Genomic DNA, 52267 nt, shown 5'->3' on the forward strand with positions numbered 1-52267 from the left:
TCGGACATGCAGTACACGCAGCGGAAGTCGCAGCGGTCCGTCACCGAGACGCGCACATAGGTGATGGCCCGGCCGAACGGGTCCACTAGGGATCCGCCAGCACCGGAAGTCGCAGGCTGAACCTGTATGGCCCTCATGGTGGAAACGCTCTCGTTCACGGGAATCCTTGCTTCGGATCTCATCATCAAGCAGGTAGCGTCAATTGCAACCTGGAAAAGGGTGAGATCATGGCATCGGAGCGCTGGCCGACCGAGATTCGGCTGTCGAAGGACAAGCGCAGCCTGCATATCGCCTTCGGGGACGGCGCGGCGTTCGACCTGCCGGCCGAGTACCTGCGGGTGACGAGCCCCTCGGCCGAGGTCCAGGGGCACAGCCCCGCCGAGCGGAAGACGGTTCCGGGCAAGCGGGAAGTGGCGATCCTCAGCGTCGAGCCGGTGGGAAATTATGCCGTGAAGCTGGTCTTCGACGACATGCACGACACCGGGATCTACGGCTGGGACTATCTCTACAGGCTCGGAGCGGAGCAGGGGGAGAAATGGCAGGCCTATCTCGACGAGTTGGCCGCCAAGGGACTGTCGCGGGACCGGGTGAGGTGAAAATCCAACCGCACTGTCATTCCGGGGCGGCCATGGGCCGAGCCCGGAATCCATGAACACGACGCCGCTCTCACGAGCGCGGCGGATCGCACGCATCCTGTTCTGAAACCTCAGCGATTGTGGATTCCGGGCTCCGCTGCGCGGCCCAGGAATGACGGTGAAAAAAGGTTCAGGAACGAAAATGGCCGGGACGAGCCCGGCCATGATCTGCGATTCAGGAGCCTTTACCGAAGAACCACGACCCGCGAGCCGACCTTGGCGCGGTTGTAGAGGTCCGTCACATCCTCGTTGGTCATGCGGATGCAGCCCGACGAGACGGCTTCGCCGATGGTCTCCGGTTCGTTCGAGCCGTGGATCCGGTAGATGGTGCTGCCGATATAGAGGGCGCGGGCGCCGAGCGGGTTGTCGGGACCGCCCTTCATGTAGCGGGGCAGGTCGGGACGGCGCTTGAGCATGGCCGCCGGGGGGCGCCAATCCGGCCATTCGCGCTTCATGGTAACGGAATGGGTGCCCGCCCAGGTGAAGCCCGGACGGCCGACGCCGACTCCGTACTGCACGGCCTGGCCGTTGCCGAGCACGTACCACAGGCGGCGCTCGCTGGTGGAGACGACGATCGTGCCGGGAGCGTAGCGGCCGGTGAAGGTAACGATCTGCCGCGGGACCGCCGAAGCCTGCGCCCGGTACGTCTCCTCGGCGCTGTAGAGCGGCTGGCGGGTGAGAGGATCGATAGCCGTAAATGCCGCAGCCGGCGTCGCGAGCGCGACGAAAGCGCAAGCAAGCCCGGTGAGAGCAGCGCTGGTGCGTCCCATAATTGCCTCTGTTTGAACATCTTTGGTGGCGGGTTCGTGATTGCTCAACGCAACAGCCCCGCTTGGGATCCATGCAGTATCAGGGTTTTGCTATAAAATCCTAGTGCCGATCCGCCACATTCTCGCCACGTCGTAAGCGAGCCGTTAAGGCCAAGGCGCCACAATCTGCGCAGCAAAATACTTGAGCCATGAGCCGCTTCTTTGGCTTGACGCAGGGGGTTCGCGGCCTTTAGAAGGCCCTTGTCAGGGCGCGTAGCTCAGCGGGAGAGCATTCGCTTCACACGCGAAGGGTCACAGGTTCAATCCCTGTCGCGCCCACCATTCCTTCCTGGCAGTCAAGCTTCACATTTTCGTGCGCGTCCGGAGAGCATTCGCGACTGCCGCGCCGCGTCAGGCCGCGAGCGGCCTCATGAGGCGCTGGATGGCAGGAAACAGCTCGTCGAAATGCTTGATGACGATATCCGGCCCGAGCTCCTGCACCGGGACGTCCGTGTAGCCGAAGGGCACGGCGACAACCGGGATGCCGGCATTCCTCGCCGTCACGATGTCGGTGCGCGAGTCGCCGATCATGATCGCGCGGCTTGGATGGCCGCCAGCCCGCTCGATGGTCAGGGTCAGGTGACGGGGATCCGGCTTGAAGTAGCGGAAGGTGTCGCGGCCGCAATTGGCCGCGAAGCGATGGCCGATCCCGAGCTCCTGCAGCAGCTTGATCGAGTGCTCCTCGACCTTGTTGGTGCAGACCGCCAGGATGAATCCTGCCTCCTCCAGGCGGTCGAGAGCCTCGGCCACGCCGGGATAGAGCCGGGTCCGGACGCAGATGTTCTCCCCGTAATGGACCATGAACTGCCGGAACAGCTCGTCGAGGTAATCAGGCGTCAGCTCCTTGCCGGCCGCCTCGAAGCCGCGTTGGATCAGGGCGCGGGCGCCCGCGCCGATCATGTCGCGCGCCTTTCTCACCGGCAGCGGCGCCAGTCCCTCGCGGCCGAGGATCACGTTCAGGGTCCCGACGAGGTCGCCGGCTGTGTCCGCCAGGGTTCCATCGAGGTCGAAGACGGCGATGGGCGAGACGTTGTGCGGGGTATCAATGGCCATGAAGGTCGGCTACCTGCTGCGGGCAAGGGAATCAAGCATGGGGATGATAAGGTCTCATGGTTGATTCGTTCTTACCGAATGGAGTGTTGAATGCGGCCCTTTGGTTCCGCGGCGTTTTTTTTCGCAGCCCTGGCGTTGGGAGGTCTCGGAGGCCCCGCCTTGGCTGCATCCTACGATTTCGTTCCCGCTCCCCAAACCGACCTGAACCGTATTTATAGGATCGATCGGATCACCGGCGAGGTGAGCTCCTGCCAATATGGATTGCAGGAAGGCACAATCGGGGTGACCCTGTGCTTCAGCGCCGGCGAAGGCGCCGGCGCCCAGGCTCCGGGCGAGTACGGGCTCGTCGCCTCCCGCCACGAGCGGGAAGGGGGCGTGTTCCGGGTCAATTACCGGACCGGCCAGATGAGCATCTGCTACGTGTTCGACGAGCGGGTGGTGTGCACCCCGCAGACGACGCCGTCGCCGGCAACCTCCTCGGCTGCCGCCCCGGTGGCGACGCCCAGCGTGAGCCCAGGCTCCGGGGCCTCGCCGCAGCGTCCCTGAGCCCCCTTGCCGGAGGATCAGGGACAGCCCCCATCCATGAAACGTTCTTTCTTCCGGGCGCTCCGGCATGCTAGAGCATCGGACCCAAAAGTGGATTTGCACTTTTGGGATCCATCCGATGCTCAATTCATAGCTTGCGCATCGTGTGGACCGGAAAACCGGATCCACTTTTCCGCACGATGCGCTAAAGCCGGGTCATACGGCCCTCCGGCCGGGTGCCTCCATGATTTTCGAGGATATCCGTGAGCGACACTCTCAAACGCGCAGCAGCCGAACGGGCAGCCCAGATCGTCACCGACGGGATGAGGCTGGGGCTTGGCACCGGCTCGACGGCGGCGCATTTCGTCGCGGCCATCGGAGAGCGCGTCCGGGGCGGGCTGAAGGTCGTGGGCGTGCCCACCTCCGAGGCGACCCGCGATCAGGCTCAGCGCGAGGGCATTCCCCTGACGACCCTCGACGAAACGCCGGATCTCGACCTGACGGTCGACGGGGCCGACGAACTCGACAACGACCTGCGCCTCGTCAAGGGCGGGGGTGGTGCGCTGCTGCGGGAGAAGATCGTTGCCTCCGCGAGCCAGCGCATGATCGTCATCGCCGACGGGTCGAAGCTCGTGATGAAGCTTGGAGGCTTCCCGCTCCCGATCGAGGTGGTGCCCTTCGGCCTCACGGCCACCGAGCGCGCCATCGCCCGGCTGCTGGACTCCCTCTCCATGACCGGCGAGCTGCGTCTCAGGCGCGCTGCCGACGGTGCGCCCTACGTGACGGATGGCGGCCATTTCATTCTCGATGCGCATCTCGGGCGCATCGACAAGCCGAACGTGCTTGCCTCGACGCTGAACAACATCCCCGGCGTCGTCGAGCACGGTCTTTTCCTGGGCCTGGCCACCGGTGCGATCCTCGCCACCGCTGACGGGCTCGTCGAACTCGGTCAGCTCTGACCAAAGCCATGACGATTGGAGCCCTATTCATGATCCGTAACGCATCACGCCTGGCCGCGACCTCGGTCGCGCTGTTCATGCTCGCCAGCCCGGTCTTCGCCCAGGCGCAGCAGAGCCCCAGCCATCTCGCCGTCGCGCGCGAGGTCGCCATCACCTCCGGCATGACCCGCTCCTTCGATGCCATGGTGGAGCCCTTCCTCGAACAGCTGCAGCAGATGAACGTGATCCGCCCGGAGATCAAGAAGGACCTCGATCAGGTGGTCGCGCAGATCCGGCCCGAGCTCGATCAGCAGAAGCAGAAGATGGTCGACAACGCGGCCAAGGCTTTCGCCAGCCGCATGACCGAAGCCGAGCTGAAGGCAATCTCTGACTTCTACAAGTCGGCGGCCGGCAAGAAATACGTGGAGGTCCAACCAGGCATCCTCGACGACGTCGTCCGTGATCTCGCCACCTGGACGCAGGAGACCGCTCAGTTCGTGATGAACCGCGCCCGCGACGAAATGGGCAAGCGCGGGCACCAGCTGCAGTAATCAGCCCACCGGCTCCGCGACCTTTCCGGCTCCCTGCCGGAGCACGGCATCCGCGGAGCCGCATCCGCATCCAGGCTCGCCCTCGGCCTTTGCCTCAGCATCGGCGGCGCAGCAGGCATCGATCTCGGCCGGGGCGGGTCCGCCGCAGCAGCCGGGCGACACCGCCGCGGCTTCAGCGCCCCGGTTCGTCGAGCACACTCCTGTTTCCGGCAGGACGAGATGAGTGTCGTCGGCAGCTTTGAGGTCGCCTGCAAGGGCTGCCACGACGGAGCGCACCTGTTCGTAGCCGGTCAGCATCAGGAAGGTCGGAGCGCGTCCGTAGCTTTTGATGCCAACCGTGTAGTAGCCGGGTTCCGGATGGGCGAGCTCCCGGTGCCCGTGGGGCGGGACGGATCCGCAGGAGTGCAGGTTCGGATCGATGAGCGGGCCCAAAGCCTTTGCGCTCTCCAGCCAAGGATCCAGGTCGAGGCGCAGCTCCCGCGTCAGGTTCAAATCCGGTCTCTGACCTGTTGCAACCACGATCCTGTCGACGGGCCCGATCTCACGTTTGGCCTCTGACGTCTCGTCCGCGACAGTGACTTGCCCGCCTGCGGCCTGAACGCGGGTCGCGGAAAAGCCGGGCACCAGCGAGATCCGACCGGTCTCCACGAGAGCCTTGAGTCTGAAGCCGAGCTCGCCCCGGGCAGGAAGCTGGTCGGAGCGCCCTCCGCCATAGACCCGCATCAGGTTGGCGCCGCGGGTCGCCCACACGATGGACGTCCGCGGCTCGTGCTCCGCCAGGCGAGCCAGATCGAGGAGCACATTGGCTGCCGAATGTCCGGCGCCGACCACCAGCGTCTTCCTGCCTTGATAGGCCATGCGATCCTGTCCGAGCACATCCGGGATCCCATAGGCGATGAGATCCTGATGATCGGTCTCGCCCTCTGCCGGGACCCCGCCTGCCCCAAGCGGGTTCGGACCGGTCCAGGTGCCGGAGGCGTCGATCACCGCCCGCGCCAGGTCGCGCCTCATGCGGCCGCTGCCATCCTGAACGGCGAGAACGAAGGGCTTTGCCCCTCTGTCCCTGCTCAGCACCTTGTCGGCACCCTGCCGGGTGATGGCCGTCACTTTGGCTTTCGTCTCGATCACCGCGGCCATGTGCGGGATGGCAGCCAGAGGCCTGAGGTAGGCTTCGTACAGATCCCGCCCCGTCGGCATGGCTTTTCCGGGAGGCTCCTCCCAGCCATGGGTTTCCAGCAGAGCACGGGCGACCGGGTCGATGTTAAATTCCCAGGGCGAGAACAGACGTACATGGGCCCAGTCCCTGACATTCGCGCCCGCGGTCGGGCCCGCCTCGTACACCTTCACGGGCAGTCCGCGTCGGATCAGATGAGCGGCAGCGGCAAGCCCGATGGGGCCGGCTCCGATGATGGCTACAGGATAGTTGGACAGTGATGTCATAGGGTTGGCCTCCGGACGGCATTCAGCAGCAAGGGACAGGCTCAGGAGCGATCGCACCTTGCAGACCCTTGATCAGGCTGCGCCCCTGACAGCAGAGCTCCCTCAGAATGCGCGAAGGATCACGATGAAGCGGCTGCGCCAGAGCTGTCCGGATATCGGTCCGTTGGAGGCCGATGTCCTCCAGAAGGTGATCGTCCAGCTCGGAGAGCGCGACGACCTGCCGACGGATGCGCGCAGCATGGATCAGACGGTGGAATGTCAGGATGAAGGGCGTCATGTCTCTTTTCCTTTCATGCTTCCGGTATTATGGAAATTACGGGCAAAAGTTTAAGCGGCGGCGTCTCTGATCGGCTTCACACAGGCGGCATCGGCACAGCACTCATCGACCAGGTAGCCGATGAGGCTGTTCATGACAGGGTAGTTGGCCCGGCAGATCAGGGTGGTCGCCTGCCGCTCCTGTGTCACCAGCTCCGTCAAAAGGAGGCGTTGAAGGTGATGCGAGAGAGTCGAGGCAGGGATACCGAGACGCTCCTGGACCTGTCCGACAGGCAAACCTGCCTCGCCCGCGCGGACGAGCATTCGATAGACCTGAAGGCGGGTCGGGTTCCCAAGGGCTTCGAGTTGCTTGGCGGCTTGTTCGATATTCATGGAAATAAGATGGATCAATCCTTAGAGGGCGTCAAGCGATAATTCCAGAATAGTCGAAATAACCTTCTGGCTGCTCCTGCGCGGACGTCCGTAAAGCGTAGCCACGATCGAGGATGTGGGGCGCCGGGCACCCTCTCGAGCGGAAGAGAGCAGGGCTGTTCTCAGCCCTGCTCTTGAGGGATCAGTCCTCGACAGCCTTGAACCGCCCCAAGCCCTTGAGGAAGAAGGGCAGGACGAGGGCGATCAGGGCGATGGCGAGGAGCGTTGCCGAAATCGGGCTCTGGAGCAGGGTCATCGGATCGCCCAGGCTGATCGAGAGCGCGCGCCGCAACTGGCTTTCCGCCAGAGGGCCGAGAATGAGGCCCACGATGACCGGTGCGATCGGGAAGTCGAAGCGGCGCATCAGGAAGCCGAGCACGCCGAAGATCGTCAGCATGATGAGCTCCACCGGCGAGGGATTGGCCGCGATGGTGCCCATGGTGGCGAAGACCAGGATGCCGGCATAAAGCCACGGCTGCGGGATCGTCAGCAGGCGAACCCAGAGGCCCACCAGGGGCAGGTTGAGCACCAGCAGCATCACGTTGGCGATGAACAGGCTCGCGATCAGGCCCCAGACAAGGTCCGGGTTCTGGGCAAACAGCAGAGGGCCGGGGTTGATGTTGTACTGCTGGAAGCCGGCCAGCATCATGGCGGCCGTGGCCGAAGTGGGAAGGCCCAGGGTCAGCAGCGGCACGAGGGTGCCTGCGGCAGAGGCATTGTTGGCAGCCTCCGGGCCTGCCACGCCCTCGATGGCTCCCTTGCCGAAATCCTCGGGGTGCTTGGTCAGGCGCCGTTCCGTTGCGTAGGACAGGAAGGTGGGAATCTCCGCGCCTCCTGCGGGCAGGGCACCGATGGGAAAGCCGAACATGGTGCCCCGCAGCCAGGGCTTCCAGGAGCGCTTCCAGTCCTCCCTGGTCATCCAGAGGGAGCCGCGAACGGCCTCGAGCTTTTCCTCATGCACATGGCGCCGGGAGGCGACATAGAGCGCCTCACCCACGGCAAAGAGGCCGACCGCCAGGGTCGTGACCTCGATGTTGTCGTAGAGCTCCGCGACGCCGAAGCTCAGGCGCGACTGGCCGGAGAGCAGATCGATGCCCACCAGTCCGAGCATCAGGCCGATGAACAGGCTGGTGAGGCCGCGCACGGGGGAATCGCCGAAGGTGGCCGAGACGGTGACGAAGGCCACGACCATCAGGGCGAAGTAATCCTCGGGCCCGAAGCTCACGGCGATGTCGACAAGGTAGGGCGCAAGCAGCGTGAGCCCCAACGTCGCGATCGTTCCCGCCACGAAGGAGCCGATGGCCGCGGTGGCGAGCGCGGGGCCGCCGCGTCCGGCTTTGGCCATCAGGTTGCCTTCCAGGGCCGTCGCCATGGAGGCGCTTTCGCCCGGCGTGTTGATCAGGATCGCGGTCGTCGAGCCGCCATACATGCCGCCGTAATAGATGCCGGCGAACATGATGATGGAGCCTGCCGGATCGAGCTTGAAGGTGATCGGCAGGAGCAGCGCCACGGTGAGGGCCGGGCCGATGCCGGGGAGCACGCCGACGGCGGTGCCGAGAAGAACGCCGATGAGGGCGAACAGCAGGTTCATCGGCTGGATCGCGACGGAAAGGCCGCCGGCGAGGGAGGTGAAGGCTTCCATGGCGGCCTCAGAACAGGCGTTCGAGCGGCCCTGCCGGCAGGGACAGGGTCAGGAGCTTGGCGAAGAGCACGTAGACGATGATGGCGATCACCGCGCCGATGATGAAATCGGTCACGAAGGCCCTGCGCCCGAAGGCGGTGGAGGTTGCCGCAAAGAGCAGGGCGGTGCCGAGCATGAAGCCGCCGCCGAACCGGATCAGGACGATCAGGCAGGCAAGCGCCCCGAGGATCAGAATGATCGGCTTCCAGTCGAGGCTCTCGCGGACCGGAAGGTCGCCGCGGAAAGCCCCGATGGCATTGCCGATGGCGAGCAGCGTGAGGCTGCCCGAGACGATGATGGGCATGACCTTCGGGCCGAGATCGTAGGGGGACAGAATCTGCAGCTTGGTCATGTCCCACCAGACGAGGCCAGCCAAGACGAGCAGAAGAAGGGCGATGACGAGGCCTGCCACGTCGATGCGCCGCTGGGGGGATGAGGCCATGGGAATTCCTGCAAAAAAGAAGCGCCGCGCTTCGTGAACGCGGCGCTCCTAAACCATTCTAGGCTTGAGCTTACGACTTCACCAGTCCCACGGCGGTGAGCACTTCCTTGGTGCGGGCCTGCTCGTCGGCCAGGATCTTGATGAAGGCATCGCCGGACACGTAGGCGTCCTCCCAGCCCTTGGCCTTCAGGATGTCCTGCCACTCCTTGGACTTTGCCATCTTGTCCATGGCGTCCGTCAGGGCCTTCTTCTGGTCGGCGGAGATGCCGGGAGGTGCCACGACCGCGCGCCAGTTGGCGATCTCGAGGTCGATGCCCTGCTCCTTGATGGAGGGCACGTCCACATTGGCCGTCTTGGTGGCCGAGGTCAGGCCGATGAGGCGCAGCTTGCCGGCCTTCACCTGGCTCTCGAACTCGCCATAGCCCGAAATACCCGCCGTCACCTTGCCGCCGAGGATGGCCGCCAGGGCCTCGCCGCCGCCGGAGAAGGGGATGTAGTTGATCTTCGTCGGGTCGGCACCGGCTGCCTTGGCGAAGAGCGCCGCGGCGATGTGGTCGACGCCGCCCGCCGAACCGCCGGCCCAGGTCACCTTGGCCGGATCGGCCTTGATGGCTGCTGCGAGGTCCTTGGCGTTCTTGATCGGCGAATCGGCCGGCACCACGATCGCCTCATACTCCGTCGTCAGGCGGGCGATGGGGGTGGTCTGGTCGAGGGTGACGGGCGACTTGTTGGTCAAAAGCGCACCCACCATCACATAGCCCATGACCATGAGCTGGTTGCCGTCGCCCTTGGAGTTGTTCACGAGCTGGGCGATGCCGATGGAGCCGCCGGCGCCGGGAACGTTGGTGACCTGCGCGCTCTTGGCTGTGCCGGATTGGGTCAGGGCCTGCTGCATGGAGCGGGCCGTCTGGTCCCAGCCGCCCCCCGGCGCTGCGGGAGCCATGATCTTGAGCTCCATCTGGGCTGCCGCCGATGTCACGAATCCGGCCACGGCTGCAGCCGCGAGTGCGCTGCGCCAAAGGCCTTTGCGAAACTGGGTCATCTGGTTTCCTCCGTCGACGCTGACGTTTGGTGAGAGCGTCCTGGGCCAGAACCTAGAGACGGAACAAGGGGGCGGCAAGCGCTTGCTTCTTTATCGCTGTTGAACCCTGGCGTAAGAGCTACGCTACTGGGCGGGCAGCCATGTGCCCGAAGCAGGGCTGTCGGGCGGTGTCGTCCGAAGACGTTCCCTATATGAATCGTTGAACACGGAATTTGAGCGGAGACCGCACCATGACCTCATTCGATGTTGATCTCTTCGTCATCGGAGGCGGGTCGGGCGGCGTGCGCGCGGCCCGGATTGCCGCCGGTTACGGCGCGAAGGTCATGCTGGCGGAGGAGTACAGGGTCGGCGGAACCTGCGTCATCCGCGGCTGCGTGCCCAAGAAGCTGATGGTCTATGCGAGCCGCTTCGCCGACGAGTTCCATGAGGCGCAAGGATTCGGCTGGAGCGTCGGCGAGACCCGCTTCGACTGGGCCACCCTGATCCGCAACAAGGATGGGGAGATCGACCGGCTGGAGGGCATCTACCGGACCAATCTGGAGAAGGCCGGCGTCGAGGTCGTCGACAGCCGTGCCGTCATCGAGGATGCGCATACGGTTCATGTGCTCAAGACCGGCGCCCGGATTCGCGCCCGCTACATCCTGGTTGCGGTGGGCGCCCATCCGACCCTGGAGCCGGCCATTCCAGGGGGCGAACTCGGCATCACGTCAAACGAGGTCTTCCATCTCGAGACGCAGCCGAAGCGCATCCTGGTGGTCGGCGGCGGCTATATCGCCGTTGAATTCGCAGGCGTCTTCGCAGGCCTCGGCAGCGAGGTCACGCTCCTGCACCGGGGCGACAAGCTCCTGCGCGGCTTCGACGACGACGTCCGCGACGCCTTAGGCGAAGCCTATGCCCAGCGCGGCATCAACCTGGCCCTGGGCCGAACCCTCACGAGCTTGGAGAAGACGGGAGACGGGATCGCCGCGGCCCTGTCCGATGGCGCGACTCTCATGGTCGATCAGGTTCTCGTCGCCACCGGGCGGCGTCCCAACACCAAGGGGCTCGGCCTCGAGACTGCGGGGATCACCGTCGACGAGGTCGGGGCCATTCCGGTGGACGCCTATTCCCAGACCCTCATCCCGTCGGTCTATGCGGTCGGCGATGTCACCAACCGGGCGAACCTCACCCCCATCGCCATCCGCGAGGGCCACGCCTTCGCCGATACGGTGTTCGGGGGCAAGCCGACCATCGTCAACCACGACCTGATCCCGACCGCCGTCTTCTCCACGCCCGAGATCGGCGTGATCGGCTGCGGCGAAGGCTCCGCCCGAGCGATCTACGGTGACATCGACGTCTACAAGACCGCCTTCCGGCCCATGAAGGCAACCCTCTCGGGCGGGAAGGACCGGGTCTTCATGAAACTCATCGTCGACAAGGCCACCGACAAGGTCGTGGGCGTCCACATCATGGGGCACGACGCGGGCGAGATGATCCAGCTCGCCGGCATCGCCGTCACCATGGGGGCCACCAAGGCCGATTTCGACCGCACCGTCGCGGTTCACCCGACGGCAGCCGAGGAGCTGGTGACCATGCGAACCCCGGTGGTGGTGAAGCATCCGGTAGCCGTGGGATAAGACGAGGATCCGATGCATTGCACATGGCGTATCCGCTCGTCTCCTGGGGATCAGCCATGTGGCAAGCTTGTGGAATGAGGGCTAACCGCACGGTGCCGTTTCAACACTTCTGCATCATTTTCGCTGAATGTGTTGAAAATTGATAGGCTTGGCCGTAATATCCGTTTCAACACTAATCTTCAGTAAGTGATGAAACTGTTGAAACGATGATTTTTAAGGAGCTTAACAGCGACCAACGGCGTGAGAAGGTCAATTCGGATCAACGCTACTCCGTCTGGCGTGAAGCCAAGGCACGGGCTGAAGGGTACCGCGGCTCGCTCGTCTGGCAGGAGGTCAAAGGCGAGCAGTACCTGGTCCGAAGCTATTATGATGCCTCGGGAAATCGGCGCCAGAAGTCGGAGGGCAGACGCAGCCCCGAGACGGAGAAAAGAAAGTCCCATTGGGAGAGGGGCCGTGAGGAGGCTACCGGGCGTTTCAAATCCATGCGTGACGTCATGCTTCGGCAGGCCGCCATCAACCGGGCCGTGAAACTTGGACGTGTGCCGCTCGTCGGGGCGAAGATCATCCGTGCACTCGATGACGCCGGGCTGCTGGGGAGCGGCATCCGCATCGTCGGCACGAACGCAATCTATGCCTATGAGGCCGCCGCCGGCGTCATGGTCGACTCCGGTATCACGGCGACCCTCGATATCGATCTGCTGCTCGATGCCAGAAAGGCCCTCAGGATCATCACGAGGAACGATGTCGCAGAGCCGGCACTGATCGGATTGCTGCGAAAGGTGGACAAGACCTTCGAAAGATCCAGCGAGACGTTCCGCGCGGTCAACAGCGAAGGATATCTCGTTGATCTCATCAAGCCCCAGCGGAGTCCGCCTTGGCTGGAGGAGCGGGTGCAGATCGGAGTTGCGGAGGATGACCTCGCGGCTGTTCCGATTAATGGGCTGGCATGGCTCGAGAGCGCACCTCCATTCGAGGCGGTCGCCATCGATGAAAGGGGAGGGCCTGTTCGGATTGTCGCCTGCGATCCGAGAGCTTTTGCAGCCCACAAGCTTTGGATGTCCCAACAACCTGATCGGGAGCCGACGAGACGGCGCCGCGACGCCTCTCAGGCGGAGGCCGTCGCACAGATCGTTTCGCAACATCTGATGCATCTGCCCTTCGAAAGCGACGAGATGCGCATGCTCCCGCGGGACGTGTACGAACAGGCAAAGCCGCTGTTCGAGCAAGGAGAGTTGCGGGATATAGACACTTTCTGAGGGCGGGCTTCGCACCAGCGGCGATGCTCGACTGTAAGGAGTCTGTCCGAGGGCGGGCCGGGTCGCGGCCTTTCGACACTCGCCTTTTTACTTATGTCGTGTATAGCTGCCGTTTCATGCCGCTTGTTGCGGCGCACGATGATCATTGAAGAAAGGACACGGGGGTAAGTGTCATGACCGAGCGGTGGACGCCCGACAGCTGGAGAAACAAGCCGATCCAGCAGGTTCCAGCCTATCCGGACCTCGAGGTGCTTGAGAGCGTCGAGCAGCAGCTCGCCGGCTTTCCTCCGCTCGTCTTTGCAGGCGAAGCCCGCAAGCTGAAGAAGACCCTGGCCAAGGTCGCCAAGGGCGAGGCCTTCCTGCTCCAGGGCGGCGACTGCGCCGAGAGCTTCGCCGAGCATTCGGCCGACAACATCCGCGACTTCTTCCGCCTGTTCCTCCAGATGGCCGTGGTGCTCACCTATGCGGGCGGCTCGCCCGTGGTGAAGGTGGGCCGCGTGGCCGGGCAGTTCGCCAAGCCGCGCTCGGCTCCGACCGAGACCATCGACGGGGTCGAGCTGCCGAGCTACCGGGGCGACATCATCAGCGACATCGCCTTCACGCCTGAGGCCCGCACGCCCGACCCGCGCCGCCAGCTCATGGCCTACCGCCAGTCGGCCGCGACGCTCAACCTGATCCGCGCCTTCGCCACCGGCGGCTACGCCAATCTCGAGAACACCCATCGCTGGATGCTGGGCTTCGTGAAGGATTCGCCGCAATCCTCGCGCTACAGCGAGCTCGCCGAGCGCATCACCGAGAGCATCAACTTCATGCGGGCCATCGGGATCGATCCCGAGACCCATCCCGAGATGCGCTCGACGGATTTCTACACCAGCCACGAGGCGCTGCTGCTCGGCTACGAGGAGGCCATGACCCGGGTCGATTCCACGACCGGCGACTGGTACGCCACCTCCGGCCACATGCTCTGGATCGGCGACCGAACCCGCCAGCCCGACCATGCGCATATCGAATACATGCGCGGCATCAAGAACCCGATCGGCCTCAAGTGCGGCCCGTCGCTCTCGGCCGACGGGCTGCTCAGGCTCATCGATGCCCTCAACCCTGACGACGAGTCCGGCCGCCTGACCCTGATCTGCCGCTTCGGCGCAGGCAAGGTGGGCGATCATCTGCCGGGCCTGATCCGCGCGGTGGAGCGGGAAGGCCGCACGGTGGTGTGGTCCTGCGATCCCATGCACGGCAACACCATCAAGGCGGGCTCGGGCTACAAGACGCGGCCGTTCGAGCAGGTCATGAGCGAGGTGCAGGACTTCTTCGCCATCCATCAGGCGGAAGGGACCCACGCGGGCGGCATCCACCTGGAGATGACCGGCAAGAACGTGACGGAATGCACCGGCGGCGCCCGCGCGCTGACCGATGCGGACCTGCGCGACCGCTACCACACCTATTGCGATCCGCGCCTCAATGCCGAGCAGGCGCTGGAAATCGCGTTCCTGACCTCGGAACTCATCAAGCGCGAGCGCCAGTCAAGGGAACAACCGACCGCCCTTGCGGCGGAGTAAGGGACTGGTCAGACTAAGAAAAAGGGGCGCCTCGGGCGCCCCTTTTTCTTTTACGCATACGCTACTCTACTGGTATTCGAACTCAGCTCAGCCATCCCATGAAGAAGAGGATGAGAATGATCGGCAGGGGAATGCCGATGAGCCAAAGCAAGCCGCCTTTCAACATGTCAGTCTCCCAGGTAATTTCATGTTGGAACAACGAACTGGACAGTAACGGGTTCCCACAAAGCTTGAGCTTTCAACGGCCTTGGATCCGCCCGGGTCCCTTGAGGCCCGGCCTGAGCGGCAGGAAGGGATCAGCGCGGCTCCCTCGGGGCTGAACTGTCGTGGGAAAGCTCACCTCTTTGCATTGCTGCGCAATCGGCAGCGCGCTAAATCCCTTACGCATCGTACGAAGAAGTGATGCCCGGTTTTCCCGCGCTGAACGATGCGCCGCTTCGGGGATTGAGCATCACAGGAATCCCAAAGGTGGCCTCCACATTTGGGTGTGATGCTCGAGGTGCCATGGCTCAGAACATTCTCAAGATCGCGCTCGCGCAGCTCAACCCCATCGTCGGCGACGTGGCCGGCAACGAAGAGATGGCGCGGCGGGCCCGTGCCGAGGCAGCCCGGATGGGGGCGGACATCGTGATGTTCGCCGAGCAGTTCCTCGCGGGCTATCCCGCCGAGGACCTCGTGCTGAAGCCCGCCTTCCAGGATACCTGCCGGGCGGCGCTCGAGCGGCTCGCCCGCGAGACGGCGGACGGCGGTCCCGGCATGCTGATCGGTTTGCCCTGGCGAGAGGGCGACGCGCTCTACAACGCTTATGCGCTCCTGGACGGCGGCACCGTCTCCGTCCGCTTCAAGGTCGACCTGCCCAATTACGGCGTCTTCGACGAGAAGCGCAATTTCGAGGAAGGTCCTTTGCCGGGGCCGGTCAACTTCCGGGGCATCCGCTTGGGGTTGCCCATCTGCGAGGACATCTGGAGCGGTGACGTGGTCGAGTGCCTTGCCGAGACCGGTGCCGAGATGCTGCTCGTGCCGAACGGCTCGCCCTATTGGCGCGGCAAGACGGAGGAGCGCTTCAACATCGCGGCCGCCCGCGTGACCGAGAGCGGTCTTCCGCTCGTCTATCTCAACCAGGTGGGCGGTCAGGACGAGCTCGTCTTCGACGGCGCCTCCTTCGTGCTCAATGCGGATTGCTCGCTCGCCTGCCAGCTGCCGGCCTACGAGGAGACCATCGCGCTCACCACCTGGGAGAAGGGCGAGGAGGGCTGGGTCTGCCGGGAGGCTCCGGTCGTGACCGTGGAGGAGGGCGAGGAGGCCGACTACGCCGCCTGCGTGCTCGGCCTGCGGGACTACGTGGAGAAGAACCGCTTCCCCGGCGTGGTGCTGGGGCTGTCCGGCGGCATCGATTCCGCCATCTGCGCCGCCATGGCGGTCGATGCGCTCGGGCCGGAGCGGGTCCATTGCGTGATGCTGCCCTACCGCTACACCTCCGGCGAGTCCCTGAAGGACGCAGAGGAATGCGCCAAGGCGCTCGGCGTACGTTACGACACCCTGCCGATCGCCGAGCCCGTGGAGGGATTCGAAGCCGCGTTGCAGCCCCTGTTTGCAGGCAGGGAGCGGGACATCACCGAGGAGAACCTCCAGAGCCGTGCCCGCGGTACGATCCTGATGGCGATCTCGAACAAATTCGGATCCATGGTGCTGACCACCGGCAACAAGTCGGAGATGTCGGTCGGCTACGCCACGATCTACGGCGACATGAACGGCGGCTTCAATCCGATCAAGGATCTCTACAAGATGGAGGTCTACCGCATCTCCGCCCTGCGCAACCGCTGGAAGCCGAAGGGTGCGCTCGGACCCGATGGAATCGTCATCCCCGAAAACATCCTCACCAAGGCACCCACCGCGGAGTTGCGCGAGAACCAGAAGGACCAGGACTCGCTCCCGCCTTACGAGGATCTCGACGAGATCCTGCGCGGGCTCGTGGAGCAGGAGCTTCGGGTCTCCGAGATCGTGGCGAAGGGCTACGATCTGGAGGTCGTCAAGAAGGTGGAGCGCCTGCTCTACATCGCCGAGTACAAGCGCCGGCAGGCGGCGCCCGGCGTGAAGGTCACGCGCCGGAACTTCGGCCGCGACCGCCGCTATCCGATCGTCAACCGCTACCGGGACCAGGGTCTGGCGGCTCACCAGAAGGACGAAGCCCTGGAGCGCGCCATCGGCAAGCCGCGCACCGGCTCGATGGACGTGTAGGGCACCCTCCACATACCCTCCTCCCCCTTATGGGGAGGAGTTGGAGGTGGGGGTGCCGGCGCCACGCTGATTCAGCCCTGCGCTCACACCCCACCCTTGATCCCTCCCCACAAGGGGGAGGGAATGAGGTCTGAGCGCTATCAAAGGCCCATCGCCCCTTGCGCGCCTTCGCTCCCTTCGTCATAGGGTTGGCGCATGTCCAAGCCCATCGTCCGCTTCGCCCCGTCTCCGACCGGGCACATCCATATCGGCAACACCCGCGTCGCCCTGCTCAACGCGCTCTATGCGCGGCGGGAGGGCGGCACCTTCATCCTGCGCTTCGACGACACGGATCTGGCGCGCTCGAAGCAGGAATATGCGGATTCCATCGAGGCCGATCTGCACTGGCTCGGCATCCCGCCCGACGTGATCGTCCGCCAGTCGAATCGGTTCGATCTCTATGGCGCCGCCGCCGAGCGGCTGAAGGCGGCCGGGCGGCTTTATCCCTGCTACGAGACGCAGGAGGAGCTGGAGTTCCGCCGCAAGCGCCAGCTCGCCCGTGGCCTGCCGCCGATCTACGACCGGGCGGCCCTGAGGCTCACGGACGAGGACCGATTGAGGCTCGAAGGCGAGGGCCGCAAGCCCCACTGGCGCTTCCACCTGGAGTCCACGAACGTCGCCTGGGAGGATCTCGTTCGCGGCCATTGCCACGTGGATTGCAGCTCGCTCTCCGACCCGGTGCTGGTGCGCGAGGACGGCACCTATCTCTACACCCTGCCGTCGGTGGTGGACGACATCGACCTCAAGATCACGCATGTGATCCGGGGCGAGGACCACGTGACCAACACGGCGGTGCAGATCCAGATCTTCGAGGCTCTGGGCGCGTCCGCTCCCACCTTCGCCCATCACAGCCTGCTGATCACGGCAAGCGGCGAGGGGCTGTCGAAGCGCCTCGGCCATCTGTCGGTGAAGGGCCTGCGCGATGCCGGTCTCGAGCCGCAGGCGGTCGCATCCCTGGCTGTTCTCGTGGGTTCGGCCGAGTCCGTGCGGCCGGTGGCCGATCTCAACGAGCTCGCCAGGCTGATCGACTTTTCGCACATCTCCCGCGCGCCGGCAAAGTTTGACGAGAGCGAGCTGGAGCACCTCAACGCCCGTCTCATTCACGAGATGCCCTATGAGGTCGCTCGCGCGCGGCTGGCGCAGCTCGGCGCCGATGAGGGAGAGGCGTTCTGGAATGCGGTGCGCGGCAACCTGACGAAGGTTCAAGACGCGGCGGAGTGGGCCAAGGTCGTGCGCGGTCCTGTGACACCGGTGATCGAGGACAGGGCCTTCATCGACGCTGCCGCCGGGGTTCTCCCGGAAGCCCCTTGGGACGCCACCTGCTGGAAGGCCTGGACGGAAGCGGTGAAAGCCGCCACGGGCGTGAAGGGCAAGGCGTTGTTCATGCCCCTGCGTCTTGCGCTGACAGGGCTCGACCATGGTCCCGAACTGGCGCCGCTGTTACCGCTGATCGGACCTGAGCGGGCGAGGGCGCGCTTGTCAGGGCAGGTGGCTTGAATTTCTCTTCGTCATGGCCGTCCCCGGACTTGATCCGGTGATCAGTCCCGGCCATCTCGTTTCTGAAAAGCGCCTCATCTGATCGAGATCACCGGCACAAGGCCGGTGATGACGTTTGGTGAACTAGGCCTTTATCCTGTAGCCCGTCCTGAAGATCCACCCGATGGCGGCGAGGCAGATGAGCATGAAGACCAGGGTCATGCCGAGGCTGATGCCTACGCCCACATCCGCAACGCCGTAGAAGCTCCAGCGGAAGCCGCTCACCAGATAGACCACCGGGTTGAACAGGGCGATCGTCTGCCAGAAGGGCGGCAGCATGTTGATGGAATAGAAGCTGCCGCCGAGGAAGGCGAGCGGCGTCACGATCATCAGGGGGACGATCTGCAGCTTCTGGAAGCTGTCGGCCCAGATGCCGATGATGAAGCCGAACAGGCTGAAGGTGACGGAGGTCAGCACCAGGAAGGCGATCATCCAGACCGGATGCGCGATGGAGAAATCCACGAAGAGCCGCGCCGTGATCAGGATGATGGTGCCAATGACGATCGACTTGGTGGCGGCCGCCCCCACATAGCCGATCACGGTCTCCACCGCGGAGATGGGGGCCGAGAGGACCTCGTAGATGGTCCCGGTGAATTTCGGCATGTAGATGCCGAAGGAGGCGTTCGAGATGCTCTCGGTGAGGATGGAGAGCATGATCAGGCCGGGCACGATGAAGGCCCCGTAGCTCACCCCCTCGATGCTGGCCATGCGCGAGCCGATGGCCGAGCCGAACACGATGAAGTAGAGCGAGGTCGAGAGCACCGGCGAGGCGATGCTCTGCATGATCGTGCGCCAGGTGCGCGCCATCTCGAAGAGATAGATGGCCTTGATTCCATAGAAGTTCATGAGCGCCCCCGCACCAGGCTGACGAAGATCTCCTCCAGCGAGCTCTCGGAGGTCTGGAGGTCCTTGAAGTCGATGCCGTGCTCGTTCAGGCGGCGCAGGAGGCCCGCGATGCCCGTCTCATGGCTTTGCGTGTCGAAGGTGTAGACGAGCTCGTTGCCGTCCTCGGAGAGCTGCAGATTCGCGGATTGCAGCTCGGCAGGCAGGCTCGAGAGCGGGCTCTGCAGGTGCAGGGTGAGCTGCTTCTTGCCCAGCTTCTGCATGAGCACATGCTTGTCCTCGACCAGGATGATCTCGCCCTTGTTGATCACCCCGATCCGGTCGGCCATCTCCTCGGCCTCCTCGATGTAGTGGGTGGTCAGGATGATGGTGACGCCGTTCTCGCGCAGCTGTCTGACCATCTCCCACATGTCCCGCCGCAGCTCCACGTCGACGCCGGCGGTCGGCTCGTCGAGGAACAGGATGCTGGGTTCATGCGACAGGGCCTTGGCGATCATCACCCGGCGCTTCATGCCCCCCGAGAGCGTCATGATCTTGCTGTCACGCTTCTCCCACAGGGAAAGGTCCTTCAGGATCTTCTCCAGATAGGCCGGATTGGGCGGCTTGCCGAAGAGGCCCCGGCTGAACGTCACCGTAGCCCACACGCTCTCGAAGGCGTCCGTGGTGAGCTCCTGCGGCACGAGCCCGATCTTCGTGCGGGCGGGCCGGAAATCCCGAATGATGTCATGGCCGTCCGCGATGATGGTTCCGGTGCTCGGATTGACGATGCCGCAGATGATGCTGATGAGCGTCGTCTTGCCGGCTCCGTTGGGGCCCAGGAGTGCGAAGATCTCGCCTTTCCGGATTTCCAGGTCGACCTCTTTCAGGGCCTGGAAGCCGGAGGCATAAGTCTTGGTCACACCGGCGACGGTGATGATGGGTTTCGATGCCCCCATGGGCTGGGGCATCTGCAGGGAATCGAGCGGTTTCATGCCGGGGTGATAGCATGACGGGAAGCGGCGCGGAATGGACCCTGACCGCTGCTGTCATCCCCGGCGAGCGAAGCGAGGGAAGGGGATCCATCGCGCCGAGGGTGCGGGTGGATTCCCTTCCCCTGCGATGGCTTCCGCCATCTCCGGCCGGGAATGACAAGTCGCGCTTGGTTCAGAACTTTCAGTTCTGGACGTTCGGCACCGGGATCACGTCGGGTGCGATCACCCGCACGGTTTTCCTCTGGCCGTTGCCGGCTGCAACCTCGCGGGTCGCGCCTTCGCCCTGGCGGACGATGGTGCTGTTCTCGATCGACTGGGGGCCGATGCCGGCGGATTCCCTGCTCGCGGTCGGCGCCGCGGCGGCGATCTCGGCGGCCTCCTTGGCCTCCTCCTCGGCCTTCTTGTCGGCAGCCTTGCGGGCGGCCTGCACCTTGGGACGCGACAGTTCCTCGGCCTTCTCCGCGGTGACGATCAGGTCGCCCTTGCGCTGCTCGAGCATGCTCTCGGCCTTGCGCAGCACCACCGCCCAGCTCTCGTTGGGCTTCTTGCAGGCGCAGCTTTCATCGAAGCTCTTGCGGAACTTGAAGGCGTTCGCCAGCGACGTATAAGGTTGGTTCGAGGAGAGCGAGGCGGCCCGGTTGAGGCCGTTGTCCCCACCGGGGTAGGAATAGGCAACCGTCTCCGTGCCGGGGCAGAGGGCCTGGCACATCTCGTTGGCGCTCTGGCCGCCGCCCGGCGGAGTGGTGAGCGGGAAGAACGAGCCGTCGCAGGTCTTCACGCAGATCAGGCGCCCACCGCCCAAGGATCGAGGTCCGTCATCGGCGATGATGGGCTGGCCTTCGGGCATGACCTGCTGCTGCTGCGGCTGGCGTGGGGCACCGAAGAGGGATTCGAAGAAGCCGCGGGGCTCCGTGGAGCAGGTCTGCTGGACCGCGGCCTGGAGTTGCCGGCGCCGGGCTTCGATCTCCCCCTGGTCGATGCCCTGTGCGGCGAGGCGGGCATAGCCGCCCTCGAGCTGGCGGATCTGCGCGGCGATGGAGCCGCATTCCGCAGGAGCAGGGCCCGCCAGGAAGCCAAGGGGACCGCGTTCGCAGCCGATGTTGCGGTAATAGGTGACGAGCCGGTTGATCTCCGCCCGCTGCGCGCGCATCTGGCCGGTCGGCGCGCTGCCGCCGCTGCGCTCCAGGGACGCCAGTTCGGCCTGGAAGCGCTGGCACTGCGCGGACTGGGCGAGCGCCGCCTGTCCGGCGGCCAGAAAGGCCGTCAGGGCGATGAGGGAGCGGAGAAAAGATGTCTTTGTCATGAAGCTGATCGCAGAACCGGTCCGTTGGGCATCATATGCCGGGTTGGCTCGTCATGTGACGCCCGAATTTGACCCTATTGTGATTAACGCCTTGCCCGCTCCAGGAGAAGCTGTCTAGCTTTCCCGTTATGGCGACTCCAGAATGAGAACCAGCATGTACTCTCATACGACCATCGGGGCAAATGACCTGGCCCGGGCGCGGGTCTTCTACGATGCCGTCTTCGCGCCGCTCGGGCACGAGGTCCGGTACTCGGACGACATGCTCGTCGGGTGGGGAGCGCCGGGTGGACCGCCGCAGTTCCTGGCGGCTCGGCCCTTCAACGGAGAGGCTCCGAGCGCCGGCAACGGGGCCATGATCGCCCTGCTCGCGCCCAGCCGCGGCGTCGTCGATGCCTGCCATGCGGCGGCCCTGGAGCAGGGCGGCACTGACGAGGGCGGGCCGGGCCTGCGGCCGCACTATCACAAAGACTACTACGGGGCATATTTCCGCGACCCCGATGGCAACAAGATCTGCGTCGTCTGCCATCAGCCCGAGTAGCCCCTCGTCAAAGGCCGAAGCCATCCCCACATGACGGCGTAACGGTGGGAGACGAATCGACGATGATGGCCCGAATCGCATTGGCCCTGACCCTTGCCATGGCTGCCGCTACCGGCGCCGTGGCTCAGGAGCCCGACCTGATCTTCAAGAAGTCCACGGTCTGGCGGGCGCTCACCCCGGACGACAAGCTCGCCGTCTACGGCCTGGACGATCCGGTGGTCGAGGGCGTGGCCTGTCATTACACGACCCCGGAACGCGGCGGCATCGCCGGCACCTTCGGGGTTGCCGAGGAGGTGTCCGACATCTCGCTCGCCTGCCGGCAGGTCGGCCCAGTGAAGTTCAAGCAGAAATTCGGCCAGGGGGACGTGGTGTTCAGCGAGCGCCGCTCCCTGATCTTCAAGAAGATGCAGATCGTGCGCGGCTGCGACGTGAAGCGCAACACCCTGGTCTACATGGTGTACTCGGACCGGCCGATCGAAGGCTCGCCCAAGAATTCCACCTCGACCGTGCCCCTGATGCCCTGGGGCACCGAGGTGCCTCAGAAATGCGGGGAGTGGCTGAACTCGTAAGCCGTCAGCCTGCGCTTCCGTTCAGCAGCAGTCTCGCGGCCGTCGCCCACATGATGAGCCCGATGGCGATGTCGAGAACCCGCCATGTGCCGGGCCGGGCGAACAGCGGCTTCAGCAGGCGGGCTCCGAAGCCGAGGGAGAAGAAGAACACGAAGGAGGCCAGCATGGCCCCGGCGGCGAACAACCCCTTGCCCTCATCGAACTGGGTCGAGATCGAGCCGATCAGGACCACCGTATCGAGATAGACATGCGGGTTGAGCCAGGTGAGGGCGAGGCAGGTGAGCACCGCCCGACCAAGACCCGCAGGCTCCGCCTCGGACGGCCTCAAGGAAGCCGATCCGAAGGCCGCCATGAAGCTCCGCGCGCCATAGACGAGGAGGAACGCGGCGCCTCCATAGCGCAGAACCGTCTCGGCCCATGGCACCTGCGCGCTGAGCTGAGCGAAGCCGGAAACGCCTGCCAGGATGAGCGCCGCATCCGAGACCGCACAGGTCAGGCACACGGCGAGAACATGTTCGCCGCGCAGGCCGATGCGCAGCACGAAGGCGTTCTGGGCACCGATGGGAAGGATGAGGCTGAGTCCGAGCAGGAAGCCGGCGAGAAAAGGAGCGGTCATGTCGAGGATCCCAAGAGGAGTCGACGTTCCCTAGGATCGATCGTAGGATTAGGACAGTTAAAGTCTCTGATCTCAGCTTAGAGAAACTAATTCCATGCTGGATTATGCCCTCCTGTCCGCCCTGGCTGCCGTGGTGCGCACCGGCAGCTTCGAGCGGGCGGCGCAGCAGCTGAACGTGACGCCTTCGGCTGTGTCGCAAAGGATCAAGCTCCTGGAGGAGAGGATCGGTGCCGCCCTCGTCATCCGCGGGACGCCCTGCCTAGCCACGGAGACCGGCCAGCGTCTGTGCCAGCATGTGGAGCAGGTGGCGCTCCTGGAGAACTCTCTGCGCCGGTCGCTTCCAGGTCTCGCGCCCGTGTCGCGCCCGGTGACCCTCCGCATCGCGGTCAATGCGGACAGCCTCGCCACCTGGTTCATTCCGGCGATGGCCGAGACGGAAGGGTTCCTGTTCGATCTCGTGGTGGACGACCAGGATTACAGCGCCGACTGGCTGCGGCGCGGCGAGGTTGTGGCAGCCGTAACCTCCCATGGGAAGCCGATCCAGGGGTGCAACTGCCATCCCTTGGGAGCCCTGCGCTATGTCGCCACGGCAAGTCCGGAATATGTGGCGCGGTGGTTCGCCGAGGGGCTGGACGAGCACTCGATCGCCCGCGCCCCGTGCCTGGTCTTCAATCAGAAGGACAGGCTGCAGGCCTTGTGGCTGCGTCAGACCCTGGGAGCGGACGTGCAGCCGCCGATCCATTGGCTGCCCTCATCCCAGGCCTTCGTGGATGGCGCGTTGGCAGGATTGGGCTGGGGCATGAATCCGGAAACGCTGGTTCAGGATCATCTTCGTGCAGGAAGACTGGTGGCCCTGAAACCGGGTCAGGTTCTCGAGCTGCCCCTGTACTGGCAGCAGAGTCGTATCGTCAGCTCGCTGCTGGGGGACGTGACCCAGGCCGTCCTGAAGACGGCCCGGACCCTGCTGGCATCGATGCGGTCGGCCTAGGGCTCAGTTCGAGCAGGTCACCGAGACCGGCGGCTCCTTTGGGCCGTAGGAGGCCTTCTGGATGGTTCCCGTGATCTCATCGGGGGAAACCTGCCGGAAGGAAACGGCCTTGGCGTATCCGTGAGCCTCGCACCAGGCGTTCGCCACAACTTGGCCACAAGCCTGGTTTGATATGAGGCATTCCGCGACGCCATAACCGTCAGCGGCCGGGACCATGAAGGTCGCTTCTGTCGAAGAGGCCTGGGTACCATTGGGAAGCAGCGTCAGGGACGCGGCTGCAAAAAACACGGCAGTACCCATTCCGAGCATGGCAAATGCGCGGCGCATCGTAGACCTCTTTGTTTGAACTCGTGCCATTATGGCGCGAGTGTGCGTGAACAAAGCTCTAACGCGCTTAAGCTGAACCCGTTTCATGCGGTCGTGTAAATTCAACATGATTACCAAATCGGAAATCTTGACGACTTCAGCCTGAAAAGGCATTGATGGCTTCATGAACACGGCATCGATCCTCATTTCCGGGATTATTTGCGGCTAGCGCACTTCGCTGGCTGGAGCCGTCTCGTTCTCATTCCAAGATCGAAACCACCCTCCGGCCTGCGGCCTGACAGGGGTATGGTTTCATGGCGGCCAAGCTTCGCCTCTACAACACGCTGACCCGGTCGAAGGACGATTTCGTCCCGATCGACCCTGAGAACGTGCGCCTCTACGTCTGCGGACCCACCGTCTACGACTACGCCCACATCGGCAACGCCCGCCCGATCATCGTCTTCGACCTTCTCTTCCGTCTGCTGAGACATGTGTACGGCAGAGAAGCCGTGACGTATGTGCGCAATATCACCGATGTGGACGACAAGATTAACGCCCGCGCCGCCCGGGATTACCCGGGTCTGCCGCATAACGAGGCGATCCGGGTCGTCACGGGGAAGACCGAGGAGCAGTTCCACGCCGATATCCGGGCGCTCGGCGTGCTCATGCCCGAGGACGTGAACGAGGAGGGCAAGCCCCCGCGCTTCGTCGAGCCCCGGGCGACCGAGCATATCGACGAAATGCGCATGATCATCGAGCGGCTGATCGCCCGCGGGGCGGCCTATGTGGCCGAGGAGCACGTGCTCTTCTCGGTCGCGGCCATGCAGAGCCTCAGTGGGGTGCCGAAATACGGCGCCTTCTCCAAGCGCTCCCTCGACGAGCTGCTCTCCGGCGCCCGGGTGGACGTGGCGCCCTACAAGCGCGACTCCATGGACTTCGTGCTCTGGAAGCCCTCCGGGCCGCAGGATCCCGCCTGGGCCTCGCCCGCCGGCATCCATACCCCGGGCCGTCCCGGCTGGCACATCGAGTGCTCGGCCATGGCATGGCGGCACCTCGTGCAGGCCTTCGAGACGCGGCTCACCTGCAGCGATCCGACGGAGCGCGAGATCTTCGACATCCACGGCGGCGGCATCGACCTCGTGTTCCCGCACCACGAGAACGAGATCGCGCAGTCTTGCTGCGCCTTCGAGACGCCGCGCATGGCCAATGTGTGGATGCACAACGGCTTCCTGCAGGTGGAAGGCGAGAAGATGTCGAAGTCGCTGGGCAATTTCTTCACCATCAACGAACTGCTGCAGGATTGGCCCGGCGAGGCGCTGCGCTTCAACATGCTGCGCACCCATTACCGCCAGCCCATCGACTGGACCGTGAAGGGGCTCGAGGAAAGCGAGAAAACCCTCGACCGCTGGTATGAGCTGGCGGGCAGGGGAGACATCGATTTTCTGTCGGACCACATCATCGATGCGCTCGCGGACGATCTCAACACGCCGAAGATGCTGGCGGAGCTTCATGCCCTCGACGGGCAGGGGGCTCACGATGAACTCGGCGCGAACCTTCGTGCACTGGGCTTCCTGCTCGAAGGGGCAGAGGCCTGGAAGGCGCGCAAGCAGTCGGCGTTGAGTGTCGATCCCGCACAGGTCGAGGCACTCATTGCCGCCCGCAAGGAAGCGCGCGCGTCGAAGAACTGGCCTGAATCCGACCGCATCCGCGACGAGCTCGCGGCGCTGAACGTCGTAGTGAAGGACAACAAGGACGGCACGACTTCTTGGGAGGTTGCGCGATGACCGACATCGTACTCTCCACCGTCATCCCCGGGCTTGTCCCGGGGATCCACGTCTTTGCGACGTTGTGGTTCCAGGACGTGGATGGCCCGGACACACCCGGCCATGACGCCGATGAGACATGTTGTGCATGGATCGAGGGAGGGGCGCGCTGATGGGACAGGCATTGCCGAAGCCTGGGCTTCGCCCCTTCCTGCCGGCGGATCTCCCGCTGCTCGTCGACATCTACGAGGAGAGCATCGCGCAGCTGACAGCTGAGGATTACAGCGAGAGCCAGCAGGAGGCCTGGATGGCTCTCGCCGACGACGATGCCTTCGCCGAGACGCTCACGAAGAGCCTCACGCTGGTGGCCACCGTCGAAGGCTCGCCCGTCGGCTTCATTGCGCTCAAGGACAACGAATTGATCGAGCTGTTCTACGTGCATCCGGCTGTGGCAGGCCAAGGGATCGGCACGATGCTCTACGATGCGGTCGAGAAGCTCGCCGGCGCGCGCGGCGCCCAGCGTCTCGTCGCCGAGGTGAGCGACAATGCGCAGCCGTTCTTTCAGAAGCAGGGCTTCCAGCCACAACGGCGCAACACCGTGCCGCTCGGCGATGAATGGCTCGGCACCACCACCATGGAAAAGCGTCTGACGCCCCAGGAAGACAGGAAGTTGTCGTCATGAGCCGAGAACGCGTCACTCTCTTCGACACGACGCTGCGCGACGGGGCGCAGACCACGGGGGTCGATTTTTCGCTCGAGGACAAGAAGGCGATCGCCACGCTCCTCGACCGGCTCGGCATCGACTACGTGGAGGGCGGCTATCCGGGGGCAAACCCGCTGGACACCGCCTTTTTTGCTGAGAAGCGCACCAAGAACGCCAAGTTCACGGCGTTCGGCATGACGAAGCGTGCCGGGCGCTCGGTGTCGAACGATCCAGGTGTCGCGGCTCTGCTCGAGGCTGAGGCCGATGCCATCTGCTTCGTCGCCAAGGCCTGGGACTATCACGTCCGCGTGGCGCTGGAGACAACGCCGGAGGAGAATCTCGCCGGCATCCACGAGAGCGTCGAGGCCGCCCGCGCCAAGGGCCGCGAGGTGCTGGTCGATTGCGAGCATTTCTTCGATGGCTACAAGGCCAATCCCACCTACGCGCTCTCCTGCGTGAAGACCGCCTATGAGGCAGGGGCACGCTGGATCGTGCTCTGCGACACCAATGGCGGCACGCTGCCCCACGAGGTGACGGAGATCGTCTCCACGGTGACGACGTTGGTGCCGGGCGACCATCTCGGCATTCATGCCCATGACGATTGCGGCTGCGCAGTCGCCAACTCCTTAGCCGCCGTCGAGGCAGGAGCACGCCAGATCCAGGGCACCCTCAACGGCCTCGGCGAGCGCTGCGGCAACGCCAATCTCATCACGCTGATCGGCGCCCTGAAGCTGAAGGACGGCTATGCGGCCCGCTTCGATCTCGCCGTTACCGAGGCCTCTTTAAGCCAGCTCACCCATGTGTCGCGGCAGGTGGACGAGATCCTCAACCGCCAGCCGAACCGTCACGCGCCTTTCGTGGGCTCCAGCGCCTTCGCCACGAAGGCCGGCATCCATGCCTCCGCGGTGCTCAAGGACCCGCGCACCTACGAGCATGTGGAGCCGGAGGTCGTCGGCAATGCACGCAAGGTTCTGGTGTCCGACCAGGGCGGACAGTCGAACATCCTGGCAGAGCTGAAGCGCTGCGGCTTCGAACTCGAAAAGGGCGATCCGCGCATCGCGCGCGTGCTCGACGAGGTGAAGCGCAAGGAAGCGGAAGGCTTCGCGTTCGAGGGCGCGGACGCCTCCTTCTACGTGCTGGTCAAGCGCATGCTCGGCGAAGTGCCAGCCTTCTTCGATGTGGAGCGGTTCTCGGTCAACGTGGAGCGCCGCTTCAACGCGATCGGCGAACTGGTCACGGCATCCGAGGCCATCGTGAAGGTGCGCGTCGGCGACGAGGTGCTGATCTCGGCAGCCGAAGGCAACGGCCCGGTGAACGCGCTCGACGTGGCGCTGCGCAAGGACCTCGGCAAGTACCAGCACCTGATCCAGGACCTGGAGCTCGTGGACTACAAGGTGCGCATCTATCAGGGCGGTTCGGATGCGGTCACCCGCGTGCTGATCGAGTTCGCCGACGCAACAGGCGAACGCTGGACCACCATCGGCGTCTCCCCCAACATCATCGACGCCTCGTTCCAGGCGCTGACGGACTCGATGATCTACAAGCTGCTGAAGGGCGGGGCGGTGCTGTAGATCGCCGGTCGGCATCTGTCCACGCGTCTTTCCTTCCTGCTGTCGATTCTGGCCGGCGTCTTTCTGCCCGCCCAGGTACCCATCCATGCGGCGCTGGCACGGGCGCTGTGAGTGGCGCATCGCCGTCCGGGAGTGCTGTCGCCGCATCCTAATGATCCTGGGGCTCGCTGGGCTTCATGTCGTCATCTCCAAGGCCTCGCGCCTTTTGGCGGATGACCTACCTGCAATCTTGATACCCGCACAACCGACTGAGTTTTCCAGACGGCAAGGAGTTAAGGTATTCCCGAAGCTGAAAAGAGTTTGGCTGGATCACGTCTAGCGAGCGCATGGGATGCGTACGCCTTGATCAGAGGCCGGTCTCGCAAAGATGCAATCAATGATTGTTTATGTCGTTCCGTAATAAGTATCATAAGTACTTACGATTAAAGCATAATTTCTAATTACACCCTTCATATCGAGAGTACAGGCGGTCTCGGAACATGGTATTCTTGGTAATCTTGTATCAAGAAGGATCGTCGTATCATGCTCAGTCCACTCGAGATGGCTTATCTGGAATACGTGAGGGTGCATGGCGGCCAAGCCGGAGGCGATGCGGCTAAGAAGGGGGTCTATTGGGGCGCCCAGGCCGGCACGGGCGAGGGTGGCGTTGGCGGTGTGGGCGGCGGCAGTAGCGTTAGCGTCAGTGTTAGAATTATGCCCAATGGCGGCATGAATACGCATAGGAATGATATTAAAGAATATAATTTTGTCGTGCATACCGATGGGAGGATCGAAACGAACGTCCTGCATGAAGATGGGCGCAGAACAATAACCACGACGCCAGCGGTTTCTACTGGAAATAATGGTGAGGCCGTATCCCTGCCAAAGAACGGAGGGACTGTTTACATACCCACGCAAGTGGCGGTGGATACAGAGGTCAAATTCCTTATGATATCTTCGCCCCGTCCAGACATCCCCGGCGATAAAGAAAAAGCGGTGGTGCAGACGACTACGACCATCAGATTCTCTGATGGGTCGAGCATGGTCATAAGGGACTCTGGTGTCTATGACGGCACAAGGAGCCCTGGCTCTGTGCAATTGCTAGGCGTTGAGGACGCATACATTGAGAGAATTAGGCTCGAAGACAGCCTTCGCATCGAAAGGGAGCGTCTGGAACTGATCGATGGGATCAAGGACGGTCGCATCAGGGTCATCCAAACCGGCACCGAGGCCCAATACATCAACTATAAGGAGGGCACCGAGGGGCACGACGAGCTTGCCGGTTCTGGGATGCTGAACGGGCTGGGTGGCGACGACATGCTCACCGGGTCCGACGACGTCAACGGCATGGACGTGCTCGACGGCGGCGACGGCGCCGATAACCCTGAGCGGCGGCCAGGGCATGGATGTTCTTGTCGGCGGAGCGGGGGCCGACCGGCTCATCGGCGGCGAGGGCTTCGACATCGCCAGCTATGCGCCTGCTGCCAGCGGTCTCGTGGTCAACCTGTCCGATGCATCCCGGAACACGGGCGACGCAGCCTGCGACGGGTACTTCTCCGTCGAAGGTGTCGTGGGCTCGCAGCACGATGACATGCTCACCGGAAACGCTGACGGCAACCGCCTGGAGGGCGGCAAAGGCAACGACGTGCTCGACGGCAACGAGGGCGGCGACGCTCTCTACGGCGATGAGGGCGACGACCGTCTCTACGCCGGCTCCGGTGCGGACGTGCTCGACGGCGGCGAGGGCCGGGATACAGTGAGCTACGCCCAGCGCGGCATCGGCGTGGAGGTCTATCTCTGGGATCTGGCGCGCAACCGAGGCGCCGCTCACGGCGACACCTACAAGGACATCGAGGTGATCGACGGCACGCGGTTCAACGACATCCTCGAAGGGGATGTTGCGGCCAATGCGTTCTGGGGCGATGCGGGTGATGACCTGCTCAGGGGCGGCGGCGGCGCCGACACGCTTTCGGGCGGCAGCGGCGACGACCGGCTCGAAGGCGGCTGGGGTGAGGGCGCCGATCGGCACGACGGCGGGGCAGGCTGGGACACGGTCAGCTACTGGTCGGCTCACGGTGCTGTTGAAATTTACTTGCATGATGTGTCCCGCAACACGGGTTGGGCCGCAGGCGACACCTACGCCAATGTCGAGGTGTTTGACGGCTCGACCCACAGCGATGTGATGGAAGGCGACGGTACCGGCAACACCTTCTGGGGCGATGCCGGCCATGACGTGCTCAAGGGCTTCGGCAGCAACGACGTGCTCAAAGGCGGCGCCGGCGGCGATCAGCTCTCCGGCGGCGCGGGCGCGGACCTCCTCGACGGCGGCGCCGACTTCGACTTTGCCGTCTACACTGATGCCATCTCTCGCGTAGTGGTGGACCTGATGAACATGGCCCGCAACCAGGGCGGGGCGGCCGGCGACGTGTACGTGTCCATCGAGGGGCTGAAGGGATCGAGCCACAACGACGAGTTCTCCGGCACCGCCAGCTGGGACGGCTTCTACGGCCAGGGCGGCGACGACGTGCTCGAGGGCCGGGGCGGCGGCGACCAGCTCGACGGCGGCGAGGGCTTCGACTTTGCCGTGTACTGGGGCGCGGCCTCAGGCGTGACGGCGAGCCTGCTGGCGGGCTACGGCCTTCAGGGCGATGCGGCCGGCGACGCGTTCGTGTCGATCGAGGGCCTGCAGGGCTCGAGCCATGGCGACACGCTCTCGGGCAACGGAGTGGGCAACACCCTCTACGGCTGGGGCGGCAACGACCTGCTTCAGGGCTACAGCGGCAACGACTACATCCATGGCGGGGACGGGGCCGACACGCTCTCGGGCGGGGAAGGCCAGGACTGGCTGGTGGGGGCGGCAGGCCGTGACGTATTCCGCTTCGACCAGGCACCGCAGGGCGCGGGCCTCGACACGATCGAGGATTTCAGTGCGGCGGAGGACCGGATTGCGCTGGCCACCAACGTGTTCGGCTTGGCGGCCGTGAAGCCGGACCCGTGGACGGGCGTGGTGCTCAACGGCACGCTGACGGCATCCACGTTCAAGGTGGGCGGGGCAGCGACGCTCTCCAGCCACCGGATCGTGTACGACCAGGGCACAGGCGCCCTGTACTACGATGCGGACGGCTCCGGCAGCCAGGTGCAGTTTGCCCAGCTGCAGAAGGATGTCGTGACTGAGAAGTACGCGGCGCTCACCGCAGCCCACTTCCAGCTCTTCACCCTCTGACACCACAAACACACAAACAAAGAGCCGGCCCAAAAGGCCGGCTCTTTCGTGTTTGATGGATCGATTGCCCGAGGAGGTGGTCCGCTAGAACTTCGTCTCGATCATCTCTGCGTTACTCACGATCCCGACCCGCCGGGCGGCGTTCTCCAGCATCGGAATGACGTCCTCCACACGCTCGGCCACGAGGTAGTTGAGCTCGAGGCCGGGGCGGATGAAACCCTGCTCGCGCATGTGGGCGATCAGGGTGAGGAGCGGCTTCCAGAAGCCCTTGGTGCTCAGCATCAGGATCGGCTTGGTGTGGCGGCCGAGCTGAGACCAGGTCATCTGCTCGACAAGTTCCTCCAGCGTGCCGATGCCGCCGGGCATGGCCACGAAGGCGTCGGCCTTCTCGAACATCAGCCGCTTGCGGGTGTGCATGTCCGGCACGACGAGGGTTTCCTGCACGTCGTCGAGGAGCTTCTCGCGGGATTTGAGAAATTCCGGGATAATCCCTGTGACATATCCGCCATGGTCGAGGACGGACTGGGCCACGGTGCCCATCAGGCCCACATTGCCGCCGCCGTAGACGAGATTGATCCCCTGTTCGGCCATGAAGCGGCCCAAAGCTGCTGCATTCTCGGCGAAAATGGGGTCGTCTCCGAAGCCGGAGCCGCAATAGACACAGATGGATTTGATCGGTTTGACGGATGACATGGGCATTTCGGGGAGGCGGGGAGCCTCCCGCGCTGAGTCGTAGAGCATCAATTTGTCCTTTATGGCCGTAGCCTTTTGAAAGATAAACGGATTAAATGGCGGAAAGTGCCGCGTTCGAGAAAAAGCATCATGGCGCAACCGAAACAGTTAAAGGGCACGATCGCGCTTCTGGGCGCTGCCGCCGCAGCCGTCGTCGCGGTGCTCCTGGGCGTGCTTTACGGGTCGTGGTCGGGAAGGCCTGAGACCTCCCAGAACGCGACGCCCGCCCAGACGGCCCAGCCTTCCGCGCCGCCGGCGCAGCCTGCGCCCGGCCAGCAGCAGGCCGCCGCCAAACCGCCGGGCCAGAGCGAGGCGCCCCCGGCACAGGGCAAGGAAGCCCCTGTCGTTCCCTCCTTCGACGTGGTGCGCATCGAGCCGGACGGGGAGAGCGTCATTGCGGGCCGCGCAGCCCCCGGCGCCACCATCGAGCTTCTCAGGGGCGATCAGGTTCATGCCCGCGCCGCGGCCGATGCTTCCGGCCTGTTCGCCATCGTGCCGCCGCCCCTGCCGCCCGGATCCCATCAGGTGGTGCTGCAATCCATCGCGCCGGACGGGACGCGCCAGCGCTCCGCCCAGGCCGTCACGGTCGTGATCACGGACGGCAAGACCCGGCCGCTCGTGACCCTGACTTCTCCGGACGCGCCTACCGTGGTCCTGTCCAACCCCGAGCCTCCCGCGGCCAAGGTGGCCGAGGCGCCAGGGCCTGAAGCCAAGCCCCCTGAGCCCGCCGCTCCTCCTGCGCCCCAGCAGCAGGCAGGCGTCGCTCCAACGGTCTCCCCGCCCGCATCTCCTGTGCCGGTCCCGGCTTCACCGGCGGGGGCCCCCGCTCCTCGGCCTGAAATCAAGATCGTGACGGTCGAGGCGGAGGAGGGGAAGCTGTATGTGTCCGGGCAATCCTCGCCGGGAGCCACCGTTCGGCTCTACCTCAACGAGAGCTTCATCGCTCCCGGAGGAGCCGGGGGTGACGGCCGGGTGTCCTTCTCCATCGCCAGCGGCGTGAAGCCCGGTGATTACCGAATCCGTTTGGACGATGTGGATCCGGTCTCCGGTCAGGTGCGCTCCAGAGCCGAGGTGGGCTTCAACGTGCCGGTGCAGGTCGCCTCGGCTCAGCCCCAGGTTCCTGCGACGGCTCAGCCGCGAGCATCCGGCTCACCGGCGCCCGCCCAGCCCCAGACCTCGCGCGATGTGGCTTCAGCCTTGCCGCAGGCGCAGGTGGCCGATGCCGGCATGGTGGTGATCCCCAACATCAACACCGCCATCGTGTCCCGCGGCGACAATCTCTGGCGCATCAGCCACCGTATCTATGGCAAGGGCCTTCGCTATACGGTGATCTACGGCGCGAACCAGGAGCAGATCCGCAACCCCAACCTGATCTATCCCGGCCAGGTCTTCGTGCTGCCGGGCGATCAGGAGCCCAGGAGCAACTAGCTCGGGGAGAGAGTCGGCTTCCGGCCCAACTGCACAGGACATTTGTTGGAGCAGGGTGAATTCGCCCTGCCGATAGCCTATATCGAGGTCCAAGATTTCGATTGGATCCTCAACTTATGCCTCCCTCCACCGCCGTCCCGTTGACAGGCGCAGCCCGGCCCGAGCCGAGCGGCTTGACTGCTACCTGGAAGAAGCTCTGGCCCTACATCTGGCCCCACGGCCGGCCGGACCTCCAGCGGCGTGTCTTTCTGGCCTTCGGCCTGCTTCTGATCGCTAAGGGCGTCACGATGGTGACGCCGTTTGCCTTCAAATGGGCGACGGACGCGCTCGTGGCCGTCACGAGCAGCGGCAACCAGGCCACGGAGGCAGCCGCCACCGCCGGATCCTGGATCTGGAAGGCGCCCATCCTGCTGACGGCGATCTATGGGCTCACCCGCATCCTCATGGCAGTGCTCACGCAGGTCCGCGACGGCATCTTCGCCAAGGTTGCCATGCATGCGGTGAGACAGCTCGCCCTGCAGACCTTCGAGCACATGCATCGCCTGTCCCTGCGCTTCCACCTGGAGCGCAAGACCGGGGGCCTGACCCGCGTGCTCGAGCGCGGCCGCGAAGGGATCGAGGAGCTGTCGCGCCTCGTGGTGCTGACGCTTCTGCCGACGATCCTCGAATTCGTTCTCGTGCTGGGCCTGCTCGCCTGGGAGTTCAACTGGGTCTATTCGGCGGTCGTCTTCGTCATGGTGGTCGTCTATCTCGCCTATACCTACAAGGCGACCCAGTGGCGGATCGGAATTCGCAAGCAGATGAACGACTCGGATACGGATGCCAACACCAAGGCGGTGGACTCGCTCCTGAACTACGAGACGGTGAAGTATTTCGGCGCCGAGCAGCGGGAGACCGCCCGCTACGACCGCTCCATGGCGGGCTATGAGAAGGCCTCGACCCAGACCTATACGTCCCTCGCCGTGCTCAATGCCGGCCAGGCGGTGATCTTCTCCATCGGCATGGCCATCGTGATGGTGCTGGCGGCGCAGGATATCATAAACGGCAACGCCTCCATCGGCAGCTTCGTGCTGGTCAACGCCATGCTGGTGCAGCTCTACATCCCGCTGAACTTCATGGGCATGCTCTACCGCGAGATCAAGCAGGCGATGATCGACATCGACGACATGTTCCAGATCATCGACCGCAACCCGGAGATCCAGGACAAGCCGGGCGCCAGGCCGCTTCAGGTCGATGAGGGCGTGGTGCGCTTCGAGGACGTGCATTTCGCCTACATCCCCGAGCGGCCCATCCTCAAGGGCGTGAGCTTCGAGGTGCCGGCCGGGCATACGGTGGCCATCGTCGGCCCGTCGGGTGCCGGCAAGTCGACGATCTCACGCCTGCTGTTCCGCTTTTACGAGCCCGCCAGCGGCCGCATCCTCATCGACGGGCAGAACATCGCCGAGGTGCAGCAGGCATCCCTGCGCAAGGTCATCGGCATGGTCCCGCAGGACACGGTGCTGTTCAACGACACCATCGGCTACAACATTCAGTACGGCCGCTGGGACGCAACCCCCGAGGAGGTGAGGGAGGCGGCGAACCTCGCCCAGATCGATCGGTTCATCGGCCTCCTGCCGGAGGGCTACGACACGCCTGTCGGCGAACGGGGCCTGAAACTTTCGGGCGGCGAGAAGCAGCGGGTGGCGATTGCGCGCACCATCCTCAAGGCGCCTCCGATCCTGGTGCTCGACGAGGCGACATCGGCCCTGGACACCTTCACCGAGAAGGAGATCCAGGACGCCCTCGACCGGGTCAGCCGCGGCCGCACCACCCTGGTCATCGCCCATCGCCTGTCCACTGTCATCGGGGCCGACGAGATCATCGTCCTCGATCACGGGCGGATCGTCGAGCGCGGCAACCATGCGAGCCTGCTGGCCCACGGCGGGGTCTACGCCGCCATGTGGAACCGCCAGCGCGAGGCCGATCAGGCGAGAGAGACCCTCAAGCGGGCCGAGGAAGAGGAACGCAGCCCCGAGAGCGTGGCAGGTTGACGGACGCTCTTTCCCCTGCCATCCGATGCTCGTTCTCTCATTAGGCGCATCGTTGCCGCGGAAATCGGAGCCGCTTTTCCGCACAAGGTGCTGACGCTCTTAAGGCTGTGAAAATATGACCGATGTTCTGGAATCGATGCGCCGCATCTTCGTGCCGATCCATAAGGAGGGCTATCCCTTTATCCTGATCGCCCTGTTCGCGACGATCGTGCTGGCCTGGCTGTGGTCGCCGCTCGGCTGGATCGGCACGATCCTGACCGTCTGGGTCTGCTACTTCTTCCGCGATCCGCCGCGGGTGACGCCTCTTCGCGAGGGCCTCGTGGTCTCTCCGGCCGACGGCCGGGTGAACCTGATCACCACCGCGGTGCCCCCGGCGGAACTCGACCTGCCGCCCGAGCCCATGACCCGCATCTCCGTGTTCATGAACGTGTTCGACTGCCACGTGAACCGCGCGCCGGTCACGGGGCGCATCACCCAGATCCTCTACACCCCGGGCCTCTTCCTCAACGCCGAACTCGACAAGGCGAGCGAGGACAACGAGCGCAACGCCCTCGTCATTGAGACGGCGAACGCCAAGATCGGCGTTGTCCAGATCGCCGGCCTCGTGGCGCGCCGCATCGTATCCTTCGTGAAGGTGGGCAACCACCTGAGCACCGGCGAGCGCTTCGGCCTGATCCGGTTCGGCTCCCGCCTCGATATCTTCGTGCCGCTCAACGCCCAGGTCCTCGTCGGCCTGGGGCAGACTGCGGTCGCGGGCGAGACGGTGCTTGCGGACCTGACGGCCAACGAGCCCGCGCGGGAGTACCGGGTCGGGTAGGCCGTTTTCGGAGAAATGGGGCTCTGGACGGATCGGAGCCGTTCCCGTGGCAGGGGAAACCGCTCCGATCTTGGTTGCCGGTTAAGCTGGCACCCCCTAGATGTCATGGCATGAGCGATCTTTTTCCACCCTTCGCCCCCGATCCGAACGAGCCGCGCAAGCGGCTCTTCAAGCCGGTTCCGGTCCGGGTCATCATTCCGAACATCATCACCCTGATCGCCCTGTGCCTGGGGCTCACCGCCATCAGGCTGGCGTTCGAGGGGCGCTATGAACCGGCTGTCGTGGCCATCGTGGTGGCCGCGCTGCTGGACGGGATCGACGGCCGGGTGGCCCGCATGCTCAAGGGCACGTCCCGGTTCGGCGCGGAACTCGACTCTCTGGCGGATTTCGTCAATTTCGGCGTGACGCCGGCCCTCATCCTCTACAGTTTCCTGCTCAACGAGTTGAAGGCGATCGGGTGGATCGCCGTGCTGGTCTTTGCCATCGCGATGGTTCTCCGTCTCGCGCGCTTCAACGTGATGCTGGACGACCCGGACCGGCCCGAATGGAAGAAGAACTTCTTCACCGGCATGCCGGCGCCGGCAGGCGCGCTCACATCGATGCTGCCCCTCTATCTCTCGTTCCTGGGCGTCCCCATGGGGCCCGCGGCCGCTCCGATCGCCCTGGTCTACCTGCTGGGCTTGGCCTTCCTGATGGTCTCCACCATCCCGGTCTATTCGGGCAAGACCATAGGCCTGAAGGTGCCGCGCCACTGGGTTCTGCCGATCTTCGTCCTGTCGGCCGCGCTCTTCGGGCTTCTGGCGAATTTCCCCTGGGAGATGCTCACGGCCATTACCGTGCTGTTCCTCGGCTCCATCCCCCTCAGCGTCATGCGCTACCGCCAACTCGACCGAGCCCATGCCGTACAGGGGCCGCAGCCGCAGGCGACGGAATCCGAGCCTGAGCCGCCTGTGGCTTGATTCAAGCCCTGCCGGTGCCATGTTGTCACCGGGCTTAACCTTACCCCTTCAGTCACCTGAGAGGATCCTGCCGGATCCCGGAGCGTGGAGAGAAAAGTGGCGTCGTCTTCCGAGGTGTCGAATCCCAGCACGCGTCCGAAGCTCGTTCTCGCGTCCGCCTCGCCCCGCAGGCTTGCTCTCCTGCAGCAGGCGGGCATCGAGCCCGACGCGCTTCTTCCGGCCGATGTGGACGAGACGCCCCTGAAGAACGAGAGCGCCAAGGAACTGGCCAAGCGCTTGGCCCGCTCGAAGGCCGAAGTGGCCCGGAAGGTGGCCCGCACCCGCGAGGACCTGAAGAACTCCTATATCCTTTCCGCCGACACGGTGGTGGTGGTCGGAAAGCGGGTACTGCCCAAGGCCGAGGTGGCGGACGAAGCCGCAGGCTGCCTGCGCCTGCTCTCGGGCCGTCAGCACCGGGTCTACACCTCCATCTGCCTGATCACCCCCAAGGACACGATCCGCGAACGCCTCGTGGAGACGAGGGTGCGGTTCAAGCGCCTGTCGCGGGACGAGTTCGAGCGCTATCTCGCCTCGGGCGAGTGGCGCGGCAAGGCCGGCGGCTATGCCATCCAGGGGTTCGCCGGCACCTTCGTGGTCAAGCTCGTCGGCTCATACTCCAACGTGGTCGGTCTGCCCCTCTACGAGGCCGTCGCCCTGCTCGACGGGGAGGGCTATCCCGTCCGCTTCTCCTGGCTCGATGCGGCCTGAAACTGCGCCTCATGGGAAAGCCCGATCTTGCATCGGGCGACAACAGCAACCACGTTGCCGGTCGTGAAGGAAAGGAGGCGAGGGATGAACGCCGCCAACGAGAACAAGCCCCTGGCCTCGACCGGAAAATGCCCGATCTGCGGCAAACCGGCGGAGCCGCAGTATCGGCCGTTCTGCTCAAGGCGCTGCGCCGACGTGGACCTGAACCGGTGGCTCACCGGCAGCTATGCCATTCCGGTCGTCGAAAGCGAGCCTGACGATCCGGATGAAGACCGTCGGGAGACCTGATCCGGCTTCTTTCGAATTTTTCTCCTCCGACCCGCTGGACAGAGGGTCCCAGTCTGACTATACACCCCTCCACGACGCGCACGGCCTCGCCGCGCATCGGATGCCCAGGTAGCTCAGTTGGTAGAGCATGCGACTGAAAATCGCAGTGTCGGTGGTTCGATTCCGCCCCTGGGCACCATATCCCTCCTTAAGTTGCTGGTTTTAAATCACTTCTCAGAAGTGGGACTCGCAGGGTGGGACTCAGGTTCGACCCCCAAAGCCCTCGCAGCCAGCCGTTTTTGCTCCGCACCGCGCGTGTAGCGATCCACCTCCTTTGAGGTCGTGTGACCCGTCACCGCCATGATTTCGCGCGTCGAGCGTCCCCGCTCGGCCAGCCGCGCCGCTGCTGCCTTGCGCAGGCCGTGGGCCGAACAATGCTCCAGCCCTGCCTCATCGCACCATCTCCGCATCCGGTTGCCGAAGCCGTTTGACGTGAACGGCTTGCCGAACTCCGTCACGAGGAAGGCTTTCTCCCCAAGGGGCGACGCTTCAAGGATCTGACGCAGCTCCGGCATCACCGGGATCTCCAGGGTGATGGGCTTACGGTTCCGGTTCTTCTGCTGAGTAAACTTCAACCAGCCGTTCTTGAGGTGCTGCTTCCCAAAGAGCACGATGTCCGACCGGCGCTGCCCTGTGTAAAGCAAAAGGGCTAGGGCAAGGCGGGCGCTCGTTCCGATAGGGTGCGTGGCCTCGTACTGCTCAACCTCCTCCAATGTCCAGGAATGATGCCCCTGGCTGCCGGTCTTCAGGTAGGCCACATCCTTGGCCGGGTTCCTATCCGCCTCGTCGGCCTCTACCGCCCAGCCGAAAACCTGCCTGAGAGCCTTTACGAGCCCGTTGGCGGCCTCTGGCGTCTCAGCCTTAGCATCACGCCACTTCCGAATGTTCCTGGCCTCCAGGCGGGCGAATGGCAGGTGCCCGGCCTTCTCCGCCACCTTGTCCAAGATCCCGCGTCTGACGCGCTGGGTGCGGGCGTCCAAGCCCTTGAACTCGGCTGACCCATAGTAGGCCTTAAAGAGCCATTTCAGACTGCCAGGAGCAGCGGCTTCCTGCTTCGGCTTAATCGGAGCCGCATTCCGCTTGGCAGCCTCGTACTGCTCCATGAAATCGGGCGTCCATGGCATTCCCTGGAGGCGGACTTTCCGGCAGCCCCGTTTCTTGAAATAGATGCGGATATTGCTGTGGCGGTCTCTGTCCTCCACGCAGTATTCTGGCAGCCGCTGAGGCATCAGATCTCAATCCGGTCGAAGGGGTTGCTCTCGCTGCTGTCCTCATCAGGGAGGGCGGCCCAATAGGCCTCCACTCTTTTACGATCCCAGACGACGCGGCCATTGATCCTTTTTGGACCCGGCATGCGTCCGTCCTTGACCATGAGGTCGAACATGGAGGGGGAGACTCCGATATAGGCAGCCGCCTCAACTCGGCTCAGGCCGAGGGGCGGCAGGGACGGAGGGAGCGGATGTGTTGCTTGGGCTCTCATGGAGGCCGTCATCCTCAATCGTTATCAGCGAAGTGAAAGCGCAGATGGGTTCGGCTCACCGCGCTCGAATGGTTAAGGTTCAATAGCTTAGCCTGTCCCTTTTCTCCCTCCTTATGGGAGGCGCGGGTATCCTTCGACACTGGAGGAAGCGTGGCAGTTTCATGGCGTGAAGGATGCACGTAGCGCATGTCAGCTTGGCATTCTGGGACGTAACGAGCGCAGGATGGCTTCCCCATCTGAGACAGGACGCGATTATTCCTCCCGATCGTGTCGTTCCCTCTGGAAGTAGAGACTTCCCACCTCTCGGCCGCTGTCCCTAACAGCGGCCTTTTTCTTTGGTGCCACATGAGCGGCCGGCGCGCTCCTGCAAGCCTCAAGACAGGACTGAGGGCTATAGCTGTTTCAGCAAGGCGCTGAGTCGCTGTCGCTTCCGCCTCAGGGTCTCGGCTGGCTTGCTTCGTAATGAGAAAACGCCAACTTGGGGCTGCTCTTGGTGCGGCCTTTTTCTTCGGCTGTTTTCAGCGGCGGGCCGTTCGCCAGTCATACTCCAGTAACTATAGTCATTCACCATACTGAGAGCGTGGTCATCTGTGGCCGCTGTTTTGAGTATGAGTATTTCAATGACGCTACTGTTGCTTTTGCTTGTTGTGTCCTCGCTCGCAGCTTCAATTTTGCTCCCGGCTGGGCAGATGCTGATCTTGCCGAAGGGGTCTGGCAGATCGCACGCTCCCAGGAGCCTGGCTGCTCTCGAGCGTCGTGCATAAGGCTGCTGATCTGACAACGTCGTCATGTGCGGGCTTCCTGGAAGAAACCACCATGCTCGACCGCAGGAACGCGAGACGAGACTGCCGCAGTCGGCACGGTGGAAGGGGTGAAACTCATTTCGAGCGCCTGACAACGGAGCCATCCATTCGCTTCTTGAACGGAGAGTTCCGGCCACAGGGCATCGGTGTCTTGGGGCGGTGAACGCCTGTGTGGCGATCCTGCCGGCGAACGGCCCCAGCCAGGTTGCCCTTGTCCTCTGCCGTCTTGACCTTGTGGCAATCGACATGGGCGGGCTTCATGTTGTCGTCAGTGTCGGCAAGCTTCCCCAACATGGAGCGAGGGATCACATGCTCGACTTCCCACCGCTGGCGGGTGCCGTCGATCTTCAGTCCGCATAGGTGGCAAATTCCTCCGTGCATGAGGAAGAGCTCACGGCGCTTCTTGTCAGAGAGGGAGGGGCGAGCGTCGGTCAAGCAGCCCTCCCGGCGTTTCGGGTCAGCGTCTCAGGCCTGACGTTGATCAAGGCAGAGACGATCTCGAGCACAGCTTGCTTGCTGGCCTGAAACTCCTCTTTGCCCATAGCCCGCCTGGATTGGCTCTTGGGCTTACGAAGGACCACGATAGGACCGCGAACCACGACCACGGAGTATTCGTCCATAGCGCCGATGAAGTTGGCGACCCGAAGGGCAGCGGCATGGCTTCCAGCGTCAACCTCCTGCTGGTTGAAGTAGCCGGCGTCGATCAGAGCCCGCTTGCGAAGGTGCTCCGGCGTCCGGAACTGTTCCGATAGGTGCTCCGGCAGTTGGGCCCAAGCCTCAGCCACGAAGGCAAACTCATGGTTATGGCTGGCTGACGAGCGGTCGTTGTGCTCGACAAGGCGGTAATTCTCGCCGACCACAAAGGAGCGGTCGCACTCTGCTTGGCAGCGACGGTGTGGGACCATCGCCTCGCCATTCCACTGGAAGAGGATTGGTGCCGTGGTCATGCCGCTTCTCGCTCGTAGAGGCCGCGGAGCTGCTCGACCTTCTGCTCGACCTCAGCGAGGAACTCGCCAACATCCCGCTCCAGTTCAGCGATACGGCTTTGGTCGCGTTCGACCCGCTTCACGAACAGGCGCATCGACGGTGGGAGGCGCGGGTCGAAGGAGACGAAGTCGCACCACTGCCGCCCGGTGCAGGCCATCTGCCAGAGCATCTGCGTGACGTACTTCCCCGGCACCGTCTGGCTGATCAGCGTGTCGATGTGGGTGGCCGTGTTGGGGCACTTCACCTCCAGCAAGCCCTCGCCACCGACCAGGCCGTCAGGGCTCGCCCCGGTCATGGGGATGGCCGGGTGAGGTACGAAGCCGATCTGCTCGACCTCGGCACCGGAGCGGAACTCATAGGCCGCTCGGGCTTCCGGCTCCTGCTCCGTCCCCCACTGCATGGCGGCATTGCTGAACTTGTCGGCGCTGGTGCCGGTGAGACGCTCGGCTACGAGGTCGGCCATGTAGTTAGCGCGGGTTGCACCCCAACCGGTCTTGGTCTTGGCGATGACATCCGCCACGCGGGAAGCCGTGACCTTGCCGAGACGGACGGCGAACCATTCGGGCGTGCCTTGGACGATCTGTTCCATGGTCAGACCCTCTTGCCGTTGTTGCGGCCGAAAGCCTTGAGTTCCTTCACGGCCTCGTCGAAGCGCTTGGCCGGCAGGGCGGCGAGGCTCTCCACCTTCAGGAACCTGCAGAACTTCACCTCGTCAGCCTCTACAGATTGGATCAGCTCGCGAAGCTGCAGAACCTGCTCTTCTGTGACCGCAGGAGGGGCGCCTGCGCCATTGCCGTCATCGTCCTCGCCCCGGCTGGTCAGGTTCAGCAGGGCGGCAGCCGTGTAGCGCTTGCCGTAGGAGATGGATGATCCGTGAGCCTGGACGAGGTTGCGCCCCGGGCCCTTATCCACCGGCAGCGTGAACGTGGTGTCCTCGGAGTGGCCGCCCCGGTGGGTGAGCACGCCTGTCACGGCAACGAAGTCGCCTTCTGTCTTGGTGCGGAAGGAGATGGAGAACCCATGCTTGCCGAGGACCGGCCGGATCTGCTCGTTCACGTCCTCCCACAGGGCGTACCTGCTCCCGGTGTTGGTGTTCTTCCCACGCTCTTTGATGACTGGCAGTTCAGCCTGCATGTCGGCCAGGGCTGCAGCGAAGTCCGCCTGAGCATTCCGGGCGACAATGCGCTGCTGCATCTCAAGCAGTCGCTCCATCTTATCGATATCGACGTCGGGATTCCGGGCTGCGCGCTCGATCACCTGAAGGATTGCCGCACTCTCAGGGAGGGCAGGGGCGTTCACCGGCTCTTGGACTGCCACGGCGTTCGACTGGTTGCTCATTGATGCTTATCCTTCGGGAGTTTGACGACGGGCTTGGCCCATCCGCATTCTTCAGAGAGTTTCGCGATCATCTCGACGCGCAGGCGCTCTGAGCGCTTGGTCTGAGGGCCGCGATAGCGGGGAGTGACGGGGACGTGCTTCATGCCTGCACCAACATCCACATCCAGAAGGCCCAGAGAGCGAGGATGCCGCCAGCGAGAGCGCCCCAGACGATGTCCTCGACCTTCTGGCTGAAGGCCTTGCAGCGGGGAGACCTGAAGCACATTACGCAGCCCCTCCGAAATCGAGATCGATCCGGTTCTCATCCGTCCCGCCACAAGGGCAGGGGAGGAAGTCAGGCTCTCCGTCAGAGCGGCGGTTGAAGAGGATCCAGCCACTGTTGTCGCAGCGGGAGCAGCGTTCTCTTGTCCCGACCACGAGGGACTGGACATTTCCAACCTGCACATGCGGCATCTCAGTGCAGACGACGCGCAGACGATGAGGGAAGGTGACAACGATAGCCATCATCAGCCCCCGATCTTGGAGATGCGGGCCCGAGAGGCGCTTCGTCTCTCGGCAGCTGCAGATGCCCTCTCCACCCAGGCGTCGATCGACGGGCTGCGCTGGGCAGGGGCGGGGGCTACATGCTCCTCACGGACTCGGCCCATGTCGCGCATAGCCATGGCGAACTCAAGGCCGGAGAGGGAGCGGGCGCGGGAACGGGAGCTCCACATCTCACAACCCTCCCAGGATGATCGTCCAAGTGCCGACGGCCGTGGCGAAGATGCCAAGGCAGCAGAGTTCAACGAGGTTTCGTAGAGCTGAGTGAAGGAGGGACATGGGGCTCATCCAGTTCTGATTGGATGAGCTCACGATACTTTTCGCATCGTAAAATGTCAACACAAAACGTATCGTATGCGGTTATTCTTTCTTCGCCTGTCGGGGAGCGAGAGGGTCGTGTCTGTGGACGGCTGTGGAAAATTCCTAACTGTCTCGACTCTTCCTTAGGGTTACCCCACCATGAACAAAATAGGAACATTCATAGGAGCAAAGAATGTCCGTCCTTCTCCCGCCTTCCTTCCGCAGCGGTTCAGCCGTGCGTCCAATCCTCCAAGAGCGGCGCTTCAAGGTTTCGCTACGGTGCATCGATTGCGGCCACGAGCACCCGCTGGAGATGACGCTCTATGACGAGCCGAATGATCTGGCGACGCGGGACGACTTCTATGACAGCGGGGTAATCGACCGGATCCACTTCGAATGCGTAGAGTGCGGCTCCCAGCACGCGAGCTACCGGGATGTCGTATTCATCAAAGATGAGACCGACGCTGTCGGCTATGGAGGCTGAGATGACTGAGACGTTTCAGGGGAGGGTCATTGCAGGCCGTGGTGACGCTGAGAGTGTCGCCATCCAGGTCTTCAACTTCATCGTCTCGGATGTCGACCGGATTATCCAATTTTTGAACATCACAGGCCTTCAGCCTGAGACGATCCGCGAGTCGGCCAATCAGCCGCTCTTCCTGCTGGGCGTGCTCGATTACGCGGCCAAGGACGAGGAGCTACTGAAGGCGATCGAGAAGGAGCTGAATATAAGGCCGGCCGCGATCCTGGCGGCAGCTGTGCATCTGTCACCCGAGCCGGAGGGGGCGCCTTCAGATAAGAGACCTGAGCCGAAGGTTTCCGAGCTGCCGCGGCGTAACTTGTTCAACTAAACAGAAAGGCCTCCTCACCCGCCGTTGCCAGGTAGATGAGGAGGCCTCCCGGTCCTTGAAGGCAAGATGCGTGACAGCCTTCGGCAAGGGAATGCCTGATCCAAAAACCGGTTTCAGCTTGGCGTTAGAAAGAGCGCGCGTGTGGGGACAGCCAAAAGAAAAAGGCTCTCGTGAGGTTCCGCGGGAGCCAGTTGGAGGGCTGTAGGTGAACAATACCTCAAGGGATTAACTCCAAAGGGGTAGTAGTGTTCCAGCTTGGGCAAACAAAACTCTGGCTTAAGGTCAGGTTTGGACTAGTGCCGTACGCCTGCACGCACGTGAGGGCTATACCGGCAGCGCCTGATTGTTGACGAAGACGCACTGGATGGGTGCGCTTACAAGTAATCTGAACGCCGTTGCAGAGCTTTGGCCCCTCTGGTCGATATTCGATAAAGAGGCTTCAAGGAATCCTGCTCGACAAATCCGCGCTCTAGGAGGGCGGGCAGAGCCTTTTCGTCACCTGAACGAAGAGCTTCGGTGTTCCGGATGCTGCTATAGGGGATCCATTCCACGCGGGTTTTCTCAGCATGCAAGAAGCGCAAAAGCCGGGTCTCTGCATCTTTCATCGGATCTTTCGTACTCCTGAATGTCGAGGGGCACTGGGCCTCGTCCGCCCCACGTCTTGAGGGTTGAACGCCAGCAACTCGTCCCTCGGGATGGCACGGCTCACACCCTTTACACCGGAAGCGCCTGGTTGTTGAACACGAAGCGGACCAGCGACAGGATCGTCACCTCCTTGCCGTCGTCTGTATGGTGGTCCCGCCTCATGACGATAGGCTTATGGGCCTTATTGGAAGATCGGGGGTGGAACTCCACCCGGTCCGGGAAGACCTTCAGTTCCTTGACGGAGCGCTCCCGGAGTTGCCCGTCGGCTGTGGTCTGCTGGACCACTACGTTAAGGCCGTCCTTCGGCTCTAGCCCTAGATCCTCCCAAGCGGCAGTGATGATGATATCGCCATCGTTCATTGGGTTCGGCCTGGCTTGGTTCATGGAATCACCCTTGACCCGGTGAGCTCTTTGTCGGGCGAAGGGGAACACGGGATCTCTAGGCGCTGAGACGACTTCGCCTAAGTCATCGTCAAAGGCTTCCAGAGCCAAGAAGGCGCCGGCCTGAACGGATCCGTCAATCTTGGCGAGGCGGAAGGAACCTTGAGTTGGCAGATCCTCAACAGTGTTCCCGCCCCCAGGCGGAGGGGCTGGTGTTGCTCTTTCTCCGGTGAGAAGCCACCCAGGCGACACTTTGAATGCCTTAGCGTACTGCTCGGCAACCTTGGGCTTGAGCCCGCGGCCACCGTTCTCGTGTGCTCGGTAAGTGATCTCATTCCAGCCGAATGCGCGCGCGGCATCGGTGGCACTCTCGTACCCGGCCTTGAGTCGCGCTCGCTGGAGCCGTTCGAAGGGTTCTTCCATCCCCGATACATTGCATATCGCACGATACGTTTCGTCTTGACGAGCTACGATACCTAACGTATCGTGGGAAGCTATGAACACGTTTGATGACCTCTTCCAAGCCTGTGGTGGTCCCGCCCGCGTCGGCCGAATGATCGGTGTAACGACCGAGCACGCCACCTCGATGAGGCGTAGGGGATCAATCCCCGCCAGCTATTGGCCTGATCTCATTCGAGAATGCGCTGCGGCCGGCGTTAAGGGCGTGACCTACGAGCACCTTGCAGCAATGGCAGCCGCCCGACGACGCGCTGCCATTAATCAGAGCGTGGCCGCCTGATGCCCTCCATTCCCCATTCCCCTTCCATCGGCGCCTCCCCGGTATCTGCTGCCGATGAGAAGAGCGCGGGCAGCGCACATGCCCCTAGTGCTGCCCGCGCTTTCCTTCTTACTCTGCTGATTGCTCTCTCTGACCTTCGGAAGAGCCTCCTTCAGCTTCCGCAGAACATGGGCGCGGATCTCCTTATCCGTCGCGCCCTTCGGCCTCTCCTTGTCGCCAACCATCTCGAAGCCCCCGCTTCCATGGCTGCTGTTGTCGCATCCTCCCGTCCAGCTTTCATCTCATATCGCTAGGCAAACGTTCCATGAACGCCCGTAACCCTTACACCTCCATCAAAGCCGCCTTTGACGCTGATGTTGATCGTCTTGGTGGTGTTGTCGTCGCTGCCAGCAAGAGCCGGGTAGGGCAGGCGCTGATCTCCCGCTACTCGTCCATCTCGGACCAGAACATCACCACGCATGTCCCGGCTGACGTGCTGCTCGACATCACCATGGAGATCGTGCGCCGGGGCGGCACGCCGGAGACGTTGCAGGTTCTTGCTGACCTCGCAGGCTTCAAGCTAGTGCCTCGTGAAAGCGGCGAGGCTGAGGGTGACGACTTGATCCGCCACCTGGCCGACACCACACGCGCGCAGGCAAAGCTCTCCACGACTATTGCCGACGCCCTTGCTGATGGCCGGATCGATCCTCGTGAGAAGCAGGCGATTGATGCCGCCGCCGCCGAGGAGGAGAAGGAGCTCGCTGAGCTCCGCAACGATCTGCAGCCCGCCACCGTGACTCCGATCCGCGGGGCTGCGTGATGCCTGGACGCCCGCATTCAGAAGAGACCATCGCGGCCATCAAAGACCTCCGCGCCAAAGGCCGCAGCATCAGTGAGATTTGCGCCGCTGTTCGCGCCGGTCGCGCAACCGTCTCCCGCTACGTGAAGGGCATCCGTCTTCCGAATGGCCCCCTCAAGCGCGGTCCGAAGGGCCGCAGGAGCGCAGCATGACAGACGGCACAAACACCGAGCCGGTCACCTCGTTCATGGACCGGATCCTCAACCTCAAGAAGGAAGAGGACCAGATCAAGGAAGACATCAAGAGCGTCTATGCCGAGGCCAAGGCTATGGGCTTCGACAAGACCGCTTTGGGTGACGCCATCGCTCGCATCCGCAAGCTGCAGAAGGACCCGGAGAAGCTCTCCGAGCGCGAGACGATCCGTGATCTGTACCTGCAGGCCTACGAGGACGCCTCGCGTACGCATGCGCATGCGCGTGAGGGCTGATCATGCAGGCTTCCCGCACCAAGAAGGCTCCGAAGCCTCGGCTTCCTCTCTGGACGGGGAAGCTTGTCACCCGCGATCAACTCCCGACGCAGAAAGAGATCGTCCTCCACTTCTCGACGGCCAACTTCCTCGACAAGTGGCTGCACCCGGATTGGCGGTACACGCATTTTCCGGCCGGCGAGTTGCGTCATCCGAAGGTGGGCGAGAAGCTGAAGCGGATGGGCCTGAAGACCGGATGGCCCGACTTCCAACTGATCGCACCCACCGGCCTCTTCCATGCGCTTGAACTCAAGCGGGAAGGCGAGGGGCTCAATGACGATCAGGAAGCCTTCGCCGCCTTCTGCCTCAAGAATGGCATCCCTCACGCTGTGGCCGACACGTTCAAGCAGGTTGTCGAGACCCTGAACGGCTGGGGCTGCCTGCGCATCAAGTTCGCAGAGGTGCTGTGATGGTGAAGTTCCGCCGCCAAGCCGAAGCGCTCGACATCTGCAAAGAGCATGCCCTCGAGGGCTTCTTCTACTTCAGCCGGGTGCGTGAAGAGAAGGCCAGCAAGTACGGCGATTATGTCGAGGCTCGTCTCGCAGCCTCGGAGAGCGTCAAGAAGCTCGCCACAGCTGAAGAGGGGTTCGGCAGTGCTCGCGTGCGTTCCTGGCTGGACGAGATCGAGGCCAAGGCAATCGCCGCCCTGAACAAGCATGGTGCCGCATGAGTAAGACCCCGCGCCTTGTCGCGTTCATCCAAGCCGTTATGGCCCTTGATTGTGACGACACAACCAAAGGCACCGTGATCTGGAATGTCGCCGATGGCCTCCACGGCAAGATGAGCGAGTTAATCCGGAGGCTTACACCGTTCGGCCTGTCCTTCGACATCACGATTGCAGCGGCTGAGGCCTGGGAAGAAGCCAACCCCCAAGGCTCGGTCTCTCGCCGGGCCGTCGAGCGCGAATATAAGCCTCGTCATCCTATTGAGAACTGGACGCCGCGCCTCCCTGAGAAGGAATGGCTCCCGCTGACGGGACAGGTCTACCGCCGAGATGGATATGTCTGCTCGTACTGTGGTGACACAGAAGGCCCGTTCGCGATTGATCATATCCACCCGCTCAGCCGAGGTGGATCAAACGACATCAGCAACCTTTGCGTCGCATGCCGCACCTGCAATTCCAGCAAGGGCGACAAGCTCCTGGTTTCTGAGTGGAACGGGAGGGGCAACCAATGACCGTTGCTGATTTGGTCTCTCGTCTCGTCGAAGCAGGCGCAACGCCTGAGATGATCAAGATTGCCGTGGAAGCCTTCGATAGCCAGCGTGTGGCCTATGAGACCATGCGTGCAGAGAAGGAAGCCGAGGAGAAGGCTCGGAAGCAGAACCAGCGCGAGCGCACCGCAAAGAGCCGCCAGAGGAAGAAGGGCGGCGTTGTCACTGAGCAAGCGATGTCACGTGACGGTAACGTTACAGACACGTTGCAGGGCCGTGACTGTCACAGTGACACCCCCTCCCAGGTTCCCCCCAATGATAATAACTCTAACCCCCCTCCTACCTCCCCCAGTTCCGATGCTGACGCATCGGCGCTGCCTGCCGTCAGCGACTTGGCTGAGGTTTCGATCAACGATCAAATCTGGAATTCGAAAGCTGCCCTGGCTGACCTGTCGGGCAAATCGGAAGCCAGCGTCGGCAAGTGGATCGGCAAGGCGCTGAAAGACCATCCGTCCGATGTCGTGAAGCAGGGCATCGACGCCGCCCTGCTCGCCGGAACCCGCGATCCCTTCAGCTACGCCCGCAGCGTGATGCTCAACTCCCGAGGAGCCCAGAATGCCCAGCCAGGAACTCGCAACGGTCGAACAAATTCCGCCGCTCGACCCGAGGGCACCGCGGCTCGAGTCGCTGCCATCATGGGCTACGAGCCTGAACCAGATGTGCATGGATCTGAGGAAGAACGACGCGTATCGGATTGGCCCTCATGGTCGGAAGGTCGTAACCGTACCCGCTTCCTCGATGCCGAGCCCGACACAGCGGGTGTTTATCGAGCGTAGGGTCGCGGAGCTGGACCGCATGATCCAGCCCGGGCCGGTCAAAGAGATCGACGCCACCATTGGGGCGATCATCGTCCGTTACGCCACCACCCGCCAGGATGACGACATGATGCGGGCCCGGATGGAAGGCTACCGGATCGTGCTGCGGGACTATCCAGCATGGGCCGTGCGCGAGGCTTATGCCCGCTGGCTGAAAGGCGAGATTGGCCGAGAGCACGACGCTTCCTTCCCGCCGCCTGAGCGCGTCCTCCACGAGTGCGCCAAGAACCTGCACATGGCAGCCATGGGGCAGCGGGTCGGCCTTCAGATGGTTCTCGACGCAGAGGGTTATCAGCCGCCGAGCGAGGCTGAGATGGAGGAGCGCCGCAAGCGCCTGCAGCTGCTCACGCAAAACATTGCCACCACGGCAAGCCCCGAAGATCGCGGCCTTGGCAAGCCAAAGCGCCAGCCCGAGACGCCCGAAGAGCAAGCCCGCAAAGAGCAGATATTCAACAACCCCGGCAAGGGCATTCTGGCTGGTCTTCGCGAGATGCAGGAGGCGGAACATGCAGCAGCCGAATGAAGCCACCACTGAGCAGCGCGAGCGGGCCGCTCGGTACAGGCAGGAAGTTGTACGGCCCGAATTGACGGCCAAGGAAGCGTCCCCGAAGGTCAAGGAAACGCCCGAAGACACGTTGGCCCGGATCAAGTCCGAAGGCTGGGGCGACATCGGTGTGAGCGACTCCATCCGCGCCACCCTCCCGAACATGAGGAAAAGGAGCGCGGCATGAGAAAGGGCAAGCAAACATGGAAGCCCAGTTCCGCAGGGCGATCCGTAGAGCTCTGTACGAGGACCTTCATACAAAGGCGAGGGAAGCATGAGCGTCCGTGAACAGCGCCCCAACAAACTGAACTCCCGGCAGGTGAGGGAACTCAACGAGCGTCTCAAGGCGAGGCGCAGGACTAAGGAAACGCTAGCGCAGATCGCCGCTGATTTCGGCGTCACCTATCAGACGGTCAACTATCACGCCAAGAAGCTGCCGCCTTCGGTCCGGTTCAAGCCGGTGCCATGCCATATTGATGAGGCCGAAGTGCTGCGCCTGTACGGCATACACATGAACCAAGGCACGGTTGCCGAGATACTCGGCATCCCGACACGAACGATTTCCCGAACGATCGCCCGCATGGAATGGAAGACAGCAGCATGACGAACCTCCCGCGGTTCGCCCTGTCTGCCAAAGCCTTGGAGTGGATGCAGCTTGCTCCCGAGCTTGTCTCACAGTTCCGAGAAGTACCTCAGGTCAACCATGAGCCTCCGGAGACCTTCGAGGGGCTCACCTGGTTCGTCGTTGTCTGCAATCCCAAGTGCGAGAGGAGGGCGCAACTCGGCCTCAGGCGTGCCGGGTACCAGACCTATCTGCCTCAGACTAAGCGCCGGGTCGTCCACGCACGCAAGAAGGAGGAACGGGAGAGCCCGCTCTTCCCGCGGTATCTGTTCATCGGCCTGCGCTCCGATCAGGACTTCTACAAGCTCCGGGGCGTGGACGGCGTTGAGGGCGTGGTGAGGGACGGCTACGGCGCCCCGGCCCGCATTCCGGCTCCTGAGCCACGAGACGGGCAGGAAATGCCTAACCATCCGCTGGCGAGGCTCTTGGAGCGGGAGTTGGCTGGCGAGTTCGACTTCACCCGTTTGCCGGATCTGGGGCCACAGTATGAACCAGGACAGGTCGTGCGGGTGACCGTCGGAGCCTTCACCGACCTTCAGGCGCAGGTCGTCTCCATGCTCTCTAAGGGCAGGGTGGAGGTGGTGCTCGATATTATGGGCAGGGCTTCGAAGGTGAAGATCAAAGCGACCGAGCTGCAAAGGCTGGAGGCCGCCGAGTGAAGTGCGCAGGCTAAGGAAGCTCCGAGTGTAAACACGAAAAAGCCCTGCCTTTTGACGGGCAGGGCTAAGTTCTCCTCGCCTTCGGAGCTACCCGAAAACAAAACCAATAGGGCATATGGTACCCGCCGTGTCAAATCCACGAAGTGTTAAGATATTGGTAAGCACAATCGCAGCCTAGGCCCCATTGATCAGGGTCTAAATCAGGGGGTGTTGTATCTTTGTCATAGCTTTTCTTGGCTGCCGCCCCATAAACTGCCTCACTATCTTCTCGCCCCAAGGATTTTATTCATGAAAAATCTTGTTCTCGGTCTGCTTGCCGCTACGGCGATCACCACTGCCGGCATCTCTGCGGCTTCCGCTGCTGACCTTCCGATGCGTGCGGCTCCTCCGGCGGCTCCGTTTATCGCTGCCGTTCCGGTCTTCACCTGGACTGGCTTCTACGTCGGTGCGCAGGTCGGCTATGGCTGGAATGCCAACGAAAACGACATCGTTCTCCCGACCGGCTTCGTGGTGCAGAGCGGCGATTTTGGTGACAGCGGCGACGGCTTCCTGGCCGGTGTCCATGCTGGTTACAACGTTCAGCTCGGCTC

General features: G+C 63.5%; 60 protein-coding genes, 2 tRNA genes and 2 pseudogenes. 38 read left to right on the forward strand and 26 right to left on the reverse strand.

Features of this window, described 5'->3' with window-relative positions:
* Positions 1–137 (reverse strand): annotated as a pseudogene (locus AC0QTX_RS21470) (GTP 3',8-cyclase MoaA); the annotation flags it as partial.
* A 90-nt stretch (positions 138–227) separates the two neighbouring features.
* Here AC0QTX_RS21470 and AC0QTX_RS21475 point away from each other — a divergent pair.
* Entirely contained in the window at positions 228–596 is a 369-nt protein-coding gene (locus AC0QTX_RS21475) for a gamma-butyrobetaine hydroxylase family protein (protein ID WP_474605858.1), read from the forward strand.
* Positions 597–820: 224 nt separating this feature from the next.
* On the opposite strand, the gene AC0QTX_RS21480 is transcribed toward AC0QTX_RS21475, so the two are convergent.
* Positions 821–1405, reverse strand: a complete 585-nt coding sequence (locus AC0QTX_RS21480) for a L,D-transpeptidase (RefSeq protein ID WP_474605859.1) — start codon at positions 1403–1405, stop codon at positions 821–823.
* Positions 1406–1651: 246 nt separating this feature from the next.
* Between AC0QTX_RS21480 and AC0QTX_RS21485 the strand changes: the two genes are divergently transcribed.
* Positions 1652–1726, forward strand: a tRNA-Val gene (locus AC0QTX_RS21485).
* A 69-nt stretch (positions 1727–1795) separates the two neighbouring features.
* Here AC0QTX_RS21485 and AC0QTX_RS21490 read toward each other — a convergent pair.
* A complete protein-coding gene (locus tag AC0QTX_RS21490; protein ID WP_474605860.1) occupies positions 1796–2497 on the reverse strand; it encodes an HAD family hydrolase in 702 nt (233 codons plus the stop codon).
* A gap of 90 nt (positions 2498–2587) precedes the next feature.
* Here AC0QTX_RS21490 and AC0QTX_RS21495 point away from each other — a divergent pair, with 90 nt between their 5' ends.
* The 3 genes from AC0QTX_RS21495 (at position 2588) to AC0QTX_RS21505 (ending at position 4511) form a co-directional block, all read left to right on the forward strand.
* The gene (locus AC0QTX_RS21495; RefSeq protein ID WP_474605861.1) at positions 2588–3043 is read left to right on the forward strand and encodes a hypothetical protein; all 456 of its coding nucleotides are present in this window, start codon (positions 2588–2590) and stop codon (positions 3041–3043) included.
* Positions 3044–3285: 242 nt separating this feature from the next.
* A complete protein-coding gene (rpiA, locus tag AC0QTX_RS21500) occupies positions 3286–3981 on the forward strand; it encodes a ribose-5-phosphate isomerase RpiA (protein ID WP_474605862.1) in 696 nt (231 codons plus the stop codon).
* 29 nt (positions 3982–4010) lie between these two features.
* Complete coding sequence (locus AC0QTX_RS21505) at positions 4011–4511, forward strand: DUF2059 domain-containing protein (RefSeq protein WP_474605863.1); 501 nt, start codon at positions 4011–4013, stop codon at positions 4509–4511.
* Here AC0QTX_RS21505 and AC0QTX_RS21510 read toward each other — a convergent pair whose 3' ends face one another.
* From AC0QTX_RS21510 to AC0QTX_RS21535, 6 genes are all read right to left on the reverse strand, one after another.
* Complete coding sequence (locus AC0QTX_RS21510) at positions 4512–5951, reverse strand: FAD-dependent oxidoreductase (protein ID WP_474605864.1); 1440 nt, start codon at positions 5949–5951, stop codon at positions 4512–4514.
* A gap of 22 nt (positions 5952–5973) precedes the next feature.
* Entirely contained in the window at positions 5974–6228 is a 255-nt protein-coding gene (locus AC0QTX_RS21515) for a DUF1127 domain-containing protein (RefSeq protein ID WP_474605865.1), read from the reverse strand.
* Between the two features lie 50 nt (positions 6229–6278).
* Positions 6279–6599 carry an ArsR/SmtB family transcription factor gene (locus tag AC0QTX_RS21520; RefSeq protein ID WP_474605866.1) on the reverse strand — a complete coding sequence of 107 codons (321 nt, stop codon included), beginning with the start codon at positions 6597–6599 and terminating at the stop codon, positions 6279–6281.
* Between the two features lie 181 nt (positions 6600–6780).
* Positions 6781–8280: a tripartite tricarboxylate transporter permease gene (locus AC0QTX_RS21525; protein WP_474605867.1), complete on the reverse strand. Its 1500-nt coding sequence runs from the start codon at positions 8278–8280 to the stop codon at positions 6781–6783.
* A gap of 7 nt (positions 8281–8287) precedes the next feature.
* Positions 8288–8761 (reverse strand): tripartite tricarboxylate transporter TctB family protein, encoded by a 474-nt coding sequence (locus AC0QTX_RS21530; protein WP_474605868.1) that lies wholly within the window; start codon positions 8759–8761, stop codon positions 8288–8290.
* A gap of 70 nt (positions 8762–8831) precedes the next feature.
* The gene (locus tag AC0QTX_RS21535) at positions 8832–9803 is read right to left on the reverse strand and encodes a Bug family tripartite tricarboxylate transporter substrate binding protein (RefSeq protein WP_474605869.1); all 972 of its coding nucleotides are present in this window, start codon (positions 9801–9803) and stop codon (positions 8832–8834) included.
* Between the two features lie 230 nt (positions 9804–10033).
* Here AC0QTX_RS21535 and gor point away from each other — a divergent pair, with 230 nt between their 5' ends.
* The 5 genes from gor (at position 10034) to gltX (ending at position 18008) form a co-directional block, all read left to right on the forward strand.
* Complete coding sequence (gene gor / locus AC0QTX_RS21540) at positions 10034–11419, forward strand: glutathione-disulfide reductase (protein ID WP_474605870.1); 1386 nt, start codon at positions 10034–10036, stop codon at positions 11417–11419.
* A 206-nt stretch (positions 11420–11625) separates the two neighbouring features.
* Positions 11626–12675: a GSU2403 family nucleotidyltransferase fold protein gene (locus AC0QTX_RS21545; RefSeq protein ID WP_474605871.1), complete on the forward strand. Its 1050-nt coding sequence runs from the start codon at positions 11626–11628 to the stop codon at positions 12673–12675.
* 173 nt (positions 12676–12848) lie between these two features.
* Entirely contained in the window at positions 12849–14234 is a 1386-nt protein-coding gene (locus tag AC0QTX_RS21550) for a class II 3-deoxy-7-phosphoheptulonate synthase (RefSeq protein ID WP_474605872.1), read from the forward strand.
* A gap of 504 nt (positions 14235–14738) precedes the next feature.
* Positions 14739–16472, forward strand: coding sequence for an NAD+ synthase (locus AC0QTX_RS21555; protein WP_474605873.1), 1734 nt, complete (start codon positions 14739–14741; stop codon positions 16470–16472).
* A 195-nt stretch (positions 16473–16667) separates the two neighbouring features.
* On the forward strand, positions 16668–18008 hold the full coding sequence (gltX, locus tag AC0QTX_RS21560; RefSeq protein ID WP_474605874.1) for a glutamate--tRNA ligase: 1341 nt from the start codon (positions 16668–16670) through the stop codon (positions 18006–18008).
* A gap of 123 nt (positions 18009–18131) precedes the next feature.
* Here the strand turns inward: gltX and AC0QTX_RS21565 are convergent, their stop codons facing one another.
* The 3 genes from AC0QTX_RS21565 to AC0QTX_RS21575 all read right to left on the reverse strand — a co-directional run bounded on the left by AC0QTX_RS21565 (position 18132) and on the right by AC0QTX_RS21575 (position 21164).
* Complete coding sequence (locus tag AC0QTX_RS21565) at positions 18132–18893, reverse strand: ABC transporter permease (protein ID WP_474605875.1); 762 nt, start codon at positions 18891–18893, stop codon at positions 18132–18134.
* Positions 18890–19825, reverse strand: coding sequence for an ABC transporter ATP-binding protein (locus AC0QTX_RS21570; RefSeq protein WP_474605916.1), 936 nt, complete (start codon positions 19823–19825; stop codon positions 18890–18892). The genes AC0QTX_RS21565 and AC0QTX_RS21570 overlap by 4 nt, the downstream gene beginning before the upstream one ends.
* A gap of 217 nt (positions 19826–20042) precedes the next feature.
* The gene (locus AC0QTX_RS21575) at positions 20043–21164 is read right to left on the reverse strand and encodes a DUF2865 domain-containing protein (protein WP_474605876.1); all 1122 of its coding nucleotides are present in this window, start codon (positions 21162–21164) and stop codon (positions 20043–20045) included.
* A 154-nt stretch (positions 21165–21318) separates the two neighbouring features.
* On the opposite strand from AC0QTX_RS21575, the gene AC0QTX_RS21580 reads away from it, so the two are divergent.
* Together AC0QTX_RS21580 and AC0QTX_RS21585 are read left to right on the forward strand one after the other, a co-directional pair.
* Positions 21319–21702: a VOC family protein gene (locus AC0QTX_RS21580; RefSeq protein ID WP_474605877.1), complete on the forward strand. Its 384-nt coding sequence runs from the start codon at positions 21319–21321 to the stop codon at positions 21700–21702.
* A gap of 62 nt (positions 21703–21764) precedes the next feature.
* Entirely contained in the window at positions 21765–22271 is a 507-nt protein-coding gene (locus AC0QTX_RS21585) for a CreA family protein (RefSeq protein WP_474605878.1), read from the forward strand.
* Positions 22272–22275: 4 nt separating this feature from the next.
* On the opposite strand, the gene AC0QTX_RS21590 is transcribed toward AC0QTX_RS21585, so the two are convergent.
* On the reverse strand, positions 22276–22887 hold the full coding sequence (locus AC0QTX_RS21590; protein WP_474605879.1) for a LysE/ArgO family amino acid transporter: 612 nt from the start codon (positions 22885–22887) through the stop codon (positions 22276–22278).
* 94 nt (positions 22888–22981) lie between these two features.
* Here AC0QTX_RS21590 and AC0QTX_RS21595 point away from each other — a divergent pair, with 94 nt between their 5' ends.
* Positions 22982–23875: a LysR family transcriptional regulator ArgP gene (locus AC0QTX_RS21595; protein WP_474605880.1), complete on the forward strand. Its 894-nt coding sequence runs from the start codon at positions 22982–22984 to the stop codon at positions 23873–23875.
* 3 nt (positions 23876–23878) lie between these two features.
* Here AC0QTX_RS21595 and AC0QTX_RS21600 read toward each other — a convergent pair whose 3' ends face one another.
* Complete coding sequence (locus tag AC0QTX_RS21600; RefSeq protein ID WP_474605881.1) at positions 23879–24202, reverse strand: hypothetical protein; 324 nt, start codon at positions 24200–24202, stop codon at positions 23879–23881.
* A gap of 293 nt (positions 24203–24495) precedes the next feature.
* On the opposite strand from AC0QTX_RS21600, the gene cysS reads away from it, so the two are divergent.
* Genes cysS through cimA form a run of 4 tightly spaced genes read left to right on the forward strand, consistent with a single transcriptional unit; the run spans position 24496 to position 28218 of the window.
* Positions 24496–25965: a cysteine--tRNA ligase gene (gene cysS, locus AC0QTX_RS21605; RefSeq protein WP_474605882.1), complete on the forward strand. Its 1470-nt coding sequence runs from the start codon at positions 24496–24498 to the stop codon at positions 25963–25965.
* Positions 25962–26117: a hypothetical protein gene (locus tag AC0QTX_RS21610; RefSeq protein WP_474605883.1), complete on the forward strand. Its 156-nt coding sequence runs from the start codon at positions 25962–25964 to the stop codon at positions 26115–26117. The genes cysS and AC0QTX_RS21610 overlap by 4 nt, the downstream gene beginning before the upstream one ends.
* Positions 26117–26626, forward strand: a complete 510-nt coding sequence (locus AC0QTX_RS21615) for an N-acetyltransferase family protein (protein WP_474605884.1) — start codon at positions 26117–26119, stop codon at positions 26624–26626. The genes AC0QTX_RS21610 and AC0QTX_RS21615 overlap by 1 nt, the downstream gene beginning before the upstream one ends.
* On the forward strand, positions 26623–28218 hold the full coding sequence (cimA, locus tag AC0QTX_RS21620) for a citramalate synthase (RefSeq protein WP_474605885.1): 1596 nt from the start codon (positions 26623–26625) through the stop codon (positions 28216–28218). The genes AC0QTX_RS21615 and cimA overlap by 4 nt, the downstream gene beginning before the upstream one ends.
* A 1080-nt stretch (positions 28219–29298) precedes the next feature.
* On the opposite strand, the gene AC0QTX_RS21625 is transcribed toward cimA, so the two are convergent.
* Positions 29299–29601, reverse strand: a complete 303-nt coding sequence (locus AC0QTX_RS21625; RefSeq protein WP_474605886.1) for a hypothetical protein — start codon at positions 29599–29601, stop codon at positions 29299–29301.
* Here AC0QTX_RS21625 and AC0QTX_RS21630 point away from each other — a divergent pair.
* A complete protein-coding gene (locus AC0QTX_RS21630; RefSeq protein WP_474605887.1) occupies positions 29600–31420 on the forward strand; it encodes a calcium-binding protein in 1821 nt (606 codons plus the stop codon). The genes AC0QTX_RS21625 and AC0QTX_RS21630 overlap by 2 nt on opposite strands.
* A gap of 84 nt (positions 31421–31504) precedes the next feature.
* Here AC0QTX_RS21630 and AC0QTX_RS21635 read toward each other — a convergent pair whose 3' ends face one another.
* On the reverse strand, positions 31505–32113 hold the full coding sequence (locus AC0QTX_RS21635; RefSeq protein ID WP_474605917.1) for an LOG family protein: 609 nt from the start codon (positions 32111–32113) through the stop codon (positions 31505–31507).
* Between the two features lie 129 nt (positions 32114–32242).
* Between AC0QTX_RS21635 and AC0QTX_RS21640 the strand changes: the two genes are divergently transcribed.
* From AC0QTX_RS21640 to AC0QTX_RS21670, 7 genes are all read left to right on the forward strand, one after another.
* On the forward strand, positions 32243–33580 hold the full coding sequence (locus AC0QTX_RS21640; protein WP_474605888.1) for a LysM peptidoglycan-binding domain-containing protein: 1338 nt from the start codon (positions 32243–32245) through the stop codon (positions 33578–33580).
* 116 nt (positions 33581–33696) lie between these two features.
* A complete protein-coding gene (locus tag AC0QTX_RS21645; RefSeq protein ID WP_474605889.1) occupies positions 33697–35610 on the forward strand; it encodes an ABCB family ABC transporter ATP-binding protein/permease in 1914 nt (637 codons plus the stop codon).
* Positions 35611–35725: 115 nt separating this feature from the next.
* Positions 35726–36427, forward strand: coding sequence for a phosphatidylserine decarboxylase (locus tag AC0QTX_RS21650; RefSeq protein ID WP_474605890.1), 702 nt, complete (start codon positions 35726–35728; stop codon positions 36425–36427).
* A 110-nt stretch (positions 36428–36537) separates the two neighbouring features.
* The gene (gene pssA / locus AC0QTX_RS21655) at positions 36538–37386 is read left to right on the forward strand and encodes a CDP-diacylglycerol--serine O-phosphatidyltransferase (protein WP_474605891.1); all 849 of its coding nucleotides are present in this window, start codon (positions 36538–36540) and stop codon (positions 37384–37386) included.
* Positions 37387–37482: 96 nt separating this feature from the next.
* Positions 37483–38133 carry a Maf-like protein gene (locus tag AC0QTX_RS21660; protein WP_474605892.1) on the forward strand — a complete coding sequence of 217 codons (651 nt, stop codon included), beginning with the start codon at positions 37483–37485 and terminating at the stop codon, positions 38131–38133.
* Between the two features lie 84 nt (positions 38134–38217).
* Complete coding sequence (gene yacG / locus AC0QTX_RS21665; RefSeq protein ID WP_474605893.1) at positions 38218–38421, forward strand: DNA gyrase inhibitor YacG; 204 nt, start codon at positions 38218–38220, stop codon at positions 38419–38421.
* A gap of 102 nt (positions 38422–38523) precedes the next feature.
* Positions 38524–38599: transfer RNA gene (locus tag AC0QTX_RS21670), tRNA-Phe, on the forward strand.
* 28 nt (positions 38600–38627) lie between these two features.
* On the opposite strand, the gene AC0QTX_RS21675 is transcribed toward AC0QTX_RS21670, so the two are convergent.
* The 9 genes from AC0QTX_RS21675 to AC0QTX_RS21715 all read right to left on the reverse strand — a co-directional run bounded on the left by AC0QTX_RS21675 (position 38628) and on the right by AC0QTX_RS21715 (position 43781).
* The gene (locus AC0QTX_RS21675; RefSeq protein ID WP_474605894.1) at positions 38628–39689 is read right to left on the reverse strand and encodes a site-specific integrase; all 1062 of its coding nucleotides are present in this window, start codon (positions 39687–39689) and stop codon (positions 38628–38630) included.
* Positions 39689–39940: a helix-turn-helix transcriptional regulator gene (locus AC0QTX_RS21680; RefSeq protein ID WP_474605895.1), complete on the reverse strand. Its 252-nt coding sequence runs from the start codon at positions 39938–39940 to the stop codon at positions 39689–39691. Before AC0QTX_RS21680 ends, AC0QTX_RS21675 begins: the two co-directional genes overlap by 1 nt.
* 878 nt (positions 39941–40818) lie before the next feature.
* Complete coding sequence (locus tag AC0QTX_RS21685; protein WP_474605896.1) at positions 40819–41178, reverse strand: HNH endonuclease; 360 nt, start codon at positions 41176–41178, stop codon at positions 40819–40821.
* Positions 41175–41690 carry a hypothetical protein gene (locus AC0QTX_RS21690; RefSeq protein WP_474605897.1) on the reverse strand — a complete coding sequence of 172 codons (516 nt, stop codon included), beginning with the start codon at positions 41688–41690 and terminating at the stop codon, positions 41175–41177. The genes AC0QTX_RS21685 and AC0QTX_RS21690 overlap by 4 nt, the downstream gene beginning before the upstream one ends.
* Positions 41687–42319, reverse strand: a complete 633-nt coding sequence (locus tag AC0QTX_RS21695; RefSeq protein ID WP_474605898.1) for a lambda exonuclease family protein — start codon at positions 42317–42319, stop codon at positions 41687–41689. Before AC0QTX_RS21695 ends, AC0QTX_RS21690 begins: the two co-directional genes overlap by 4 nt.
* A 2-nt stretch (positions 42320–42321) precedes the next feature.
* Positions 42322–43068 (reverse strand): ERF family protein, encoded by a 747-nt coding sequence (locus tag AC0QTX_RS21700; RefSeq protein ID WP_474605899.1) that lies wholly within the window; start codon positions 43066–43068, stop codon positions 42322–42324.
* Between the two features lie 139 nt (positions 43069–43207).
* Positions 43208–43333 carry a hypothetical protein gene (locus tag AC0QTX_RS21705; protein ID WP_474605900.1) on the reverse strand — a complete coding sequence of 42 codons (126 nt, stop codon included), beginning with the start codon at positions 43331–43333 and terminating at the stop codon, positions 43208–43210.
* Positions 43333–43575 (reverse strand): hypothetical protein, encoded by a 243-nt coding sequence (locus AC0QTX_RS21710; RefSeq protein ID WP_474605901.1) that lies wholly within the window; start codon positions 43573–43575, stop codon positions 43333–43335. The genes AC0QTX_RS21705 and AC0QTX_RS21710 overlap by 1 nt, the downstream gene beginning before the upstream one ends.
* A complete protein-coding gene (locus AC0QTX_RS21715) occupies positions 43575–43781 on the reverse strand; it encodes a hypothetical protein (RefSeq protein WP_474605902.1) in 207 nt (68 codons plus the stop codon). Before AC0QTX_RS21715 ends, AC0QTX_RS21710 begins: the two co-directional genes overlap by 1 nt.
* A 320-nt stretch (positions 43782–44101) precedes the next feature.
* Here AC0QTX_RS21715 and AC0QTX_RS21720 point away from each other — a divergent pair, with 320 nt between their 5' ends.
* Entirely contained in the window at positions 44102–44392 is a 291-nt protein-coding gene (locus AC0QTX_RS21720) for a hypothetical protein (RefSeq protein ID WP_474605903.1), read from the forward strand.
* A gap of 1 nt (position 44393) precedes the next feature.
* Positions 44394–44756: a DUF3572 domain-containing protein gene (locus tag AC0QTX_RS21725; protein WP_474605904.1), complete on the forward strand. Its 363-nt coding sequence runs from the start codon at positions 44394–44396 to the stop codon at positions 44754–44756.
* Between the two features lie 714 nt (positions 44757–45470).
* On the opposite strand, the gene AC0QTX_RS21730 is transcribed toward AC0QTX_RS21725, so the two are convergent.
* Positions 45471–45785 (reverse strand): hypothetical protein, encoded by a 315-nt coding sequence (locus AC0QTX_RS21730; protein WP_474605905.1) that lies wholly within the window; start codon positions 45783–45785, stop codon positions 45471–45473.
* Positions 45786–46825: 1040 nt separating this feature from the next.
* On the opposite strand from AC0QTX_RS21730, the gene AC0QTX_RS21735 reads away from it, so the two are divergent.
* The 11 genes and pseudogenes from AC0QTX_RS21735 to AC0QTX_RS21785 form a co-directional block, all read left to right on the forward strand.
* Positions 46826–47320, forward strand: a complete 495-nt coding sequence (locus AC0QTX_RS21735; RefSeq protein ID WP_474605906.1) for a phage regulatory CII family protein — start codon at positions 46826–46828, stop codon at positions 47318–47320.
* Positions 47321–47507: 187 nt separating this feature from the next.
* On the forward strand, positions 47508–47786 hold the full coding sequence (locus tag AC0QTX_RS21740; protein WP_474605907.1) for a DUF2312 domain-containing protein: 279 nt from the start codon (positions 47508–47510) through the stop codon (positions 47784–47786).
* Between the two features lie 2 nt (positions 47787–47788).
* The gene (locus AC0QTX_RS21745) at positions 47789–48235 is read left to right on the forward strand and encodes a VRR-NUC domain-containing protein (RefSeq protein WP_474605908.1); all 447 of its coding nucleotides are present in this window, start codon (positions 47789–47791) and stop codon (positions 48233–48235) included.
* On the forward strand, positions 48235–48495 hold the full coding sequence (locus AC0QTX_RS21750; protein WP_474605909.1) for a hypothetical protein: 261 nt from the start codon (positions 48235–48237) through the stop codon (positions 48493–48495). The genes AC0QTX_RS21745 and AC0QTX_RS21750 overlap by 1 nt, the downstream gene beginning before the upstream one ends.
* The gene (locus AC0QTX_RS21755; RefSeq protein WP_474605910.1) at positions 48492–49001 is read left to right on the forward strand and encodes an HNH endonuclease; all 510 of its coding nucleotides are present in this window, start codon (positions 48492–48494) and stop codon (positions 48999–49001) included. Before AC0QTX_RS21750 ends, AC0QTX_RS21755 begins: the two co-directional genes overlap by 4 nt.
* On the forward strand, positions 48998–49813 hold the full coding sequence (locus AC0QTX_RS21760; RefSeq protein WP_474605911.1) for a hypothetical protein: 816 nt from the start codon (positions 48998–49000) through the stop codon (positions 49811–49813). Before AC0QTX_RS21755 ends, AC0QTX_RS21760 begins: the two co-directional genes overlap by 4 nt.
* Before the next feature lie 19 nt (positions 49814–49832).
* On the forward strand, positions 49833–50375 hold the full coding sequence (locus AC0QTX_RS21765; protein ID WP_474605912.1) for a hypothetical protein: 543 nt from the start codon (positions 49833–49835) through the stop codon (positions 50373–50375).
* Entirely contained in the window at positions 50359–50583 is a 225-nt protein-coding gene (locus tag AC0QTX_RS21770; RefSeq protein ID WP_474605913.1) for a hypothetical protein, read from the forward strand. Before AC0QTX_RS21765 ends, AC0QTX_RS21770 begins: the two co-directional genes overlap by 17 nt.
* Before the next feature lie 87 nt (positions 50584–50670).
* Entirely contained in the window at positions 50671–51000 is a 330-nt protein-coding gene (locus AC0QTX_RS21775; protein WP_474605914.1) for a hypothetical protein, read from the forward strand.
* A complete protein-coding gene (gene nusG, locus AC0QTX_RS21780) occupies positions 50997–51677 on the forward strand; it encodes a transcription termination/antitermination protein NusG (RefSeq protein WP_474605915.1) in 681 nt (226 codons plus the stop codon). The genes AC0QTX_RS21775 and nusG overlap by 4 nt, the downstream gene beginning before the upstream one ends.
* 288 nt (positions 51678–51965) lie before the next feature.
* Positions 51966–52267, forward strand: a pseudogene (locus AC0QTX_RS21785) (outer membrane protein); the annotation flags it as partial.

The sequence above is a fragment of the Microvirga sp. jy35 genome, assembly GCF_056148915.1.

What these genes read in the sequence shown, in the direction of transcription:
- AC0QTX_RS21475 (WP_474605858.1), top strand. Translation starts at nt 228, where the DNA reads ATGGCATCGGAGCGCTGGCCGACCGAGATTCGGCTGTCGAAGGACAAG.
- AC0QTX_RS21480 (WP_474605859.1), bottom strand. Translation starts at nt 1,405, where the DNA reads ATGGGACGCACCAGCGCTGCTCTCACCGGGCTTGCTTGCGCTTTCGTC.
- AC0QTX_RS21490 (WP_474605860.1), bottom strand. Translation starts at nt 2,497, where the DNA reads ATGGCCATTGATACCCCGCACAACGTCTCGCCCATCGCCGTCTTCGAC.
- AC0QTX_RS21495 (WP_474605861.1), top strand. Translation starts at nt 2,588, where the DNA reads ATGCGGCCCTTTGGTTCCGCGGCGTTTTTTTTCGCAGCCCTGGCGTTG.
- AC0QTX_RS21505 (WP_474605863.1), top strand. Translation starts at nt 4,011, where the DNA reads ATGATCCGTAACGCATCACGCCTGGCCGCGACCTCGGTCGCGCTGTTC.
- AC0QTX_RS21510 (WP_474605864.1), bottom strand. Translation starts at nt 5,951, where the DNA reads ATGACATCACTGTCCAACTATCCTGTAGCCATCATCGGAGCCGGCCCC.
- AC0QTX_RS21515 (WP_474605865.1), bottom strand. Translation starts at nt 6,228, where the DNA reads ATGACGCCCTTCATCCTGACATTCCACCGTCTGATCCATGCTGCGCGC.
- AC0QTX_RS21520 (WP_474605866.1), bottom strand. Translation starts at nt 6,599, where the DNA reads ATGAATATCGAACAAGCCGCCAAGCAACTCGAAGCCCTTGGGAACCCG.
- AC0QTX_RS21525 (WP_474605867.1), bottom strand. Translation starts at nt 8,280, where the DNA reads ATGGAAGCCTTCACCTCCCTCGCCGGCGGCCTTTCCGTCGCGATCCAG.
- AC0QTX_RS21530 (WP_474605868.1), bottom strand. Translation starts at nt 8,761, where the DNA reads ATGGCCTCATCCCCCCAGCGGCGCATCGACGTGGCAGGCCTCGTCATC.
- AC0QTX_RS21535 (WP_474605869.1), bottom strand. Translation starts at nt 9,803, where the DNA reads ATGACCCAGTTTCGCAAAGGCCTTTGGCGCAGCGCACTCGCGGCTGCA.
- gor (WP_474605870.1), top strand. Translation starts at nt 10,034, where the DNA reads ATGACCTCATTCGATGTTGATCTCTTCGTCATCGGAGGCGGGTCGGGC.
- AC0QTX_RS21545 (WP_474605871.1), top strand. Translation starts at nt 11,626, where the DNA reads ATGATTTTTAAGGAGCTTAACAGCGACCAACGGCGTGAGAAGGTCAAT.
- AC0QTX_RS21550 (WP_474605872.1), top strand. Translation starts at nt 12,849, where the DNA reads ATGACCGAGCGGTGGACGCCCGACAGCTGGAGAAACAAGCCGATCCAG.
- AC0QTX_RS21555 (WP_474605873.1), top strand. Translation starts at nt 14,739, where the DNA reads ATGGCTCAGAACATTCTCAAGATCGCGCTCGCGCAGCTCAACCCCATC.
- gltX (WP_474605874.1), top strand. Translation starts at nt 16,668, where the DNA reads ATGTCCAAGCCCATCGTCCGCTTCGCCCCGTCTCCGACCGGGCACATC.
- AC0QTX_RS21565 (WP_474605875.1), bottom strand. Translation starts at nt 18,893, where the DNA reads ATGAACTTCTATGGAATCAAGGCCATCTATCTCTTCGAGATGGCGCGC.
- AC0QTX_RS21570 (WP_474605916.1), bottom strand. Translation starts at nt 19,825, where the DNA reads ATGGGGGCATCGAAACCCATCATCACCGTCGCCGGTGTGACCAAGACT.
- AC0QTX_RS21575 (WP_474605876.1), bottom strand. Translation starts at nt 21,164, where the DNA reads ATGACAAAGACATCTTTTCTCCGCTCCCTCATCGCCCTGACGGCCTTT.
- AC0QTX_RS21580 (WP_474605877.1), top strand. Translation starts at nt 21,319, where the DNA reads ATGTACTCTCATACGACCATCGGGGCAAATGACCTGGCCCGGGCGCGG.
- AC0QTX_RS21585 (WP_474605878.1), top strand. Translation starts at nt 21,765, where the DNA reads ATGATGGCCCGAATCGCATTGGCCCTGACCCTTGCCATGGCTGCCGCT.
- AC0QTX_RS21590 (WP_474605879.1), bottom strand. Translation starts at nt 22,887, where the DNA reads ATGACCGCTCCTTTTCTCGCCGGCTTCCTGCTCGGACTCAGCCTCATC.
- AC0QTX_RS21595 (WP_474605880.1), top strand. Translation starts at nt 22,982, where the DNA reads ATGCTGGATTATGCCCTCCTGTCCGCCCTGGCTGCCGTGGTGCGCACC.
- AC0QTX_RS21600 (WP_474605881.1), bottom strand. Translation starts at nt 24,202, where the DNA reads ATGCGCCGCGCATTTGCCATGCTCGGAATGGGTACTGCCGTGTTTTTT.
- cysS (WP_474605882.1), top strand. Translation starts at nt 24,496, where the DNA reads ATGGCGGCCAAGCTTCGCCTCTACAACACGCTGACCCGGTCGAAGGAC.
- AC0QTX_RS21610 (WP_474605883.1), top strand. Translation starts at nt 25,962, where the DNA reads ATGACCGACATCGTACTCTCCACCGTCATCCCCGGGCTTGTCCCGGGG.
- AC0QTX_RS21615 (WP_474605884.1), top strand. Translation starts at nt 26,117, where the DNA reads ATGGGACAGGCATTGCCGAAGCCTGGGCTTCGCCCCTTCCTGCCGGCG.
- cimA (WP_474605885.1), top strand. Translation starts at nt 26,623, where the DNA reads ATGAGCCGAGAACGCGTCACTCTCTTCGACACGACGCTGCGCGACGGG.
- AC0QTX_RS21630 (WP_474605887.1), top strand. Translation starts at nt 29,600, where the DNA reads ATGGATGTTCTTGTCGGCGGAGCGGGGGCCGACCGGCTCATCGGCGGC.
- AC0QTX_RS21625 (WP_474605886.1), bottom strand. Translation starts at nt 29,601, where the DNA reads ATGCCCTGGCCGCCGCTCAGGGTTATCGGCGCCGTCGCCGCCGTCGAG.
- AC0QTX_RS21635 (WP_474605917.1), bottom strand. Translation starts at nt 32,113, where the DNA reads ATGTCATCCGTCAAACCGATCAAATCCATCTGTGTCTATTGCGGCTCC.
- AC0QTX_RS21640 (WP_474605888.1), top strand. Translation starts at nt 32,243, where the DNA reads ATGGCGCAACCGAAACAGTTAAAGGGCACGATCGCGCTTCTGGGCGCT.
- AC0QTX_RS21645 (WP_474605889.1), top strand. Translation starts at nt 33,697, where the DNA reads ATGCCTCCCTCCACCGCCGTCCCGTTGACAGGCGCAGCCCGGCCCGAG.
- AC0QTX_RS21650 (WP_474605890.1), top strand. Translation starts at nt 35,726, where the DNA reads ATGACCGATGTTCTGGAATCGATGCGCCGCATCTTCGTGCCGATCCAT.
- pssA (WP_474605891.1), top strand. Translation starts at nt 36,538, where the DNA reads ATGAGCGATCTTTTTCCACCCTTCGCCCCCGATCCGAACGAGCCGCGC.
- yacG (WP_474605893.1), top strand. Translation starts at nt 38,218, where the DNA reads ATGAACGCCGCCAACGAGAACAAGCCCCTGGCCTCGACCGGAAAATGC.
- AC0QTX_RS21675 (WP_474605894.1), bottom strand. Translation starts at nt 39,689, where the DNA reads ATGCCTCAGCGGCTGCCAGAATACTGCGTGGAGGACAGAGACCGCCAC.
- AC0QTX_RS21680 (WP_474605895.1), bottom strand. Translation starts at nt 39,940, where the DNA reads ATGAGAGCCCAAGCAACACATCCGCTCCCTCCGTCCCTGCCGCCCCTC.
- AC0QTX_RS21690 (WP_474605897.1), bottom strand. Translation starts at nt 41,690, where the DNA reads ATGACCACGGCACCAATCCTCTTCCAGTGGAATGGCGAGGCGATGGTC.
- AC0QTX_RS21695 (WP_474605898.1), bottom strand. Translation starts at nt 42,319, where the DNA reads ATGGAACAGATCGTCCAAGGCACGCCCGAATGGTTCGCCGTCCGTCTC.
- AC0QTX_RS21700 (WP_474605899.1), bottom strand. Translation starts at nt 43,068, where the DNA reads ATGAGCAACCAGTCGAACGCCGTGGCAGTCCAAGAGCCGGTGAACGCC.
- AC0QTX_RS21705 (WP_474605900.1), bottom strand. Translation starts at nt 43,333, where the DNA reads ATGTGCTTCAGGTCTCCCCGCTGCAAGGCCTTCAGCCAGAAGGTCGAG.
- AC0QTX_RS21710 (WP_474605901.1), bottom strand. Translation starts at nt 43,575, where the DNA reads ATGATGGCTATCGTTGTCACCTTCCCTCATCGTCTGCGCGTCGTCTGC.
- AC0QTX_RS21715 (WP_474605902.1), bottom strand. Translation starts at nt 43,781, where the DNA reads ATGTGGAGCTCCCGTTCCCGCGCCCGCTCCCTCTCCGGCCTTGAGTTC.
- AC0QTX_RS21720 (WP_474605903.1), top strand. Translation starts at nt 44,102, where the DNA reads ATGTCCGTCCTTCTCCCGCCTTCCTTCCGCAGCGGTTCAGCCGTGCGT.
- AC0QTX_RS21725 (WP_474605904.1), top strand. Translation starts at nt 44,394, where the DNA reads ATGACTGAGACGTTTCAGGGGAGGGTCATTGCAGGCCGTGGTGACGCT.
- AC0QTX_RS21730 (WP_474605905.1), bottom strand. Translation starts at nt 45,785, where the DNA reads ATGAACCAAGCCAGGCCGAACCCAATGAACGATGGCGATATCATCATC.
- AC0QTX_RS21735 (WP_474605906.1), top strand. Translation starts at nt 46,826, where the DNA reads ATGAACGCCCGTAACCCTTACACCTCCATCAAAGCCGCCTTTGACGCT.
- AC0QTX_RS21740 (WP_474605907.1), top strand. Translation starts at nt 47,508, where the DNA reads ATGACAGACGGCACAAACACCGAGCCGGTCACCTCGTTCATGGACCGG.
- AC0QTX_RS21745 (WP_474605908.1), top strand. Translation starts at nt 47,789, where the DNA reads ATGCAGGCTTCCCGCACCAAGAAGGCTCCGAAGCCTCGGCTTCCTCTC.
- AC0QTX_RS21750 (WP_474605909.1), top strand. Translation starts at nt 48,235, where the DNA reads ATGGTGAAGTTCCGCCGCCAAGCCGAAGCGCTCGACATCTGCAAAGAG.
- AC0QTX_RS21755 (WP_474605910.1), top strand. Translation starts at nt 48,492, where the DNA reads ATGAGTAAGACCCCGCGCCTTGTCGCGTTCATCCAAGCCGTTATGGCC.
- AC0QTX_RS21760 (WP_474605911.1), top strand. Translation starts at nt 48,998, where the DNA reads ATGACCGTTGCTGATTTGGTCTCTCGTCTCGTCGAAGCAGGCGCAACG.
- AC0QTX_RS21765 (WP_474605912.1), top strand. Translation starts at nt 49,833, where the DNA reads ATGATCCAGCCCGGGCCGGTCAAAGAGATCGACGCCACCATTGGGGCG.
- AC0QTX_RS21770 (WP_474605913.1), top strand. Translation starts at nt 50,359, where the DNA reads ATGCAGCAGCCGAATGAAGCCACCACTGAGCAGCGCGAGCGGGCCGCT.
- AC0QTX_RS21775 (WP_474605914.1), top strand. Translation starts at nt 50,671, where the DNA reads ATGAGCGTCCGTGAACAGCGCCCCAACAAACTGAACTCCCGGCAGGTG.
- nusG (WP_474605915.1), top strand. Translation starts at nt 50,997, where the DNA reads ATGACGAACCTCCCGCGGTTCGCCCTGTCTGCCAAAGCCTTGGAGTGG.